The following is a 55,327-nucleotide window of genomic DNA, read 5'->3' as shown; positions in this document are numbered from 1 at the left end:
CTCGATGTAGATCGGGTCCAGCTGGCCGCGCTGGCGAATGCTGTGGCACAGCTGACGGCTGTCGGCGCCGGGAATCGGCTCTTCACCGGCCGGATAGACTTCCATCAACAGCAACACGTTGGCATCGGCCAACACCTGGACGAAATCGTCATACAGGTCGCGGGTGCGGCTGTAGCGGTGTGGTTGGTAGACCATCACCAGGCGACGCTCCGGCCAGCCACCGCGCACGGCCTTGATCACCGCCGCGACTTCGGTCGGGTGGTGGCCGTAATCGTCCACCAGCATCACGTTGCCGCCGTCCACCGGCAGTTCGCCGTAGACCTGGAAACGTCGGCCCACGCCCTGGAACCCGGACAGGCCCTGAACGATAGCTTCATCGCTGACGCCTTCGTCAGTGGCGATGCAAATGGTGGCCAGGGAGTTGAGCACGTTGTGGTTACCCGGCATGTTCACCGACACATCCAGTGGCTCACGGTCCGGGCGCAACACGGTGAAGAACGTCTGCATACCCTGCTGGCGCACGTTGATGGCGCGCACGTCGGCTTCTTCGCCAAAACCGTAGGTCACGGTCGGACGTTTGATCAGCGGCAGGATTTCACGTACCACCGGGTCGTCCAGGCACACCACCGCCAAACCATAGAACGGCAGGTTGTGCAGGAACTCGACGAAGGTTTTCTTCAACTTGTTGAAGTCGCCGTCATAGGTCGCCATGTGATCGGCATCGATGTTGGTGACCACGGCCACCAGCGGTTGCAGGTGCAGGAAACTGGCGTCGCTCTCGTCGGCTTCGGCGATCAGGTAGCGGCTGGTACCCAGCTGGGCATTGGTGCCCGCGGCGTTCAGGCGCCCACCGATCACGAAGGTCGGATCCAGGCCGCCGGCAGCGAACACCGAAGCGATCAGGCTGGTAGTGGTGGTCTTGCCGTGAGTACCGGCGACGGCGATGCCGTGGCGATAGCGCATCAGCTCGGCCAGCATCTCAGCCCGAGGCACCACGGGAATGCGGCGTTCCAGGGCGGTGGCGACTTCCGGGTTGGAGGTGTTCACGGCACTGGAGACCACCAGCACGTCGGCATTGGCGGCGTTCTCGGCGCGGTGCCCGATAAAGATCTGGGCGCCAAAGGACTCCAGGCGCTCGGTGACCGGAGAGGCCTTCAGGTCGGAACCGGAAACCTGGTAACCCAGGTTCAGCAGCACTTCGGCAATCCCGCACATGCCCACGCCGCCGATACCGACGAAGTGGATGCGGCGGATACGGCGCATTTCCGGTTGCGGCATGGCTTTGCGATTCTCAACCATGGGCCACCTCCAGGCAGGTATCGACCACTTGGGCCGTAGCATCGGGTTTGGCCAGGCGGCGGGCGGCACGGGCCATGTCTTCAAGTCGTTGCGGCTGCATCAAAACCTCTGTCAGGCGGGCGGCAAGATCCGCGGCGCCAGTCGTTCTTTGCGGCATCAGGAAGGCAGCGCCTTCACGGGCCAAATAATCAGCATTGCGGGTCTGGTGATCGTCGATGGCGTGGGGCAAAGGCACCAGCATCGAGGGCAGACCGGCGGCAGCCAGTTCGCTGATGGTCAGCGCGCCTGCGCGGCAAACCACCAGGTCGGCCCAGCCATAGGCTTGGGCCATGTCTTTGATGAAAGGCTGCACCTGCGCCTCGACGCCTGCGGCGCGATAGCGCTCGGCGGTCACTTCATCGTGATTTTTGCCGGCCTGATGGAACACTTCCGGTCGCAGTTCGGGGGCGACCTGCGACAAGGCTTCAGGCAGCAATTTGTTCAACGGCTCTGCCCCCAGGCTTCCGCCCAGGATCAGTAAGCGCGCCTTGCGTCCGGCCAGGGCCGGGCGCGGTGTATCGAGGAACAGCTCGGTACGCACCGGATTACCGGTGGTGCGACGGCTGCCCGACAGGGTAAAGGTGTCGGGAAAGGCTTCACAGACCCGGGCGGCCAACGGCACCAGTAACCGATTGGCGGTACCGGCCACGGCGTTTTGTTCGTGAACGATCACCGGCACACCGGCCAATTTCGCCGCAACACCGCCAGGACCTGTCACATAACCGCCAAACCCCACCACGCATACCGGCTGCAAGCGGCGGATGATCGCCCGCGCCTGCCAGACCGACTTGAGCAGCATCAGCGGCGCCTTGAGCAACGACAATTTGCCCTTGCCCCGCAGGCCACTGGCGTCGATCCGGTGCAGCTCAAGGCCCGCACCCGGCACCAATTCGTTCTCGATACCCCGTGGCGTACCCAGCCAGTGCACGGTGTAACCGCGCGCCTGGAACTCCCGGGCACAGGCCAGCGCCGGGAACACATGCCCACCGGTACCGCCCGCCATGATCAGCACGTTAGCGCCCATGAGTCGGCTCCTCGGCGAAGTCGCTCTCTTGGAACTCCATCTCTTCGCTGCCCAGATGGGTTCGACTTTCCCACTCGATGCGCAACAACAAGCCGAGACAGGCACAGCAGATCACCAGGGAGCTGCCGCCATAACTGAGGAATGGCAGCGTCAGGCCTTTGGTCGGCAACAGGCCGACGTTCACACCGATGTTGATCAGGAACTGACCGATCCACAGGAACGACAGGCCATACGCCACGTAGGCGGCAAAAAACTGCTTGGCCTTCTCGGCCCACAAACCGATGTACATCCCGCGCACGCAGACAAACACGAACAGGGCAACGGTGCACAACGAGCCCACGACACCCAGTTCTTCGGCCAGGACCGAGAACACGAAGTCGGTGTGGGCCTCGGGCAGGTAGAACTGCTTCTGCACGCTGTTGCCCAGGCCTACGCCCAGCCATTCGCCACGACCGAAGGCGATCAGTGCCTGGGTCAATTGATAGCCAGAGCCGAACTGGTCGGCCCACGGGTCGGTAAAGGTGATCAGACGCGCCATCCGATAAGGTTGCGCCTGCACCAGCACCGTCACCGCGCCAACCGCCAGCGCCACCATCAGGGTGAAACGGAACAGGCCGACGCCACCGAGGAACAGCATCGCCGCCGCCGCGCCCATCATCACCACCGTGGCACCGAAGTCCGGCTCCATCAGCAGCAGGCCTGCCATCGGCAGCAACACGATGAACGGCTTGAAGAAGCCCATCCAGCTTTCGCGCACTTCTTTCTGCCGGCGCACCAGGTAACCGGCAAGGTAGATCACCACAAAAACCTTGGCGATCTCCGAAGGCTGTACGTTGAAGAAACTGAAACCGATCCAACGCATCGAACCGTTGACCTCGCGGCCAATGCCTGGCACCAGCACCATCACCAACAGGCCAAAGGCGCCGAGCAGCATCAGCCAGCCCAGGCGCTGCCAGGTGGCGATCGGCACCATCATGGTGACGATGCACGCGCCCAAGCCGATCACCAGGTAAATCAGGTGGCGGATCATGTGATAAAGCGTGTTACCCGACTGCACGGCCGCCACTTCCGACGAGGCGGACGTGATCATCACCAGGCCCAGGCCAAGCAATGCCAGGCAACCGGCAAGCATCGGGAAATCCAGGTCGATGCCACGCCCGGTGATCAGCGGCGACGGGTACGGCTTGATGATGTTCATCAGGCTCATGCCAAGTCCTCCGCGGCCCGGGCGAACAGCTGCCCGCGCTCTTCATAGTTCTTGAACATGTCGAAACTGGCGCAGGCCGGCGACAACAGGACCGCATCGCCCGGTTGAGCGAGGGCGCGGCATTGCTGCACCGCCTCATCCAGCGAACCGACGCGAACCAGCGGCACGGCGTCGCCAAGCGCCTGGGCGATCAATTCGCGGTCGCGGCCCATCAGCACCACGGCACGGCAGTTGGCCGCCACCGGATCACGCAGGTCCTTGAAGTCGGCACCCTTGCCGTCGCCACCGGCGATCAGCACCAGTTTGCCTTCGATGTCCGCCCCCAAGCCTTCGATGGCCGCCAGGGCGGCGCCGACGTTGGTGGCTTTGGAATCGTTGTACCAGGCCACGCCATCGAGGTCGCGAACCCACTGGCAGCGGTGTTCGAGACCGGCAAACGTGCGCAGGGCCGAGAGCATGGCGTCGAACGGCAGGCCGACCGCATGCCCCAGGGCCAAAGCGGCCAGGGCATTGGCCTGGTTGTGGGCACCACGGATCTTCAGCTCGCGTACCGGCATCAGGTTCTGGAATTCGAAGGCCAGGTATTTCTCGCCATTCTCTTCGCGCAGCCCGAAGCCTTTGAAATCCGGAACGCCCAGGCCGAAGGACCAGCATGGCAGGCCCTCGCCCAGCAGCGGACGGGTCAACGCGTCCTGACGGTTGAACACCACTTGCCGCGCGCCACGGAAGATCCGGTGCTTGGCCAGGTGATAAGCCGGCAGGCCGCTGTAGCGGTCCATGTGGTCTTCGCTGACGTTGAGCACGGTCGCCACTTCGGCGCCCAATTGATCGGTGGTTTCGAGCTGGAAGCTCGACAGTTCCATCACGTACAGCTCGACGTCGTCACTGAGCAGGTCCAGCGCCGGAGTACCGAGGTTGCCACCCACCGCGACCCGCTTGCCGGCGGCCGCCGCCATCTCGCCTACCAGGGTGGTGACGGTGCTTTTCGCATTGGAGCCGCTGATGGCGATGATCGGTGCCTTGGCGTTACGGGCGAACAGCTCGATGTCACCGGACAGTTTTACACCACGGGCCGCCGCCGCTTGCAGGGCCGGAGTCGCCAAGGCCAGGCCAGGGCTCACGTAGAGCTCATCGGCGCGGCACAGGAATTCGACGTCCAGCTCGCCACAACGCACGTCCACCTGGGGATAGTCACGCCGCAGCGTGGCCAGCTCAGGCGGATTCTCCCGCGTATCAGCCACGGCAAAGGACACGCCCCGGTTCGCCAGGAAGCGAACCAGGGACATGCCGCTCTTGCCGAGGCCGACAACGATGCGGAAGTGGTCAGAAGCGATCAGGGACACTCGTTCTACCTCAGTTTCAGGGTGGCAAGGCCGACCAGTACCAGAATCACCGTGATGATCCAGAAACGGACGATCACACGCGGCTCCGGCCAGCCCTTGAGTTCAAAGTGGTGGTGAATCGGCGCCATGCGGAATACGCGGCGGCCGGTCAATTTAAAGGAGGCAACCTGAATGACCACTGACAGGGTCTCCATCACGAACACACCGCCCATGATGAACAGGACGATTTCCTGGCGAACGATGACCGCGATGGTGCCCAGGGCCGCGCCCAGCGCCAGTGCGCCGACATCGCCCATGAAGACTTGTGCCGGGTAAGTGTTGAACCAGAGGAAACCCAGGCCGGCACCGATCAACGCACCGCAGAACACAATCAGCTCGCCCGCTCCTGGCACATAAGGAATCAGCAGGTATTCGGCGAATTTCACGTTACCCGACAGGTAGCAGAAGATCCCCAGCGCGCCGCCCACCATCACCGTCGGCATGATCGCCAGGCCGTCGAGGCCATCGGTGAGGTTGACCGCGTTGCTCGAACCGACGATCACCAGGTAGGTCAGCACGATGAAGCCGGCGCCCAACGGAATGCTGTAGTCCTTGAGCATCGGCAGGATCAGGGTGGTTTCCACCGGCGAGGCAGCCGTCATATAAAGGAAGATCGCCGCACCGAGGCCGAACACCGATTGCCAGAAATACTTCCAGCGACTTGGCAGCCCACGGGAGTTTTTCTCGATCACCTTGCGGTAGTCGTCGACCCAACCGATGGCACCGAACAGCAAGGTCACCAGCAGCACGACCCAGACGTAACGGTTCGCCAGGTCGGCCCAGAGCAAAGTACTGATGCCGATGGACGACAGGATCAGTGCACCGCCCATGGTCGGAGTGCCGGATTTGGACAGGTGCGACTGCGGGCCGTCGTTACGCACCGACTGACCGATTTGCAGGTTCTGCAAAGTGCGAATCATCCACGGCCCCAGGAACAGCGACAACGACAGCGCGGTCAGCACACCCAGGATCCCGCGCAGGGTCAGGTACTGAAAGACCGCGAAGCCTTTGTGGAACTGTTGCAGGTACTCCGCTAGCAGCAGCAGCATTAATGTTTCTCCATACGGGTGCCGCACAAAGCCGCGACGATGTTTTCCATCGCTGCGCTGCGTGAGCCCTTGATCAATAAGGTGGTGTTCGGGTCCTGCTCAGCGCCGAGAGCCTGGATCAACTCGGCCTGAGTGGTGAAATGCCGTGCGTGTTCGCCAAACGCGGCGACTGCATGGGCCATCATCGGGCCAACGGCATACAGCGCATCGACCTTGCCGCGCGCATAGGCACCGACGTCGTGATGGCCCTGTTGCGCCCACTCGCCCAGCTCGCCGATATCCCCCAGCACCAGCACGGTACGACCGGAGAAACCGGCAAGGATATCCACCGCCGCACACATGGACGACGGATTGGCGTTATAGGTGTCGTCGATCACGCGCATACCGTTGCTGGCCAGTTGCGCTACGGAGCGCCCCTTGACCGGCTGCACGGCGTTCAGGCCAGCGACGATGCCCGGTAGCGACACGCCCAGCGCATGGCCGGCAGCCGCGGCGGCCAGGGCGTTGGCGACGTTATGGATGCCGAGCAGATTCAACTGGACCCGCTCCGCGCCATCCGGGCTGTGCAGGTTGAAGGCCGGGCACCCTCGGGCATCCCGGTCCAGGTCGCTGGCATAAAAATTCGCGGCGAGGTTGCTCAGGGCGAAGGTCAACACCTTGCGCTCGCCCGCCCGGGCTTTCCAGATTTCAAAAGCCTTGTCGTCGAGATTCAGCACGGCGACGCCATCGGCATCGAGCCCTTCGAGAATCTCGCCCTTGGCCTCGACGATTTTTTCCGGGCCGCCGAACTCACCGACGTGGGCGGTCCCGGCATTGTTGAGGATCGCCACGTGGGGCTTGGTCATGCCCACGGTGTAGGCAATCTCGCCGAGCCGCGAAGCACCCAGTTCGATGACGGCGGCGCTGTGTTCTGGCGCCAGCTCCAGCAGCGTCAGCGGCACGCCGAGGTCGTTGTTCAGGTTGCCCCGGGTCGCCAGCACCGGGCCGCGGGTACGCAGGATGCTGGCAAGCATTTCCTTGACGGTGGTCTTGCCGCTGGAACCGGTAATGGCCGCGACCGGGTTGCCATACGCCGCGCGGTTCAGCGCCCCCAGTTGGCCCAGGGCTTGGCGAGTGTCGCTGACCAGCAACTGCGGCAGCGTACTGTTGGTCACTTCCCGCTCGACCAATGCAGCAACGGCACCTTTGGCGGCGACTTCATTCAGGTAATCGTGGCCGTCGAAACGCGGCCCGGCCAGGGCGACGAACAACTGCCCAGGGGCAATGGCCCGGCTGTCGATGCTGACGCCATCAAAGGTGGCATCCGCAGCAAGCAGGCGCGCATTCAGGGCGTTGGTCAGTTCGCTGAGTTTCAGGGCCTTAAGCATGGGCCACCTCCCACGCGGTCAAGGCATGATCGGCTTCCACCAGATCGGAGAACGCATGGCGCTCGCCGTTGATCTCCTGATAATCCTCATGCCCCTTGCCGGCCAGGACGATGACGTCGTCCGCCGAAGCGCTGGCGATCAACTGAGCGATGGCCTGGCCGCGACCGGCCACGAACGTGACGTTATCCACCGCCGAGAAACCGGCACGGATGTCGTCGAAAATCTGCAATGGGTCTTCGCTGCGCGGATTGTCGTCGGTAACCAGCACGCCATCGGCCAGCCGCTCTACCACCTCGGCCATCAGCGGACGCTTGCCGCGATCGCGATCACCGCCACAGCCGAACAGGCACAACAATTTGCCTTTGGCGTGAGGCCGCAGGGCCATCAAGACTTTTTCCAGGGCATCGGGGGTATGGGCATAGTCGACCACCACCAGCGGTTGCGTACCGCCACCCAAGCGCTGCATGCGACCGGCCGGGCCTTCGAGCTTCGGCAGGACCTTGAGAATTTCATCCAGCGCGTAGTCCAGGCCGAGCAAGGCGCCGATGGCGGCCAATACGTTGCTCAGGTTGAAGCGCCCCAGCAAGGTGCTGCGCAAGTGGTGTTCGCCCTGGGGCGTGACCAGCGTGGCGCGCACGCCTTCGTCATCGAACTGCGCCTGGCGTACATAAAGGTAGGCGCTGGCGTCTTCCAGGCTGTAGGTGATCAACCGCGACTCACGCTTGTCGGCGGCCAACTGCCGGCCAAACTCGTCATCAAGGTTGATGACCCGGCACTTCAAGTCATTCCAGGCAAACAGCTTGGCCTTGGCCTCACCATAGGCCTGCATGGTGCCGTGATAATCCAAGTGATCCCGGGACAGGTTGGTCAGCACCGCGACGTCAAAGGCCAGCGCGGTCACACGACCCTGATCCAGGCCATGGGAAGAAACTTCCATCGCAACGGCCTTGGCACCGGCCTTCTTCAGGTCCGCCAGGGTCGCTTGCACGGCAATCGGGTTCGGCGTGGTGTGCAGGCCACTTTCCAGCGCCCCATGAAAGCCGTTGCCCAAGGTCCCGACGATGCCGCAATGCTGGCCGAGCAGGTCCAGCGCCTGGGCCACCAGTTGGGTCACGCTGGTCTTGCCGTTGGTGCCGGTCACGCCAATCAGGTTCAGGTGACGACTCGGGTCGCCATAGAAGCGTCCGGCGATGTCCGACAATTGTGCCGTCAGCCCCTTGACCGGAATCAGTGGGACATCAGTGATCGGCAGCACGGTTGCGCCTTGCACTTCATAAGCCACGGCAGCCGCGCCGCGCTTCAAGGCGTCGGCAATATGGGAACGGCCATCGAACCGGGCGCCCGGCACCGCCAGGAACAGGTCCCCGGCACGTACATTGCGGCTATCCAGGGCCAGCTCGCGAATCAGTAGATCGTGGCCGGCGTGGGCGAAAATCTTGTTCAGGCTCAGGGACATCAGCCACGCCCTCCTTCGGCTTTCAAGGGTACGACCGGCGCGGTATTCGCCTGCTGGGTCGGCGGCAGGTTATCCGGGGTAATGTTCATCAGGCGCAGGGTGCCGGACATCACTTTGCTGAACACCGGCGCCGAGACCAGACCACCGAAGTAGCCCGCCTTGCTCGGCTCGTCGATGACCACGACGATGGCATAGCGCGGGTCGCTCATCGGGCCGAAACCGGCAAACAGCGAACGGTAGGAATTCTCGGCATAGCCTTTGGTACCCACGGAGGTTTTACGCGCCGTACCCGATTTGCCGGCAACGTGATAGGCCGGCACCTGGGCGCGATAGACGCCACGCGGCGCCTCGATCACCTGTTGCAGCATGCCCTGCATGGTCTTGGCGACGTTCTCCGGGATCACCTGGGTGGTCTGCGGCGCCTTGTCGGTTTTGATCAGCGTCAGCGGCGCGATACGGCCGTTGTTGGCCAGCGCGGAAAACGCGTGGACCAACTGGATCGCCGTCACGGAAACACCGTAGCCGTAAGACAGGGTGGCCGTTTCAGCCTTGCGCCAGTCGCGGTAGTTCGGCAGGTTGCCGACACGCTCGCCCGGGAAGCCCAGGCCGGTGTCCTGGCCGAGACCGATCTTCTGGGCCAGGCGATAAATCGTCTCACCGCCAATATCGAAGGCAATCTTGCTCATGCCCACGTTACTGGAATTGATCAGAATGCCGGTCAGGTCGAGTACCGGGCCTTCGGTCTTGGACACGTCGCGAATGGTGTATTTGCCAATCTGCAGAGTGCCCGGATACACCTCGACGGTGTCGCTCGGTTTCCAACGCCCGGTTTCCAGGGCCGCGGCCATGGACACGGCTTTCATGGTCGAACCCGGTTCGAACACGTCGATCATCGCGCGGTTACGCATCATCGCCGGTTGCAGGTTGCGACGGTTGTTCGGGTTGTAGGTCGGCTGGTTGACCATGGCCAGGATCTCGCCGGTCTTCACGTCCATGATCACCAGGCTGCCGGCCTTCGCGCCGTTCTCGACGATGGCATTGCGCAACTCGCGGTTGGCCAGATATTGCAGGCGCAGATCAATGGACAACGCCAAGGGCTTGCCGGCCTTGGCGTTTTTGGTGACTTGGACATCCTTGATCAGCCTGCCGCGCCGATCCTTGATAACCTGCCGCTTGCCGGCGACCCCGGCGAGCCATTCGTCATAGGCCAGTTCGACACCTTCTCGCCCCCGGTCATCAATGTCGGTGAATCCGACCATGTGGGCCGTGACTTCACCGGCCGGGTAAAACCGCCGGAACTCTTCGATGCCATAGACGCCTGGGACTTTCAGGTCGAGCACGCTCTGGCCTTGCTCGGGCGTCAACCCGCGCACCAGATAGATGAATTCTTTGTTGGCCTGGGCCTCGAGACGCTCGGCCAGGGCCTTGGGATCTTGTCCAAGGGCAGCAGCCAGTGCCGGCCACTTCTCCTTGGCTTGCTGCATTTCCTTGGCGTTCGCCCACAAGGTGGTCACCGGGGTACTCACGGCCAATGGTTCGCCATTGCGATCGGTGATCAGACCACGGTGAGCCGGGATCGGAATATGCCGCACGCTACGGGCATCGCCCTGCCCCTTGAGGAAATCACGATCGACGACCTGCAGGTCGATGATGCGCCAGGAAATGGCCGCCACCATGATCCCGAGCAAACCCAGGACCAAGCGGAACCGCCATGGGAACAGTGCCCCTTCGAGCTTCATCATGGCGTCACCATCTGCACTTCGGCAGCGCCGGGAATACGCATTTTCAGCTGTTCGGTGGCCAAGACCTCAATGCGGCTGTGGGCGGTCCAGGTGCTCTGCTCCAGGATCAACCGGCCCCACTCGGCCTGCGCCTTGTCACGCACGCTCAGCTCGCTGTAAAGATTATTGAGCAACTGCCGGTTCCAGTGCGCGCTATAAGACACGGCAATGGCCGACACGAGCACGCCGATAAACAGCAGCAGCATGAAAAAGCTGCCGCCTGGCAGTGGCTTGGCGAAGAGCTTGCTCACCGCAACTTCTCCGCGACACGCATGACGGCGCTACGGGCGCGCGGGTTGGCCTTGAGTTCAGCTTCGGAGGCGAACTGTGCCTTGCCATGGATCTTGATTTTCGGCACGAAGGCTTCGAAACGCACCGGCAGGTTGCGCGGCAGGTTATCGGCTTCGCCCTTGGTGAGTTTGCGCATGAACAGTTTGACGATACGGTCTTCCAGGGAATGGAAGCTGATCACCACCAGTCGCCCGCCGATCTCAAGCGCTTCAAGGGCGGCTTCAAGACCGGCCTCAAGATCGCCCAACTCGTTATTGACATGGATGCGCAACCCCTGGAAAGCGCGGGTCGCCGGGTTCTTGCCCTTCTCCCAGGCCGGGTTGGCGACTTTCAGCACTTCGGCCAGATCGCCGGTGCGCTCGAACGGCTTGATATCGCGACGCTCGACCACGGCGCGCGCCATGCGACCGGAGAAGCGCTCTTCGCCGTATTCTTTAAAGACGCGGGCGATTTCTTCCACCGCAGCGGTGTTGACGAACTCAGCGGCGCTGATGCCCCGGGACGGGTCCATGCGCATGTCCAGCGGGCCGTCATTGAGAAAACTGAAGCCGCGCTCCGGATCGTCCAACTGAGGAGAAGACACACCCAGGTCGAGCAGCACGCCACTGACCTTGCCGGCCAGGCCACGCCCGGCGACTTCCGAACCCAACTCGGCAAAGCTGCGCTGCACAACGACAAAGCGGCCGTCTTCGGCCGCCAGCGCTTGCCCGGTGGCAATCGCTTGAGGATCCTTGTCGAATCCCAGCAGCCGTCCATCCGGACCGAGCTGGCTAAGAATCAGCCGGCTGTGCCCGCCACGCCCGAACGTGCCGTCCAGATAGCAGCCATCAGGACGTACGGCGAGCGCCTCGACGGCCTCGTCCAGCAGTACGGTGATGTGGTTAAAGCCGCTATCAATAGTCACAGGATCAAGTCACGCAGTTCATCAGGCATGGCGCCCGGTTGTTGAATAGCAGCGAGGTCAGCGGCAGAAACCGCATTCCAGGCATCTTCGTCCCACAGTTGGAACTTGTTCAGTTGGCCCACCAGCATCGCGCGCTTGTCCAGCTTGGCGTACTCGCGCAGACGCGGTGGAACCAGAAAACGACCGCTGCCATCGAGTTCGAGGTCGACGGCATTACCGATCAGCAAGCGTTGCAGGCGGCGGTTTTCTTCTCGCAGCGAAGGCAGTGCGCGCAGTTTGGTTTCGATGATTTCCCATTCATCAAGGGGGTAAACACACAAACATGGATCAACGGCGTCGATCGTGACGATTAACTGCCCGGAACTTCGCGAAACGAGCTCGTCACGATACCGGCTTGGCATGGCGAGCCGGCCTTTTGCATCGAGACTGATAGCGTTAGCTCCGCGAAACACGTCTGCGTTTCTCCACTTTTTGGCGTTATACGTTCAAAAAAACCCACTTCATGCCACTTTCCGCCACTTGCGCACACTATAGGAATGCGCCCACCGCACCGTCAAGGCGCGGATTGAAGGAAAAGCCTTATAGATCGGAGATTTAGGAGCGTTTCAGGAGGGGTAACAAGAATCTGACGTAGGAATTTTCACCTCAACCCGAATAGGCACAGGAGGCTGCGCGCATAAGTTAAAGTGATTTATTAAGAGTAAGATTTTTTTGGTCTTAGGAACTGCGTCTGCCAGTGATTCCGGCAGGGAGGGAAAAGGTGGAGAGTCGATCTGTAAGCCGGGTTCTGTCTTGAACAGTCATTCGTCTACGATGGCCATCACTGGACATCTTTAGCAACCTACCCGGTCCCAGCGCGGGCCACGCCTTGGGACCCTATTTGGTCTTGCTCCAAGTGGGGTTTACCTAGCCACGAACTGTTGCCAGACGTGCGGTGCGCTCTTACCGCACCTTTTCACCCTTACCGGCGCCGAAACGCTTAGGCGGTTATTTTCTGTGGCACTTTCCGTAGGCTCACGCCTCCCAGGCATTACCTGGCACTTCGCCCTATGGAGCCCGGACTTTCCTCCCCCCCCTAATTTTCATAGAGGGCAGCGACTGTCCGATCGACTCTCCGCCGCGAAGGTTAACGGTAGAGCGCCTGAAGAACAAGCGCTAAAAGCCTTTGGCCAGCCCCATCCCCCGGTTTCACTGGTCCTTCTGTTTTTCCAGCGCGACCTGATACAGCACGTTCTTGCGCTCGCCAGTGATCTGCGCGGCGAGGGCGGCGGCACGCTTGAGGGGCATTTCCTCAAGCAGCAGGTTCAGGATGCGCAGCGCTTCGCTGCTAACGGCCTCTTCACTTTCCGGCGCGGTCCAACCAGCCACCAGCACCACGCATTCGCCGCGCTGCTGATTGCTATCGTTTTCGACAAACGCCCGCAGCTCGGCCAACGGCAGCCCCTTGAGGGTTTCGAAAGTTTTGGTCAGCTCACGAGCCAGCAGCGCCGGACGCTCGGCACCGAACACCAGCTCCATGTCTTGCAGGCATTCAAGGATGCGGTGCGGCGCTTCATAAAAGATCAGCGTGCGCGGCTCTTCCTTTATGGCCTCAAGACGCGCTCGCCGCCCCACCGCCTTGGCCGGCAGGAATCCCTCGAAGATGAAACGGTCCGACGGCAAGCCGGCCGCCGACAGCGCTGCGATCAATGCACAGGCCCCCGGCACTGGCACCACGCTGATACCGGCCGCCCGGGCCTGGCGCACCAGGTGATAGCCGGGATCGGAAATCAACGGTGTACCCGCGTCGGAAATCAGCGCCACGTTATCGCCCGCCAGCAGACGGGTGATGAAGCGACTGCCTTCGTCCCGCTCGTTGTGTTCGTGACAGGCCGCCAAAGGCGTGGAGATACCAAAATGCTGCAACAGCCGCTGGGAGTGGCGCGTGTCTTCGGCCGCAATGAGGGCGACCTCCTGCAGAATCTTCAGCGCCCGGGCACTGATATCGTCCAGGTTGCCGATGGGTGTCGCCACCACATAAAGCGAGCCGGCAGCGGAATTCAAAGCACCTGGAGCAGTCAAGACACACACCTCATGATCGGTAAAAACCGCCATTGTAACGCGTAGCGGCGGTCTCGGCTGCGCAGGTAGGAGCTGACGAGCGAAGCGAGGCTGCGATCTTCCCCCCGACACTTGAATCTCAAGCGAAAGATCAAAAGATCAAAAGATCGCAGGCTGCGCCAGCGCCTACAGAGCCCAGCGGGAGCAAGCGCCCTCGCCACAAAGGGTCAATACCTCGTCTTTTTTGCTGCGCCGCACTCTTTGAAATACCTAAATTGATCGATTCACGCCACTAACATCGCGCCCCGGCCAGTGCTTGGGTACAATTCGAGGCTAATTTGATCTCGTATCAGGAACACTTACATGATCGCTTGCCTGCGGCTGCTTTCCGCCCTCTGCCTCGCTGCCCTCCTGGCGGCTTGCGCCAGCTCGCCCTCGTCCAGCCTTGGCGAACTTCCCCGGACCCCAGATGCCAGTATCGAGCAGTTGCTCGAACAGGCCGCCCAAAGTAAAACACCGGAAAAAGCCGCCCTTTTGCGCCTGAGCGCAGCAGACCTGGCCTACCGTCAAGGGAATGCCGGCCAGTCCGCGCAGATCCTGCAACAAGTGCCTATGGAGCAACTCAAGCCCGGCCAGCAGATTTTCGCCAGCACGCTGTCGGCGGAACTGGCGATGACCCGCAATCAGCCCAAGGCCGCGCTGACCGCCCTTAGCCACCCGAGCCTGCAACACCTGAGCGAAATGCCGGTAGAGCAACAGGTGCGAACTGGCACCATCCGCGCCCGCGCCCTGGAGGCCGATGGCCAGACCCTGGCGGCTGCCAAGGAGCGCATCTTTATCGCGCCACTGCTGGAGAACGAAGCGGCAGCGAAAAACCACGAAGCGATCTGGACATTGATCGCCTCGCTGCCCACCGACCAACTGCAGCCGACCACCACCGACGACCTCGGCGGCTGGTTGAGCCTGGCCAAGGCAGTGAAAACCGCCGGCACCCTGGAGCAGCAACAGGCCGCTATCGACAGCTGGCGCGAACAGAACCCGAAGCACCCGGCGGCCCTTCAACTGCCGACACCGCTGGTCAAGCTCAAGGCGCTGGCAAGCCAGCCGCTGAGCAAGATCGCCCTGCTGCTGCCACAAAGTGGTCCGCTGACCACTGTCGCCAAAGCCCTGCGCGAAGGCTTCATGGCTGCGCACTACCAGGCTCAACAGGCTGGGCAGAAACCGCCGAGCATTCAGTTCTACGACAGTGCCAGCCTGACCTCCATGGACGAGTTCTATCGCAAGGCCCAGGCTGACGGCGTGCAACTGGTCGTCGGCCCGCTGGAAAAACCACTGGTCAAACAGATCAGCGCCCGCCCTCAGCTGCCGATCACCACCCTGGCGCTGAACTACAGCGAAGGCGAACAAGGCCCACCCCAACTGTTCCAGTTCGGCCTGGCTCCCGAGGATGAAGCTCGCGAAGTCTCCCGCCGTGCCCGTGCCGATGGCCTGCATCGCGCCGCTGTCATGGTACCGAAGGGTGAATGGGGCGATCGCGTACTGAAAGCCTTCAGCCAGGACTGGCAGGCCAACGGCGGTACCATCATCGCCATTGAACGGGTTGACCAACCGGTGCAACTGGCCCAGCAGATCGCCGACATGTTCCAACTGCGCCAGAGCGAAGGTCGCGCCAAGAACCTGCAAAACACCGTCGGTGCCACGGTCGCGGCCCAGCCGTCCCGCCGCCAGGACATCGAGTTCATCTTCCTGGCGTCGACTCCGCAACAGGCGCAGCAGATCAAGCCGACCCTGAACTTCCAGTACGCCGGCGACGTGCCGGTCTATGCGACTTCCCAGGTGTTCAGCGCCAGCGGCGACCAGAACCAGTACAACGACATGAACGGCATTCGCTTCTGCGAAACCCCCTGGTTGCTCGATGCCAACGACCCGCTGCGCCAGCAGGTCACCGCTCAGTGGCCCCAGGCGGGCGGCAGCATAGGCCGGTTGTACGCAATGGGGGCGGACGCCTATCGCCTGGCACCGCGCCTGGGCCAGCTCAAGACCTTGCCGGACAGCCGCATCGAAGGCCTGTCAGGCAGCCTGGCAGTGTCTCCCTCCCAACGCGTGCAACGTCAATTACCCTGGGCTGAATTCGTCAACGGCCAGGTACAACGCCTGCCGGACACCCAGCGCTGATGCCTGACCGGTCACGCCAGCAAAGCGGACGAGATGCCGAGGGCCAGGCCCTCGCGCATCTTCAACAACAAGGTCTGCGCCTGCTGGCGCAGAACTGGTTATGCAAACGCGGCGAGCTTGATCTGGTCATGCTTGACGGCGATACAGTAGTATTCGTCGAAGTCCGCTACAGAAAAAACACCCAATGGGGCGGTGCGCTCGACAGCATCGACGGGCGCAAGCGCCAGAAGCTGATTTTCGCCGCGCAGTATTTTCTGCAAAGGGAGTCTCGCTGGGCCGATCATCCTTGCCGTTTCGACGTCGTTGCCATCGACAGCAACGCCGATCAGTTGAACTGGCTACAGAACGCCTTCGACAGCTGAATATCCATGCCGAGCCGGACACCTTCACTTAACTTTTTTGCTCTTTGCTTTGCGGGCCGCACATGTTTGTGCCGATGAGCCGCGCTACTTAAGGTCACACAGATGGACATGCAATCGCGAATTCGCCAGCTTTTTCAGGCCAGTATCGACACCAAGCAACAGGCGATGGACGTACTTGCACCGCACATCGAGCAAGCCAGCCAAGTGATGGTCAACGCCCTGCTCAACGAAGGCAAAATGCTTTCGTGTGGCAACGGCGGCTCTGCCGGCGACGCCCAGCACTTCTCGTCGGAGCTGCTCAACCGCTTCGAACGCGAGCGTCCGAGCCTGCCGGCCATCGCGCTGACCACCGACAGCTCGACGATCACCTCGATCGCCAACGACTACAGCTACAACGAAATATTCTCCAAACAGATCCGCGCCCTGGGCCAACCCGGCGACGTGCTGCTGGCGATTTCCACCAGCGGTAACTCAGCCAATATTATTCAAGCGATCCAGGCCGCACATGATCGCGAAATGATTGTCGTAGCATTGACCGGTCGTGACGGCGGCGGCATGGCGTCACTGTTGTTGCCTGAAGACGTCGAGATCCGCGTACCGGCCAATGTCACTGCACGTATTCAGGAAGTCCACCTGCTGGCGATCCACTGCCTTTGCGACTTGATCGACAGCCAACTGTTCGGGAGTGAAGAATGACCCCTAATCGCCTAGGCCTTCTGGCCCTGACCCTATGCCTCGGCATCAGCGGCTGCACATCGGTGGTTAACGCCAGCCGGGAAAAGCCGATTGAAGATGACCGCGGCACCCGCACCTTCGGCAGCAAGATCGATGATTCCCTGATCGAAACCAAAGTGGGAGTGAACATCGCCAAGGCCGACCCGGACCTGGACAACAATTCGCACATCGTCGTTACCAGCTTCAACGGTGTTGTATTGCTGGCCGGCCAGACCCCACGCGCCGACCTCAAGGCCAAGGCCGAACAGGAAGCCAGCGCGGTGCAACGGGTCAAGACCGTGCATAACGAACTGCAAGTGCTGTCACCCTCCTCGCTGCTGGCACGCCAGAACGACGCGTGGCTGACGACCAAGATCAAAACTCAGATGCTCACCGACGCCAGTATTCCTGGTTCGCGCATCAAGGTTGTGACTGAGAATGGCATTGTCTATCTGCTGGGCTTGTTGACCAAGAAAGAGGCCGCGCAGGCGACCAATCTGGTGCAGGGTGTGTCCGGGGTGCAGAAAATCGTCAAGTTGTTTGAGTACATTGACTGATACTTCAGTTGTCCAAGAAAAACGGCGCTTCTTCAGAGATGGAAAGCGCCGTTTTTTTTGGCTTCGTTTTTTTTGGGGGGGGGAGTTTGATCGGTGTGTATATCCGTTGCTGCGGTAACGGCGGCGTAGGGTTCCGCCCTTACGGCGGGTCACTTTCGAAGAGCGCGAAAGTAACCAAAGCGCTTTTGCCCCACCACTCGGTGTGTCCGGTCCGTACACGCTTCTCAAAAGTGAGCCGCTGTAAGAGCGGAACCATAAGCCGCCGCTACCGCAGCAACGGACATACACACCGACTAAACAGCAAAAAAATGCCCGCATCTCACGACACAGGCATTTTCCTAACCAGGCTGCCAGGCCTTCACCCAGTCCATGACTGAATAGCCTTTAGCACAGCCCGCTATTTCACCACTTTCAGACTAGGCCGCCCGCTAGGACGTGGCGGCTCGTCATCCGGTGGCGGCAGATCATCATCCGGCTCGAGCTCCTCTTCGCCATCCAGCGGCGCCTCCAGCTCAAACACCATGCCCTGACCGTTCTCCCGGGCATAAATCCCCAGGATCGAAGCGATAGGCACGTACAAGGTGTGTGGCACACCACCGAAGCGCCCTTCGAAGCTGACAGCGTCGTTATCCATGTGCAGGTGACGCACGGCGGCCGGCGATACGTTCAGGACAATCTGCCCGTCGTTGGCAAAGCCCTGCGGCACCTGCACCGACGGATACTCGGCATTGACCAGCATGTGCGGGGTGCAATCGTTGTCCACAATCCACTCATAGAGCGCGCGGACCAGATAAGGTCGACTGGAGTTCATAGCGGCTCCCTAAGCCTTAGCGCATGTCGCGTTCGACGCCAGACAGACTCGCCTGGAAAGCCTCACGCGCAAATTGGCGCTCCATATAATCAAGCAGCGGCTTGGCAGGCCGCGGCAGTTCGATACCCAGAATCGGCAAACGCCAGAGTATTGGCAATAGGCAGCAATCCACCAGACTTTGTTCCTCACTGAGGAAGAACGGTTTGTCGACGAACAGCGGCGATACGCCAGTCAGGCTTTCACGCAACTCTTTACGCGCAACCACCCGCGCCGGTTCCTTGGTTCGTGAATCCAGGATCAGATCCACCAGCCCGCACCAGTCACGCTGGATGCGATGGATCAGCAGACGGCTGTTGGCGCGCGCGACAGGGTACACCGGCAGCAAAGGCGGATGCGGATAACGCTCATCCAGGTATTCCATCACCACGGTCGACTCCCACAATGCCAGGTCACGATCGACCAGTGTGGGCAGACTGCCATAAGGGTTCACTTCGATCAGCTTCGGCGGCTGACGGCCCGCTTCCACGTAAATGATCTCGGCGCTGACACCCTTCTCTGCCAGTACGATGCGTACCCGGTGGGAATAGTGGTCGGCGGGGTCGGAGTAACAGGCCAACCGATTGGTCACGCCCATGGCGATCCTCCTCGCTTGTTGAAATTATCGAAAAACGGAAAAACGAGCGCGCCCAAAGGGCGCCTCCCGTAACACCTGGCTGACCAGGCTCGTTACACTTTCAGAGACGCCCTTGGGCGCGCACGATTAACAGCAACGGATTACAGCTTTATCAATGCACGTCTTTCCAGTATTCGCGCTTAAGCAGGTAAGCGAATACGAAGAAGAACGCCAGGTACAGCAATACATACGTACCGATGCGCTGATGCTCCAGCTTCACCGGGTTGGCCGAGTAGGCCAGGAAGGTCACCAGATTCTTGACCTTCTCATCGAACTGCTCTGGGGTCAGGCTACCAGTGTTCGGCAACACGGTCAGTTGGTCGCAGGCTTCATGGGTCAAAGCGGTGCCAGTCAACGGGTCATATTGCTTCTTGCCGTCCTCGACGATTTGCACCTGCTTGCAGCCTACCACCTGGCGCCCCTGCAGGCCGACCAGAACGTTCGGCATGCCGACGTTCGGGAAGACCTTGTTGTTCACGCCCCATGGACGCGCAGGATCTTCATAGAACGAACGCAGGTAGCCGTAGAGCCAGTCGGTACCGCGCACGCGCGCCACCAGGGTCAGGTCCGGCGGTGCAGCGCCAAACCAGGTCTTGGCGTCTGCCGGTTGCATGCCGATGCTCATGTGGTCGCCCAGCTTGGCACCGGTGAACACCAGCTTCTCGAGCATCAGCTCATGAGGAATGCCCAAGTCATCGGCTACGCGCTCGTAACGCTGGAACTTGGCACTGTGGCAACCCATGCAGTAGTTGGCGAACGTACGCGCACCGTCCTGCATGGCCGCTTTGTCAGAAACGTCGATATCGACTTTTTCCAACTCCGGACCACCGGATGCGGACGCAAAGGACAAAACAGGCATAGCAGCAAGAATCAGTGCAGAAAATAGCTTTTTCATCAGCCAGTCACCCTTTCCGGAACCGGTTTGGTCTTCTCGAGCCTGGTGTAGAACGGCATCAGAATGAAGTAGGCGAAGTACAAGAAGGTGCAGACCTGCGACAGCAGCGTCCGGCCCGGGGTCGGAGCGAGTACGCCCAGCACGCCGAGGATCACGAACGAGATGCAGAACACCACCAGCCAGATCTTGCTCAGCCAGCCTTTGTAGCGCATCGACTTGACGGGGCTGCGGTCCAGCCACGGCAGGACGAACAGCACGGCGATGGCCGCGCCCATGGCGATGACGCCCAGCAGCTTGTCCGGAATCGCCCGCAGAATCGCGTAGAACGGCGTGAAGTACCAGACCGGGGCAATGTGCTCAGGGGTCTTGAAGGCGTTCGCCTGCTCGAAGTTCGGTTTCTCGAGGAAATAACCACCCATTTCCGGGAAGAAGAACACGATGGAGCAGAAGATGAACAGGAAGACCACCACGCCGACGATATCTTTCACGGTGTAGTACGGGTGGAAGGCGATGCCATCCAGCGGTACGCCGTTCTCATCCTTGTGCTTCTTGATGTCCACGCCGTCCGGGTTGTTCGAGCCGACTTCGTGCAGCGCCAGGATGTGCAGCACCACCAGACCGAGGATCACGATCGGCAGGGCCACGACATGCAGGGCGAAGAAGCGGTTCAGGGTAATGCCGGAGATCAGGTAGTCACCACGGATCCATTGGGTCAGGTCATCACCGATGACCGGGATCGCACCGAACAGCGAGATGATCACCTGGGCACCCCAGTAGGACATCTGGCCCCATGGCAGCAGGTAGCCCATGAAGGCCTCAGCCATCAGCGCCAGGTAGATCAGCATGCCAAAGACCCACACCAACTCACGCGGTTTCTGGTACGAACCGTAGAGCAGGCCACGGAACATGTGCAGGTAGACCACGATGAAGAACGCCGAAGCGCCGGTGGAGTGCAGCAGACGCAGGATCGAGCCGTACTCGACGTCGCGCATGATGTATTCGACGGAAGCAAACGCCTCTTCCGCCGAAGGGGTGTAGCTCATGGTCAGCCAGACACCGGTAACGATCTGGTTGACCAGAACGAGCAAGGCCAGGGAGCCAAAGAAGTAGAAGAAGTTGAAGTTTTTTGGAGCGTAGTACTTGCTGAGATGGTCTTCCCACATTTTGGTCGCGGGAAAGCGCGCATCAACCCAATCCATGAATTTGCTCATCACGCTTTCTCCGTATCGACGCCGATGACAATGATGTCGTCGGTCTCATAGGAATGCGGGGGAACTGGCAGGTTCAGAGGTGCAGGCTGTGATTTGTAGACGCGACCCGCCAGGTCGTAGTGGGAGCCGTGGCAAGGGCAGAAATAACCACCGACCCAGTCCTTGCCCAGATCGGCAGGGGCCACTTCAGGACGGAACGTTGGTGAGCAACCCAGGTGCGTGCAGATCCCGATCAGCAGCAGGACTTCTGGCTTGATCGAACGCGTCTCCGGATCGACATAGGTCGGTTGCGTGGAGTTCTTGGAGGTAGGGTCAGACAGCTGGCCCTCGATCTTTTTCAGATTCCCCAGGATTTCCTCGGTACGGCGGACGATGAACACCGGCTGACCACGCCATTCAGCAATCATCTGCTGGCCTGGCTCGATCTTGCTGACATTCACTTTCACCGGTGCACCTGCAGCTTTCGCCTTGGCACTGGGAAACCATGACCCCACGAACGGGACCGCAGCCCCCACCGCTCCTGCAGCACCCACCACGGATGTGGCTGCTACCAGGAAGCGACGCCGGCCTGCATTCACGCCGTCATTGCTCATTCAGTCCTCTCCCATCAGCTTTGTGGCCTGTTAAATCAGGCGTCTACTAAGTAAAAATCTGAACTTATAAAAATTTTGCCGAATGGTAATGAAAAGCCCCAATATTGACAAGGTAATTACCAAGCGGCCAAACCGCCAAGCCTTGTAGTATAGGGCCTCTACGGATGTGGCAAGTTGTCACAGGATAAATATTTCGCCCATAAAAAAACGCCCAGCTCCGTAAGGAACTGGGCGCTTTTTGAACGCAAAAGCGAATTAACGCTTCGAGTACTGCGGACGCTTACGCGCTTTACGCAGACCGACTTTCTTACGTTCAACTTCGCGAGCATCGCGAGTTACGAAGCCGGCTTTGCGCAGAGCACCGCGCAGAGTTTCGTCGTAATCCATCAGGGCGCGAGTGATGCCGTGGCGGATTGCGCCAGCTTGACCACTTACACCACCACCGATAACAGTGACGTAGATGTCGAATTTTTCGACGGTCTCGGTCAGTTCCAGCGGCTGACGAACTACCATGCGGGCAGTTTCGCGGCCGAAGAAGTTATCCAGGGAGCGGTTGTTGATGGAGATGTTACCAGTACCCGGACGCAGGAAAACGCGTGCGGTTGCAGTCTTGCGACGGCCAGTGCCGTAATTTTGAGTCGCCGACATAATGAACTATTCCGTTAAAACTTCAGTTCTTGGGGCTGCTGAGCAGTATGAGGGTGAGCAGCGCCCGCATAAACCTTCAGCTTACGATACATGTCGCGACCCAGTGGGTTTTTAGGCAGCATGCCTTTAACCGCGGTCTCGATCACGCGCTCAGGGGCTTTGGCGATCAGCTTTTCGAAGTTGATCGACTTGATGCCGCCAGGAAAACCGGAGTGGGAGTAGTACATTTTGTCAGTGGTTTTAGCGCCAGTAACACGTACTTGCTCAGCATTGATCACGACGATGTAGTCACCGGTGTCAACGTGAGGGGTGTACTCAGGCTTGTGCTTGCCACGCAGACGGCTCGCGATTTCGGTGGCCAGACGACCCAGGGTCTGACCAGCAGCGTCGACGACAAACCAGTCGCGCTTTACTGTTTCCGGTTTAGCAGTAAAAGTTTTCATTCTTTATAGCCTCAGGGGCCGCCCTGTAAATTAGACGGCGGATCTTACTGAATAGTGCGTACTTTGACAAGTCAAAGGCAGCCGGATACAGACGCTTTCGGGGGCTCGGGTCGGCGCGTCCGTTCAACGGCAAGATTCTTCGGCGGCGGCGCATCACTTCCACTGCAGAAAGAGGTGCGCAATTATGCAGATTGCGAAAAATATTTCAACCTGCTTTTATGATTGTTTTGCCCAAGGAGTCACCGATGGACTATCGCCAGCTAGGCCGTACCGATCTGAACGTGAGCGCCCTGTGCCTCGGAACCATGACCTGGGGTGAGCAGAACAGCGAGGCCGAGGCCTTTGCCCAGATCGAGCGCGCCAAGGGTGCCGGCATCAATTTCATCGACACTGCCGAGATGTACCCGGTACCACCGAAAGCCGAGACCTACGCCACCACCGAGCGCTATATCGGCAATTATTTCAAGAACCGCGGCGACCGCGCCGACTGGATCCTGGCGAGCAAGATCGCCGGCCCTGGCAACACCATCGACTACATCCGCGACAAAAACCTCAAGCACAACCGCCAGCACATCGTCGAAGCCGTGGATGCCAGCCTCAAGCGCCTGCAAACCGACTGGATCGATCTTTACCAGTTGCACTGGCCGGAACGCAGCACCAACTTCTTTGGCCAGCTGGGCTACCAGCACAAGGCCGACGAGGACTTCACCCCGTTGGAGGAAACCCTCGAAGCTCTGGACGAACAGGTCCGGGCCGGCAAGATCCGCCACATCGGCCTGTCCAACGAAACGCCGTGGGGCACCATGAAATTCCTCGCCCTGGCCGAGGCCCGTGGCTGGCCGCGAGCGGTGTCGATCCAGAATCCGTACAACCTGCTCAACCGCAGCTTCGAAGTCGGCCTCGCGGAAATCGCCATCCGCGAACAGTGCGGCCTGCTGGCCTACTCGCCCTTGGCATTCGGCTTCCTGTCGGGCAAATACGAAAACGGTGCACGGCCAGCCAAGGGTCGCCTGACGCTCTATAGCCGCTTCATGCGCTACTTCAATCCGCAATCGGAAGCGGCGTGCAGCCGTTATGTGGCGTTGGCCCGCGAACATGGCCTGGACCCGGCCCAGATGGCCCTGGCGTTCGTCACGCAGCAACCGTTCGTGACCAGCAACATCATTGGCGCCACCACGCTGGAGCAACTGGACAGCAACATTGCCAGCTTCGACCTGAAGCTGTCGGATGAAGTGCTGGCGGGGATCGAGGCGATCCACAAGGATCAGCCGAACCCGGCGCCTTGATTGCCCGGTAAAAAGCCTTCGCGAGCAAGCCCGCTCCCACAGAGGGGCTGTGTCGATCACAAAATAGTGCTCAGACACAAATCCCCTGTGGGAGCGGGCTTGCTCGCGAAGGCAATCTTGAATTCACCCCATAATCAAAGCGACCGCGCAATAATCTCCTTCATGATTTCATTGGTCCCGGCATAGATCCGCTGCACCCGCGCATCCGCCCACGCCCGGGCAATCGGGTATTCCCACATGAAGCCGTAGCCGCCGTGCAACTGCACGCATTCGTCGAGCACCCTGCATTGCAGGTCGGTGCCCCAGTACTTGGCCATTGCCGCCGTCGGCACGTCGAGCTTGCCTTGCAGGTGCAGTTCCAGGCAGCGGTCGACGAAAACCCGGCCGATCTGGATCTCGGTGGCCATTTCCGCCAGCTTGAAGCGAGTGTTCTGGAAGTCCGCGATGGATTTGCCAAACGCCTTGCGCTCGCGGGTGTAGTCCAACGTCCATTGCAACGCCGCTTCGGCCGAGGCCAGGCCTCCGATGGCAACGGTCAAGCGCTCCTGAGGGAGTTCCTGCATCAAGTAGGCGAAGCCCATTCCAGCCTGCCCGAGCAGGTTTTCCCTCGGCACGCGAACGTCCTGGAAGAACAATTCCGAGGTGTCCTGAGCCTTCATTCCGACTTTTTCCAGGCGCTTGCCCTTTTCGAAGCCAGGCGTGCCCGCCTCCACCAGGAACAGACTGGTGCCCTTGGCGCCAGCCTTGGGGTCAGTCTTGGCGACCACGATCACCAGATCGGCCAGGAAGCCATTGGTAATGAAGGTTTTCGAGCCGTTGATCACGTATTCATCACCGTCCAGCACTGCCGTGGTCTTCACGCCCTGCAGGTCGGAACCGGCGCCCGGCTCGGTCATGGCGATGGCCGTGACCATCTCCCCAGACACCAGTTTGGGCAGGTACTTGAGCTTCAGCGCTTCACTGCCGTAATGCAGGATGTAGGGCGCGACGATGTCGGAGTGCAGCGAGAAACCGATCCCTGTCAGCCCCAGGCGGCCGATCTCCTCGATCACTACCGTGCTGTAGAGGAAGTCTGCGTCCAGCCCGCCATAGGCCTCTGGAAGGTGCGAGCACAACATGCCCGCCTCCCCCGCCTTGTTCCAGAGTTGGCGATCGACATGCCCCTGTTTCTCCCACTGACTGTGGTACGGCACCGCTTCTTTTTCGAGGAAGGTTCGTACGCTGTCGCGAAACAATTCGTGCTCGGGAGCGAACAGGGTTCTTGGGATCATGGCGCACCTTTGATTATTGTTGGGTGTGGTTATCCAACAGAGCCTAAGCCTGCGATGTACGACAGGACACTGGACACATCCGACAAAAAATAAGACGATCCAGCCGTCTGATGACCACTTTCCCCTATAAAAATAAAGATGAATTATGTCTATGCACGTCTCCACGCCTTTGCGGCGCGTCAGCATCCTGGCGATCGACCGGGTTTTCGCCTCCACCCTCATGCAAGCCAAGGATTTTTTCCACCTGGCCAGCCTGCGCTACGGCAAACAACTGGGCCAGGGCCTGACCCCGGCGTTTGAAACCCGGCTGGTCAGCCCCGACGGCAAACCGGTGAACAGCTTCAGCGATGTGATCATGCCGGTGGACGGCGGCCTGGAAAATACCGACGTCATCATCCTCCCGGCGTTCTGGGATGATTTCGCCACCCTCTGCCAACGTTATCCCCAAGTCCTGCCCTGGCTGCGCGAACAACATGCTCGCGGCGCTGTACTCTGCGGCGAAGCCACCGGAGTGTTCTGGCTGGCCGAGTCCGGGCTGCTCGACGGCAAGGAAGCCACCACGTACTGGCGCTTCTTCAATGCCTTCAAGGAGCGTTTTCCCCAAGTACACCTGAACCAGGACAAGCACCTGACCGACGCCGACAACCTGTTCTGCGCCGGCGGCACGACCTCGGCCTGCGACCTCTACATTTACCTCATCGAGCGTTTCTGCGGCGCCAACGTGGCCCAGGCCGTGGCACGGGATATCCTGTACGAAGTGCAACGCAATTATTCACCCGGAAGAATCGGCTTTGGCGGTCAAAAACTGCACCAGGACGTGATCATCCTGCAGATCCAGCACTGGCTCGAAGAGCACTTCGCCGACAAGTTCCGCTTCGAGGACGTCGCCCGGGAACACGGCATGAGCATCCGCAATTTCATGCGCCGCTTCCAGACCGCCACCGGCGACAAACCGCTGCATTACCTGCAACGGCTGCGGATAGAAACCGCCAAGGGTCTGCTGTCCGGCAGCCGCAAAAGCATCAAGACCATCAGCTATGAAGTCGGCTACGACGACGCCAGCTTTTTCGCCCGACTGTTCCGGCAACATACCGACCTGTCGCCGAACCAGTATCGGCAGCAGTTTCAGCAGGCGGCATAACTGTGGGAGCTAGCTCGCTCCCACAGGGTCAGGTGGGGAATCACCACATACAAAAACGGCCTGCAATCGCAGGCCGTTTTTTTATCCGAATCACCCTACGGCTTATGCGCCCGAGCCAGGAACTCGTGGGATTGCATTTCCAGCAGACGACTCAAGGTCCGCTGAAATTCGAAAGTCAGGCGACCGCCGGTGTAGAGGTCCTTGAGTTCGACTTCGGCCGAGATGATCAGCTTCACGTTACGGTCGTAGAACTCGTCGACCATGTTGATGAAGCGCCGGGCGATGTCGTCGGTGGTGACGCTCATCTGCTCGACGTTGCTGAGCAGCACCGCGTGGAAAATCTTGCCCAACTCGATGTAGTCGTTCTGGCTGCGAGGGCCGTCGCACAGTTCGCGGAAGTCGAACCAGGCCACGTCATCGCACGTACGTACGGCGCGGATTTCGCGATTTTCGACGACCAATACATCGTTTTCCACGGCCTGGGTGCACTCCGGCGTCAGGGCTCGGAAGCTCTTGCGCAGGCTTTCTTCGGCAGCGGCGTCCAGGGGAAAGTGGAACAGCTCGGCTTGTTCGAGGTGACGCAGACGGTAATCGACACCGCTGTCGACGTTGACGATTTCGGTGTGCTGCTTGATCAGCGCGATGGCCGGCAGGAAGCGCGCCCGCTGCAGACCGTCCTTGTAGAGGCCGTCCGGCACGATGTTCGAGGTGGCGACCAGGGTCACACCATTCTTGAACAGTTCCTCCATCAAGGTGCCAAGGATCATGGCGTCGGTGATGTCGGAGACAAAAAACTCATCGAAGCAGATCACCCGTGTCTCGTCGGAGAAACGCTTGGCGATGATGGTCAGCGGGTTCTTCTCGCCGCCCAGGGTTTTCATTTCTTCATGCACACGCTTCATGAAGCGGTGAAAGTGCGTCCGGGTTTTTTCCTTGAACGGCAACGCCTCGAAAAACGTGTCCACCAGGTAAGTCTTGCCACGGCCCACGCCGCCCCAGAAATACAGGCCCCTGACGGGTGCCTGGTCTTTTTTGCCGAACAGTTTGCCCAACAAGCCCGGCTTGTTGTTCGAGGCGGCGACCAGATCGTCGTACAGGCGTTGCAAATGCCGCACGGCCGTTTCCTGGGCTGCGTCGTGGAAGAACTCCGGGCGTTTCAGATCAGCTTGATATCGTTCTAGGGGCGTCATATTCGTTAGCAAGGCAACAAAAACGGGCCGTCACTGTAGCGACGGCCCGCAGGAATGGCAATCGGCCCTTACTCGGGCCGATGATCGGGAGACGCCTGGGATCAGTCCTGGGCGGGCGTCAGGGCGATGCGCAACGCATCGACGGCTGCATCCCGGGCGGCGCTGTCCGCGAAGGCCGGGCTGTCTGCCACGCACTCGCCGTTGAGCCAGACACTGAAACTCAGGTCGTCGCTGCGTACGTCCAGTGGTTGGCCGGCTTGCAGTTGCTTGGTGACCTGGCCGGCCGTCTTGCCATCGGCAAAGTTGCGAGAGAGCACCAGTTGCTCGCCGTCAGCCGCCAGCAGACGGAAGCGGAAACTGCCGTCGTCTTCGCGAAAGCTCACGAAGCGTGCAGCCTTGGCGGTTTTCTTTTTGGTGCTGGTCGCCACTTGCACCTGGCTGACAAACGAGCGCAGGCCAACGGCTTCGCGCAGTTCGTTGAGGAACGGCGTCGCCACGGCCCGGGCTTTTTTCGCGCCCAGTTGCAGGATGTCTTCAAGGTCCGACGGACGCTCGATCAACTGGTGATAACGCTCGCGCGATTCACCCAGCTCACTGTCGAGCAACTGGAACAGGCGGTTCTTGGCTTCGCCCCAACCCAGGCCATGCAGCAGTTCGCTACGGAACTCAGCCGATTGCGCTGGAGTGGCGAAAGCCTGGAACAGGGTGAACAGGTGCGAGTTGTCCGGATCCTTCGCTTCACCTGGAGCGCGGGAATCGGTGACGATCCGCGAGATCGCGTCTTTCATGTCCTTGGCGCTGCTGAACAACGGGATGGTGTTGTCGTAGCTCTTGGACATCTTGCGGCCATCGAGGCCCGGCAGCGTGGCGACGCTTTCCTCGATCAGCGCCTCGGGCATGGTGAAAAACTCCTTGCCCTGGCCGAACAGGTGGTTGAAGCGCTGACCGATGTCGCGGGCCATTTCCACGTGCTGGATCTGGTCGCGACCGACCGGCACCTTGTGAGCGTTGAACATCAGGATGTCGGCGGCCATCAGCACCGGGTAGCTGTACAGGCCCATGGTGATGCCGGCATCCGGGTCTTCACCGGTTTCGACATTCTTGTCCACCGAGGCCTTGTAGGCGTGGGCACGGTTGAGCAGGCCCTTGGCGGCGACGCAGGTCAGCAGCCAGGTCAGCTCGGGGATCTCGGGAATATCGGACTGGCGATAAAAGGTCACGCGGTCCACGTCCAGGCCACCGGCCAGCCAGGTCGCGGCGATCTCCAGGCGCGAGCGTTGAATGCGCAGCGGGTCATCACACTTGATCAGGGCGTGGTAGTCGGCCAGGAAGTAGAACGAATCGGCGTTGCTGTCGCGACTGGCGAGGATCGCCGGGCGGATGGCGCCGGCGTAGTTGCCCAGGTGCGGGGTGCCGGTGGTGGTGATGCCGGTCAGGATACGGGTACGAGTCATCATGGGTTATCGCTTGTCAGACAGCAGTCAATACGAGAGGCGCGGCAGGAGCAGATCCTTGAGATCAGTCAGCTTGCCATGAAAAAAGTGTCCGCATTCTGCCACTTTCAGCAGCTCATGGGGGCGTTGGAGCGTGTCGGACCATTGGTAAACCAACTGCGGATCGATGACTTCGTCGGTTTCCGGTTGGATCACGGTCAACTCGCCCCTCATCGGCAAGGGTGATTGCGCGTCCAGGCGCATCACCGCCGGGGCCACCATGAACAGGTGCTTGAGCGGTTGACCCTGGGCTTCCAGGCGGCCGCCCAGGCTTGCAGCGACGAATCCGCCAAACGAAAAACCGAACACCGTCAGGGGCAGTTGCGGGTATTTCTCCAGCAACCACGCGGCTGCAGCCTGGGCATCGTCCACTTCACCGGACCCCATGTCATGACTGCCAGCGCTGGCGCCGACGCCACGATAATTGAAACGCAACGTAACCAGGCCAGCATCACGGGCAGTGCGTTGCAGGGTCGAGACCACTTTGTTGAGCATGGTCCCGCCCTGCACCGGGTTCGGGTGGCAGATCAGCGCCAGGCCACGGGGGGCCTCGCTGTCCAGGTACAAGGCTTCCAGTTGGCCCACCGGGCCATCGATCACTACAGGGGTTTCGCGCATAAGCAAGGGAAAGAACTCCGTGACCCCGAATAGGGTCGACTCGTCTAGCTAAAAGTCTGTGCCTGGCATGATTGCGATGTTCTTCGCGGTATACAGCGCAGGTCTGAGCCGTTAACGTAAAGCAAAGCCGTTTATAGAGGAAGGACTCGTGGAACACTCGCTCTTAGTTTGGTTGTTGCCGACTCTTGCCCTGGTTGCCGGTGTCGCCATTGGATTCCTGCTTGCCCGACTGCTGCCCAATGCGGTGCCCAACAGCACGCAACGTCAGCTGGACGACATTCAGGAACGTTTCGACAGTTATCAGAATGAAGTGGTCACCCACTTCAACAGCACCGCGTCTCTGGTGAAAAAACTCACCCAGAGCTACCAGGATGTCCAGGATCATTTGTCCGAGGGTGCCAATCGCCTGGCCCTCGACGAGCAGACTCGCCAACGCCTGCTGGCGGCCCTGCAGGCCGACGCTGCACAGGCTCCACGGGAACGCCTGACCCCGCCAAAGGATCAGGAACCGCCCCGGGACTACGCCCCCAAGGCCCCTAATTCGCCCGGCATGCTCGATGAGCATTACGGTTTGAAGAAGTAATTTTCAGCGACACCAAAAGCCCGCCCGGTCCCATGATCGGGCGGGCTTTTTTATTGGCTCGGGTCAGCACAGATCCTGCGCCCACCGCTGATTCCCTGTGGGAGCGAGCTTGCTCGCGATGACGACAGCACATTCGACATTACTGCTTCAGGCGACTCAGAACGCCAGTTGCAGACTCTGCTGCCCTTCCAGGCTTAGCAGGAACTGCTTGGCCGCAAGGCCACCGGCGAAACCGGTGAGGCTGCCAGAGGTGCCGATGACGCGGTGGCAGGGAGCGATGATCGAGATGGGGTTGCGGCCGTTGGCCGCGCCCACGGCCCGCACCGCAGTCGGTTGGCCGATCTGAAGGGCGATATCGCGGTAGCTGCGGGTTTCGCCGAAGGGAATGGTCAACAGGGCCTGCCAGACGCGGGTCTGGAAGTCAGTACCGACGAAGTCCAGTTCCAGGTCGAAACACCTGCGCTGGCCGGCAAAATATTCCATGAGTTGGCGTTCGGTTTCCTTGAGGATCGGGTGGCGGCTGTCCTCCTCCAGGGGGCCCAGGCGCACCCGGTTGAGCCGCTCGTTTTCCCAGAGGATGGCCGCCAGTTTTGTATCCCGGGCGACAAGCATCAGTTGGCCCACGGGGGAAGGGATGGTTTTGTACATGGGCAACATCAAACATTCCTTAACGCAAGCCGAGCGCTTTTGTGGCGTGGGAGCTTGCTCCCGCTGGGGTGCGAAGCGCCCCTTACACCTGACGACGCGACGTGTCAGGCAAACATGTTCGCTGCCTGGGGGTTGCTACGCAACCCAGCGGGAGCAAGCTCCCTCGCCACAGGTTTCCCAGCGGATCAAACATCCCGCTTACCCCAACAACCCCAACGCCTTCGCCCGCGCCACCGCCTGGGTACGGCGCTCCACGCCGAGTTTGCTGTTGATGTGGCTGGCGTGAGTCTTGACGGTGTGCAGCGAGATGAACAACTGCTCACTGATTTCCTGATTCGAACAGCCTTGGGCAATCAGCTGCAATACCGCTCGCTCGCGGCTGCTGAGGTTTTCCACAGGAGCCAACGGGTCGGCAGGTTGCGCTGCGGTCGACGGCAGGCGCTCGAGCAGATGCTCGCGCAAGGTGCTGGACGGTGCATGCAACAGTTGTTCACGCAGCCATTCACGATGTGCTTCGCCCAGCAACCATTCGAAGGGTTGCAGAACACCGCCGGCAGCGGCTTCGAACGCCTGGGCCAGGGTGCGTCGAGCTTCGGGTTCGCGCCCGACACTCAGCAGCAAGGCGACTTTCTGGTTGAGCGCCATCACACTGAGCATCTGCCGGCCAGTTTGCTGTCCGTGCTCAAGCAAGGCATTGAGCCGCCCTTCAGCCAACATCGGTTGGCCCCGGATGGACTCCAGCACCGCCTGCTGCAATTCGACGTGCAGCGGCAACTGCGGGTGGAATTCCGGCGGCGCGGCGGCCCGTTCACCAGTGTAGGTCTGCCCCAACCGCGTCAACCAGGCTTCGGCCAGGTCAGTGCGCCCCTGGGCCAGCCAGAGTTCGCATTTGACCAGGGTGATCATCGCCAGGTAATAGATCGGCGGGACGTCCCAGATGTGCATCAGGCGCTCGGCTTCGGCCAACTCGGCAAAGGCCCGGGCAAACTCGCCGTTGTAGCCTTCGATACGGGCGATCACGCAATGCCCGATCAATACGCTGATGTCGCGGCAAGCGCGGGCCTCGGTGAGGCCCGCCTGCAACCGCGCCACCCCGGCCTGCGGCTGCATGCGCAAGGTCAGCAGGAAGCCCTCGTAGAGGATCAAGCGCGCCCGCACCGCATAAAGCCGTTGGGGCGACAGTTTGTGCAAACGTTGCAAACCCTGATGCACTTCATCCAGCGCCCGCAGAATTTCCCCCCGCGCCTGCAATACCCGGGCGCGATCGTAATGGGCCAGGGCCTCGAACAACGGGTTGCCGACGCGCTGAGCCAACTCAAGGGAATCACGGTTCAAGGCCCGCGCGCGCCATAGATCACCGTCGGCAATCGCCAGGTTAGACAGCGTGGACAGGCACATCAGGCGCTGGCCATAGCGTTTATGCGGCAGGCTCTCCAGGGCTTCGGTGCAGTAACGCACGGTGGCCTCACGATCGCCGCGGCCACGGGCAACGATCCCACTCAGGGCCAGCCATTGGGCAAGCATGGATTTTTGCGCGGTGGCCGAAGGGGCCGGCAGGAAGCGACTCAGATGGGCGGCCAGTTCTTCGGCGGCGTCCAGTTGGCAAGCCAGCCCCAGCGCCCAGCTGTAGAGCACGATCAACCGTGGCGTGCTGATGAGCAGGCTGTCGGGCAGATCCATTTTCCAGCGCAGCAGCATACCGACGTTCTGCTCGGCCAGCAGTTGCTCCTCCGATAGGTTCTGCACCAGGTTCGCCGCCACGTCCAGATGGCCGGCCCGCAGGGCCTGTTCCACGGCCTCATCGATCAGGCCCTGGGCGTTGAACCAGCGACAGGCCCGCAGATGCAACGTCGCGGCCGGCACCATGGCCGGCGCGCTGGGACGACTGCGCAGCAAGTCGGAAAACAGGTGGTGATAACGGTACCAGTGGCCATGCTCGTCCAGCGGTACCAGGAACACTTGATGAGCCGCCAGGAAACCCAGGATCTCGGCGCTGTCATGGGCTTCGCGCACGGCATCACACAGTTCGCTGCAAAAGCGGTCCTGAGGGGCTGTGTCGTAGAGGAACGCCTGCACCTCGGTGGGCAGGCAGTCGATGACTTCTTCGAGCAGGTAATCGCGAATCAGCCCTTCCCCGACGTGCAGGGCCTGGGGCAGCAGGCCTTCGGTACCGGCTTCGGAGGCCGCCAACAGCCAGAAACGCAGCCCGGCCACCCAACCTTCGCTGCGCTGGATCAGGTTTTCCAGCGCTTCCCCACGCAGCGAACTGCTGTGATGCTGGAGCAGGGTCAGGGCCTCGTTGTGGGTCAGGCGCAGATCCTGTTCATTCAGTTCGAGCAATTGCCGCGACAGACGCAGGCGCGCCAGATGCCAGTCCGGGCGCTGACGGCTGGTGACCAAAACCAGCAGGCCATCGGGCAGGTGATTGAGGAAAAACTGCAGGCAGCGATCCAGCACCGGGCTTTGGGCCAGGTGATAATCATCGAGCACCAGCAGCAAGGGTTTGTGGGGCGACAGGTGCGCGGACAGTTCATCCAGCAGACCGTCGAGCCACTCCTCGAACGCAAAAGGTTGGTGGCGCTGACGCATTTTCAGCAACCCCAGCGCCCGGCCTCCCAATTGCGGAAAAAATGCCTGGAGCCCGTCGAGCAGCCGCTCCAGAAAACGCCCCGGGTCGTTGTCCCGGGCGCTGAGCCCAAGCCAGAGGCTTTGCCAGTGGCTCGGCAGCCCCTGGCAGAACTCCACCGCCAAGGAGCTTTTGCCAAAACCCGCCGGGGCACTCACCAATAGCAACCGGCCTCCAAGCCCCGCACTCAGACGCTCGCACAACCGCGGCCGCACAACATGACCGTCGGGCAAGGGCGGGCGGTAGAAGCGCCCGTCCTGTACCGCAATGGCTGCGCGGGCAGAATCCGGAAGTGAAGACAGATCAGTCATGGCCGGCTCTTGTTGAAAGGCGGGTGGCGGCGTTGCAGATGTCCGCAGACTAGCGGTAAACGCGGAGGTATTGAAGGGAGTGCTACAAATGGCTACAAAAAGACTACAAAACGGTTTACTGGAAAGACCAATGCCAGGCACCGCCCCTGTGGCGAGGGCGCTTGCTCGCGCTGGGCTCTGTAGGCGCTGGCAAAGCCTGCGATCTTTTGATCTTTCGCTTGAGGCCCAAGTGCTTGGGGAAAGATCGCAGCCTCGTTGCACTCGACAGCTCCTACGGGCGCAACCCAGCGGGAGCAGGCGCCCTCGCCACGGGGGGGGGGCTGGTCAAAAAAAAACGCCCCGAACCAGTCGGGGCGTTTTTTCGAGGATGCGGCCTCGGGTAAAGCGGTTTAGCGGATGCCGTCCTGGCGCAGTGCGTTCGGGGTGAAATCCGCGGTGGTGGCGGTGAAGCCGAAGTCGTAGGCCGATTTCTCTTCGTTCTTCATGCCCAGGGCCAGGTAGCGGCCCGACTGCAGGTCGTAGAGGGTTTCCAGGGCGTACCACGGCACTTGCTTGTCGTAGTAGTTCTCGGCATGGGCCTCAGCAACGCGCCACAGTTGGCCACGACCGTCGTAATGGTCGATCACCGCCGCTTGCCAGGTGTCTTCGTCGATGTAGAAGTCACGCTTGGCGTAGATGTGACGCTGGCCTTCCTTCAGGGTGGCGGTCACGTGCCAGACACGACGCAGCTCGTAACGGGTCAGGTCCTGGTTGATGTGGCCAGCCTTGATGATGTCGTCGTATTTGAGCTGCGGCGAATCGATCTTGTGGCTGTTGGCGGCGATGTACAGTTCTTTCTTGCCTTCCAACTTCCAGTCGTAGCGGTCCGGCGCGCCGTTGTACATGTCCAGGTTGTCGGAAGTACGCAGACCGTCGGCGGCGGTACCCGGGCCGTCATAGGACACTTGCGGGGCACGACGCACGCGACGCTGGCCGGCGTTGTAGACCCAGGCCGAACGTGGCTCCTTCACCTGGTCGAGGGTTTCGTGCACCAGCAGCACGCCACCGGCCAAACGCGCCGGCGCGGTCACTTGCTGCTTGAAGTAGAACAGGATGTTGCCAGGGTTGGCCGGATCGAAATCCTTCATCTTGTCGCGGAACACGAACTGGTCACGGAAGTACACCAGGCTGTACGAGCCATTGGGTTGCGGCGTGGCCTGGGTCACCAGGCGCGTCACGCTGCCGCCGCGGTAGCGGGTGATGTGGTTCCAGATCACTTCCACACCGCTCTGGGGAATCGGGAACGGCACGGCCGTCTCGAAGTTCTCCAGGCCGTTGCCGCCGGACACCAGCTTGGTGTTGACCGCGTTTTTCTTGATGGAGGCGAACACCTCGTCTGGCACGGTGGCGCCGCGATGGGTCGGGTAGACCGGCATCTTGAAGGTTTCCGGGTAGCGCTTGAACATCGCGTACTGGCCCGGCGCGAGTTTGGCTTTGTACTGGTCGACGTTCTGCGCAGTGATGGTGAACACTGGTTTTTCACTGGCGTATGGGTCGGAAAGGAAACCCTTGCTGTCCACCGAGCCGGCGTTCTTGGCCATGGGTTTCCAGGCCGAGATCGAGCCATCGGCATTGCCGGCCATCTCAGCGCCCATCGGCGTCAGGCTCTTGCCCAGTTTGTCGGCCTCGGCGGCAGGCACCGCCGCCATGACACTGGCCGCCAGCAGGGATAGCCCCAAAGCACCGACCTGCAACAGATTCTTGGTTATTTTCATAGTGTGTCGTCCTGAAATACGGTGCTTAGAAGGTCACGCCGACGCTGAGCGCCAGGAAGTCGCGATCGTCCACAGTGCTGAAGTCGCCACCAAAGAAGTTGGTGTAGGCCAGGCTCGCGTTGTAAGTGTTCTGGTACTCCGCATCCAGCCCGAGGCTAACGGCCTTGCGGCCTTCTTCGAAGTTGCCGCCAGGGCCTGGCGAGTAGCCTTTGACGTCATGGGACCAGGCCACGTTGGGCTTGAGGTTCACGCCAGCGAAGACGTCCGGGTATTCCCAGATGGCGCGAGCGCGGTAGCCCCATGAGGTGGCGGTGGTGAAGCCGTCGTTGTTGCAGTTGCTGTTCACACCGCTGCTGGTCTGGCCGCCACCTGCGGCGGTCGAGGCGTTGAGCGTGTTACAGAAACCATTGGGCAGTTCACCTGGACCGAACACTGGGTCACGGCCGTAGCGAACGTCGGATTTGCTTTCCAGGCCGCCCACATGCGTCACGCCGATTTCGCCCACCAGGGTTAGACGGCTGGCGCCCATGACTTGGTCGAGGAAGTGAGTGAATGTGGTCTGGAACTGGGTGATTTCCTTGCGGCGGTAGCCATGCAGATCCTGGCCCGGAACACCTGTGAGCAACGAGGCGTTGTCGAAGGGCAGACTCCCCCCAGCCCCAACGATCGGACGAACGCCAGCAAAGAGAATATCGGTGGTGCTCAACTGTACCGGCGCATTCGGCCGATAACTCAGCTCGCCGCTCCAGGCCGTGCCGGTGGGCAAGGTGGTGGAGAAACTCAAGCCATAGAGCCGAATGTCTTCAGGGTATTCAACGAAGTAATTGGAGTTACCCGCCACGATCAGAGGACGCAATGCCGCCAATGGCCCCAACGGCATCGTATAAAACCCTGATGCCGCTCCCGTGGCGCTGAAAATCGGCGCCCGGCTATGGTAATTCATGAAGTAGGCACCGAATTCGGTGTCCAGCGGCTCGAACATATATTTCAGGGATGCGCCCCATTGGCCGCTATCCCGGGCATCGCGGTCCGCGCCACGACGCACCAGTACGCCTTCATCGTTGACGTCGACCCCCCTTGCAGCCAATGCACCTAATGCAGGGGCCGAGAGCGTGGAGCGTTTATTCAGTACACGCAGATTGTCATCGCACCCATCGGCAATAACATCCGGTTGGGAGAAGAACGTCCCGCAGTTATCGACAACAGTCTGGTCCCACTCCAACTGGTAGAAAGCTTCAGCCGACAAATTGTCGGTCAGGCTCTGGGACACATAGAACATGTTGACCGGGATCAAGCCCTCCTTGACCTCGGCACCAGGGCGACGGAATGCGGACACATCGACCGGGTTGATGGAGTTGATGCCGCCCTGGATGAAAGTACTTTCCCCCCAACTGACAACCTGTTTGCCCAGGCGGACCGAACCCGGCTGATCGGCAATGGCGTAGTTGTGATAGACGAACGCATCGAGGATCTGCCCGCCGGAAGACTGGGCGCCTTCCTTGCGATTGTTGTCGCTGATGTCCTTGTACAGGCGGTGTTCGTCCTTGAGCTCAAAGTCATACCAGTACTTGCCGCGCACAAACACGCCGGTATCGCCGTACTTCAGTTCCAGGTCGTGGATGCCCTTGAAGATCTTCGAGAAGGTTTCCCCGCGCTTGAAGTTCAAGTGGCCGTCATCGGAGGTCTGCGACAGCCCACGGCCGCCGTTGTTGACGCCGATCAGGTCTTTATTGGCGTTGGCCGTGGACCAGCTCGCCCCCACCGACAGGGACGAGTCGAACTGGCCTTCGATTTCACCAATGTTGAAACTGACGCCGAATGCTGGGCCGGCGAGCGAAGAGGCAAGACTGACCGCCAACGGCAGTTTTGCCCGGCGCCAGAACGTATTTGCTGAGGTCATCGACGCTACTCCATGTGCTTTATTGTTATGGCAGACAGTATTTTCAAAGACCCTTTTCAACGGCTGGAAGCGGCATGCCCCACCCTCCGTTCAAAGTCGCAGCGCCCGTTTAGTACGTGCGTTCCGTTTTTGAAAATTCTTACGCGGACTATAGCCAGCAGGTAGTACGGCTTGATCCCTCTAAAGTGTGATTTATCGCCTCGACCACTCTGGAACAGTCCATTGCCAGGCCGACAAGTGTCGGCACGGCAAGGATGGCTGAAATTTTCGGTTTGACAAGGCAAGCGCTTGCTTGGTGCGGCTGCCGCGCCCTTTCGGGCGCGGAAAAGGTGTTTAAAGCGTCGAGAGAAAGGTGCTGTTGTTGCTCTGCCATTCGGTGATGTCGACGCGGATGCGCTTCTTGTCGAGCTTGCCGACGCTGGTCTTGGGAATTTCCGTAACAAGGGCGATCTGACTCGGGATCGCCCACTTGCTCAGGTGCCCCAGCTCGACGAACGGCTTGAGGTGTTCCTTGAGCTCGCGAGCCCCGATCTGATGCCCTTCGCGAATCACCAGCAAGGCAAACGGCCGCTCGCCCCACTGCGGATCGGGAATGCCGACCACTGCTACTTCGCGTACCGCCGCGTGACGGCTGATGAGGTCTTCGAGGTCCAGGGAGGAGATCCATTCGCCACCGGTCTTGATCACGTCCTTGATGCGGTCGCGGATGTCGATGAAACCCATGTTGTCCAGCGTGGCGACGTCGCCGGTGTGCAGCCAGCCGCCGGCCCAGAGCTCGGCACCCTTCTGCGGCTCGTTGAAATAGCCCTCGGTGAGCCACGGCGCACGCAGCACCAGTTCGCCCTGGGTCTCGCCATCGGCCGGCAGGAACCGTCCCTCGGCGTCGACAATCGCCGCCTCCACCAACGGCCCCGGCACGCCGGCCTTGATCCGGTAGGTGGTGCGCTCGTCTTCGCTGCCGGCCATCAGTTCAGCGTTGAGGTGGGCGCAGGACACCAGCGGGCCGGTTTCCGACATGCCGTAGGCGGCGGTGAGCTGGATGCCCCGGGCCTTGGCTGCTTCGTACAGGCTGCGGTTCAGGGCGCTGCCACCGATGACGATTTTCCAGCCGCCGAAATCGGTGTCCTGGGCGCCCTTGGCGTTGAGGACCATTTGCAGGATGGTTGGCACGCAATGGGAAAAGGTGACCTTTTCCTTGCGCCACAGTTGCACCAGGAATTCCGGATCGTAGCGACCGGGGTAGACCTGCTTGAGCCCGAGCATGGTCGCCACGTAAGGCAAACCCCAGGCGTGGACGTGGAACATCGGCGTGATCGGCATGTACACGTCGTTGGTGCCCAGCAGCCGCACGCTATCGATGGAGCCCATGATGGTCGCCACACCCATGGTGTGCAGCACCAGTTGCCGATGGGTAAAGTACACGCCCTTGGGGTTGCCCGTGGTACCGGTGGTGTAGAACGTGGTGGCGACGGAGTTTTCGTCGAAATCCTGGAAGTCGTAGGTTGGGCTGGCGGCGGCCAGCAACTGCTCGTATTCACCCACCAGGTTCGGCAGGTCGGCGGTTTTTTCCGGCAGGTCGGTCAGCAGCAGGGTTTTCTGCACCGTGGTCAGGTGCCCGGCGATCGCCTGGTACAAACCGACAAACTCGCTGTTGACCAGCACGAAGCGGTCCTCGGCGTGGTTCATGGTGTAGACGATCTGCTCCGGTGACAGACGCACATTGATGGTATGGATCACCGCGCCGATCATCGGGATCGCGAACATGCATTCCAGGTAACGATGGCTGTCCCAGTCCATCACCGCCACGGTATCACCGGCCTTGACCCCGGCCTCGGTCAGCACATTGGCCAGCCGGGCGACCCGTTCGATCAGCGTCGGATAGCTGTAGCGCAACTGGTCACGGTAGATGATCTCGCGGGTTTTCTCGTAACGCGCCCCGGACATCAGCAGCCGCTTGATCAGCAGCGGGTATTGATAGGCACCTTCGGCTGGAGGAATAACGCGAGTCTGCAACATAAGAGTCCCTTTTCTGACTGCACGGTCTTGGCTGGAAGTAAGCACTCTAGAGTGCTTATACACGGATCAAATCAGCCAAAGGAATGATTTGATCCGCGTGCAAATACTAGCCTTGAGCCATCCACGGGCAGGGACCAGGGCCCGTCAATGCGTCTCGGTAAACGCCAGTTTCACGCCGATAGCGACCAGTACCGCGCCCATGGTCCGGTCGAACCAGTGGCCCATGCGGGCAAAGCCGGCGCGCACCCGCTGCTGGCTGAACAGCATGGCCACCAGGCAGAACCAGGCGGCCGTCGCGACCGCCAGGTACACGCCATAACCGGCCTGGATCGCCAGAGGCGTGTGCGGATTGATCACCACGGTGAACAACGACAGGAAAAACAGCGTCGCCTTGGGGTTCAGGCCATTGGTGACGAAGCCCGAGGTGAACGCGCCGCGAGCAGTACGTTCGCCCGCCTCCTGATGCAAGTTGTCTGCCGTTGGCTTGGCCGGTTGCGCGCGCAACGCCTTGAAGCCGATGTACAGCAGGTACGCGGCGGCGGCCCATTTCAAGGCGTTGAACAGCACGATCGACTGCGACACGATCAGGCCGATGCCCAGCAACGAATAGCCCACGTGCAGGAAAATCGCCGTACCGACGCCCAGCGCCGTCCAGGTCCCGGCGCGCCGGCCATGGGTCACGCTTTCACGCACCACCACGGCGAAATCCGGCCCGGGGCTGGCAACGGCCAGCAGGTGAATCAGGGCGACGGTGAGGAATTCGGTGAGGTACATGGGGGCTCCAGGGAGGTACGCGTTGTTAAGTGAAAACGGTGGCGAGGGAGCTCGCTCCCGCTCGACTGCGCAGCAGTCGCTTGCCGTTTGTTGGGGCCTGCTTCGCAGGCCAGCGGGAGCAAGCTCCCTCGCCACGGGGTTCGCCGCCATGGCAGCCAATGCATCTGATAGGCTCGCCACATTACGCCTTCGATTCTTCAGATAAAAGGTACAGCTGATGACGAATACCGCCCGCGCAGTTTTCCTCGACCACCCTTCCCTGGACCTTGGCGACCTGGACCTGGCCCCGCTGCGCAACTGCTTCGGCGAACTGCAATTGTTTGATCGGACCACACCGGATCAGGTGGCCGAACGGCTCAAGGGCGCCACGGTGGCGATTACCAACAAGGCAGTGATCGATGCAGCGGCCATGGCCGCCAACCCCGAGCTGAAACTGATCCTGATCAGCGCCACCGGCACCAACAATGTCGACCTGGCCGCCGCCCGCCAACACGGCATCACGGTGTGCAATTGCCAGGGCTACGGCACGCCATCGGTGGCCCAGCACACGATCATGTTGCTGCTGAACCTGGCAACGCGCCTGGCCGACTATCAGAAAGCCGTGGGCGAAGGTCGTTGGCAACAGGCCTCTCAGTTCTGCCTGCTGGACTATCCGATTGTCGAGCTGGAAGGCAAAACCCTTGGCTTGCTGGGGCATGGCGAGCTGGGCAGCGCCGTCGCGCGATTGGCCGAAGCCTTTGGCATGCGCGTGCTGCTGGGGCAGGTTCCCGGGCGCCCTGCCCGCCCTGACCGCGTGCCACTGGATCAACTGTTGCCGCAAGTCGATGCCCTGACCCTGCATTGCCCGCTCAACGAACACACCCGCCACTTCATCGGTGCCCGGGAACTGGCGCTGCTCAAACCCGGCGCCTTTGTGGTCAACACCGCCCGTGGCGGCCTGATCGACGAACAGGCCCTGGCCGAGGCGCTGCGCAATGGCCACCTGGGCGGCGCAGCCACCGACGTGCTGAGTGTGGAGCCGCCGAGCCAGGGCAATCCGTTGCTGGCCGCCGACATTCCCCGGCTGATCGTCACGCCCCACAACGCCTGGGGCAGCCGCGAGGCGCGGCAACGGATCGTCGGGCAAATGAGCGAAAACGCCCAGGGCTTTTTCAGCGCTGCAGCGCGGCGGGTCGTCAGTTGATAAACTGCCGCACTTTTTTTCAAGGAGCAGACCATGGATCCGCGCAGTGAAGTACTGCTTCGTCAGGCCGAGTTATTCCAAGGCTCGGTGTTACTGGCCGGCCTGCCCGCCGACGATCTGCTCGGCCGCCTGCCCGAAGCCCACGGTTGGTGCTGGCACGCGGGCGATCAGGCGGCGCTGGACGCCCGCTTCCCCGAGCGCAGCCACTTTGGCGTGAACGTACCAGAGCGCGGGTTTGACACTGCCGTGGTGTTCCTGCCCAAGGCCAAGGACCTGACCGATTACATCCTCAATGCCGTGGCCGCGCGCCTGGCCGGGCGCGAGGTGTACCTGGTGGGAGAAAAGCGCAGCGGCATCGAAGGTGCGTCCAAGCAACTCAATCCATTGGGCAAGCCGCGCAAGCTCGACAGCGCACGGCATTGCCAGCTATGGCAGGTCACCGTTGCCCAAGCCCCCGAGGCCAAGCCGCTGGAAAGCCTGGCCCAGACCTACGAGTTGCCCCTGGCCGAAGGCCCGCTGAAGGTCATCAGCTTGCCGGGGGTGTTCAGCCACGGTCGCCTGGATCGCGGCAGTGCGCTGCTGCTCGAACACCTGGATAAACTGCCCAGCGGTCATTTGCTGGACTTCGGCTGCGGTGCCGGTGTGCTCGGGGCGGCGGTCAAGCGTCGCTATCCACACAACACCGTCACGCTGCTGGACGTGGATGCGTTCGCCGCCGCCAGCAGTCGCCTGACCCTGGCTGCCAACGGCCTGGAAGCCGAGGTACTGACCGGTGACGGGATCGACGCGGCACCGATGGGTTTGAGCGCGATCCTGAGTAACCCGCCGTTCCATGTCGGCGTGCACACCGATTACCACGCCACGGAAAACCTGCTGCGAAAAGCAGCCAAACATCTGAAAAATGGTGGCGAACTGCGGCTGGTCGCGAACAGCTTCCTCAAGTACCAACCCTTGATCGAAGAGCATTTGGGTGTGTGCGCCATCAAGGCCGAAGGCCAGGGGTTTCGCATCTACCGGGCCAAGCGCGGCTGAAGCAATTTTAAGAAACAGCACTTGCCCAATCGGATTTGCCTAGGCAGAATCCGCTCCGTCCTAGGGGAGTAGTCTCCCGCGAGCGCCATGCTCGCCCGGCATACGTCAACATACTTGGTCAGCAGACCATGGCGTATGCGGCCCAAGCGTCCACGCAGATGGTCGCTGGGTTTGACAAGACCTATGACACGCACACCTTACCCGGGGCGGGAAGGCTGTACGTGTCATAGCCGTGTCGACCCGCCCCTCTAGGAATCACCTGATGCTGGACTCTTTCCTCGTACCTACCGCTATCGTTGCGCTGGCCGAAATCGGCGACAAGACGCAATTGCTCGCCCTCATCCTGGCGGCACGCTTTCGCAAACCCTGGCCGATCATCGCCGGCATCATTGCCGCAACGCTCGCCAACCATGCCGCCGCCGGGGCGGTGGGGGCCTGGGTCGGCAGTTTTTTCTCGGATGCGGTCCTGCACTGGATCCTGGCAGCGAGCTTCGCGGCCACGGCACTGTGGACCCTGGTCCCGGACAAGCTGGACGATGAAGAAGCCAACACGGCGCGCAAGTTCGGCCCGTTTGTCACCACGCTGATTGCGTTTTTCCTGGCCGAAATCGGCGACAAGACGCAGATCGCCACGGTGATGCTTGCCGCGCAATACCCGGAGTTGTGGCTGGTGATCATCGGCACCACCGTGGGCATGCTGATTGCCAACGTGCCGGTGGTACTGGCCGGCAATTTCGCCGCCGAAAAACTGCCCCTGACCCTTATCCGCCGCCTGGCCGCCTCGGCATTTTTCGTCCTGGCGATCGTGGCGGTGTACAAGGCGATGCAGAGTAGTGGGTGGGTTTGATCCAGGCTCAGGAGGGCAATTGTGGCGAGGGAGCAAGCTCCCTCGCCACAAAAAACAGCTTTTACTGCATAACGCTGGTTACTTCTTGGCCTGCTGATAAAGCGGCATCACCTTCGGAATCGCCGCCTGCAACGAGGCGATCCGGCTGCTCGACGAAGGGTGGGTGCTCATGAACTCTGGTGGCGCCCCCTCCGAGGCCTTGGCCATCTTGTTCCACAAGGTGATCGCCGCGTTCGGGTCGTAGCCGGCGCGGGCAGCCAGTTCAAGGCCGATCAGGTCGGCTTCGTTCTCGTTGCCGCGGCTGTTAGGCAGGGTCATGCCGTAGTTGGCGACAGTGTCGGCCAACGCCAGGCTGTCCTGGCCCAGGCCGAACAAGGCACCAGCGCCCTGCTTGGCCATCTCGATGCCGTAGGCCTTGGACATCGCTTCACGCCCGTGCTCGCGCAGGGCGTGGGCGATTTCATGGCCCATGATCGCGGCGATTTCAGCGTCGGTCAGTTTCAGTTGGTCGATCAAGCCGGTGTAGAACATGATCTTACCGCCGGGGCCGCAGTTGGCGTTGAGCTCGTCGCTCTTGATCAGGTTCACTTCCCAATTCCATTGCGCCGAATCCGGGCGGAATATCGGGGCCTGGGCAATCAGTCGGTCAGCAATGACCTGGATACGCTTGGCATCGCTACTGGTCTTGTCCAGCACGCCCTTGTCGCTCGCCTCGCCCATGGTCTTCTGATAGGACTGCGCATACATCTGGTTGACCTCAGCAGTCGACAACATGCTGAACATGTATTGCTTGCGCTCCACGCCCACGGCTCCGCCACTGGTGGTGTTGACCGATTGGCAACCGGCGAGCAGCAACCCTGCGCTCAGTGCACTCACCATCAAAATCTTGTTCATTTTAGAAGCTCCCTGGAAACGTGGGCGTATCCTAGGCGGTGATTTGTATCCGCGCCAGATACACAGCAGCAACGAATTACATTTTTTTCATACAAACCCATCCAGTCCATTTACGACACTCACCCAGTCAAAACAGTCACCCGACGAATAGCGCCTCATGCCAGGCCACACAAACGCCGATACATGCACCAGACGTCATCCTGCGTCCGGAGCCTTTATGAAATTCAAATCGATCCAGTTTTCCGTGGCCGCCCTGGCGGGTGCCATCGTGCTCAGCGTGGTCGGCGCCCTGGTGCTGTACGCGTTGTTTGCCGGCGCCCGCACCCAGGACATGGTGCAACAACGGACCAAAGCACAGTTCGAGCAGCTCATCGAACAACGCCTCAGCGCCCTGGCCCGCACCCAGGCGAGCCTGATCCAACGGGAACTGGAAGCACCGCTGCAGCTCGCCCGCGGCCTGGCCACCAGCAACGCCTTGATGGGCATGAACGGCCCGGATGGCAACCCGCAACTGAAGGTGCCTCGCGAGCAAATGATCAGCCTGCTGCGCGAAACCGTGGTGCGCAACCCGAAGGTCCTTGGCGCCTACATCGCCTGGGAACCGAACGCCATCGACCACGACGACGCCAATTACGTGAACAGCCCCGTGGTTGGCATGGAAACCAACGGGCGCTTCCTGCCGTGGTGGTTTCGCAATCAGGATGGCAGCCTGGGCCTGGAAAAACTCGCCGACGTAACCGACCAGAAACTGCTGTCCACCGGCATCCGCGCCAGTGAGTACTACCTGTGCTCCCAGGACAGCAGGAAAGCCTGCGTGATCGACCCGGCGCCCTACCGCGTCGGCGCCACCATGACCATGCTCGCCTCGTTCATCGAGCCGATCATGATCGATGGCAAGTTCCAGGGCATCGCCGGGGCCGACCTGTCGGTGAACTTCATCCAGGACATGCTCGTTGCCGCCGACAGCAAGCTGTACAACGGCGCCGGGGAAATGGCCCTGCTCTCGAGCAACAACCGGCTGGTGGCCTTCACCAAGGACCCGAGCAAACTCGGGGAAAAGGCCAGCGACCTGCTCGACACCAGTGAGCTGGATAACCTGGCCAAGCTCGGTGTTGGCGAAGTGCGTTACGACATCGATGAAGAGCATGGGCATATCGAGGTGTACATGCCGTTCGGCATCGGCGAGACCGATGCCCGCTGGACGCTGATGCTGCAACTGCCGCTGAATGCGGTGATGGCCGATCTGTTGGCGTTGCAGAAAGACCTCAACCAACAACGCGAGACCGACATCTTCGGCATGGCCATGGTCGGCTTGGTGATTGCCGGTATTGGCCTGTTGGTGATCTGGCTGGTGGGCCACGGTATCGCCCGGCCGCTCAAGCAAATGGTGGCGATGCTCGAGGATATCGCCCAAGGCGAAGGCGATCTGACGCGGCGCCTGGTGAGCGACCGCGCCGACGAACTGGGCGCGATTGCCAGGGGCTTCAATACTTTCCTGAGCAAGTTGCAGGGGATGATTACCCAAGTGGTGACCTCGGTGCAGAGTGTCAGCGACTCATCGGAGCACACCGCCGACATCGCGATCCGCACCAACCAGGGGGTGCACAAGCAGATGTCGGAAATCGATCTGGTCGCCACCGCCGTGCACGAAATGACCGCCACCGCCCAGGACGTGGCCCGCAACGCGACCCAGGCCGCCCAAGCCGCCAGTCACGCCGACCAGGCCGCCAGCCAGGGCATGCAGATCGTGCGGGACACCTCCACCTCCATCGGCGCCCTGGCCGTGGAAATCGGCAAGGCCGTGAGCGTGGTACAAACCCTGGCCAAGGACAGCGAGAACATCAACGCAATCCTCACCGCCATTCGCGGGATCGCCGAACAGACCAACCTACTGGCCCTCAACGCGGCCATCGAAGCGGCCCGGGCGGGTGAACAGGGGCGTGGTTTTGCGGTGGTGGCCGATGAAGTGCGCAATCTGGCGCAGAAGACCCAGCAAGCCACGGGAGAAATCCAGTCGATGATCCAACAGTTGCAGCAAGGCACCCGGGATGTGGTGCGGGTGATGGAAGACAGCCAGCACCGCACCGATGAAAGCGTGCAGCACGCGGCGAAAGCGGCCCAGGCCCTGGAAACCATCACTCAGGCGGTGTCGGTGATCAACGACATGAACACCCAGATCGCCAGCGCCGCCGAGGAACAAAGCGCCGTGGCCGACGACATCAACCGTAACGTGATCAACATCGGGCAGGTGGCGAACGAAGTGGCCAGCGGCGCCGACGAATCCAGCGCGGCCAGTGCCGGCTTGACCAAACTGGCAGAGCAGCAGCGCCGGTTGATCAATCAGTTCAGGGTTTGATCCACGGGCCTCATCGCGAGCAGGCTCAATCCCACAGGGGATTGGCGGTGAACACACTTTTGTGAGCTCCCGCAGCCAATGTGGGAGCGGGCTTGCTCGCGATGAGGCCAGCACAGACGCCTCAACACTCAAGCCGGGGTCAGGCACTCCGGGCCATTGAGCTTCGGGTCATTGACCATGTTGGCCAGCACTCGCTCGCGCAGTTGTGCCGGTTCGCTGGCCAGCAGCCCTTGCAAGGCATGCAGTGGTGTCTCGGGATCGAGCCACAGGCGCTGACCCTCTTCGTCCAGGATCAACGGCCGGCGCTGCCCCGCCGCCGGCTGAGTGATAACCGCCGTGCTCAGCCATACTTGCTCCTGCACTGGATACGCCTCCCAGATCGCGGCAAAAAACAACGACGAGCCCTCTCCCGGTGTCAGCCAGTACGGACGCTTGCGCGTGCCGCCACGCCATTCATAGAAGCCGTTGGCCGGCAGCAGGCAGCGACGCTGGCGCAAGGCCTCACGGAACATCGGCTGCTCGGCCACGGTTTCGGCCCGGGCATGGGCCGGGGTGCGGGACAGGTCAGTCAGCCACGGCGGCGTCAGCCCCCAGCGCGCCCGGGCCAACTCACGCTGGCCCTCGGCACCGGCGCGCAGCATCAGCACCGAATCGTTGGGCGAAATATTCCATTGGGCCTTCTGATCGACTGGAAAGCCGGGCAAGGCCGCGAAGGCGGGGTTCCAGCGAAACAGGGCATAACGTCCACACATGGGGCAACACAACTCTTGATCAAACGGCCGCCAGCCTAACAGACCAGCGTGCCGGGGTAGCTCTCCGGTTCATCGCCGGGCAGCGGCAATGCCACATTGTACGCGGCGATCAACTCCCGGGCGTATTGCGCCTGATCGTCCTCCACCGCCAGCCCCAACAGCCCGTGCATCGGCAACTCCCCGGCGGCGCCCATCAAATCACGCCCCACCAGATGCGCCGTGATGCCTTCGCTGGCGAGCATGCCCTGGAGCAACTCGCCTTCCATCAGACTTTCCAGCTCATAGATTCGTCGCATGGACGCCCCCATCACTCGTTTTCGCTAAAAACCTCGAGATGCCACTCCTCACCATGGACCTGCAGTACGAAGGTTATCGGCCGGCAACAAACCTGACAGTCCTCGATATAGGTCTGGTCGCCACCGGACAGGTCCACCGAAGTCTCCACTTCCTCACCACAATACGGACATTCATACAGAGCGGTTTCCAGCATCGCGGTCTCCCAGGTGACTTGTGCGTATAATCGCCGGTCTATTTGCAGGGCTATTTTTGCCTGGCTTATCTTCCAGGCCGTGCCCCGTCGTTTTTTGATCGAACCTTTACTTACCCTAGCCGTTTCCAACAAGAGAGCATGATGGGCGAATTCGATGCCATCCGACCTTACGACGACAGCGAAGTCCCAGCGGTGCTGGCACGGCTGCTCGGCGACAAGGCGTTTCTAGATATCCTCACCCACTTCCGCTTCCCGCGCCTGGCCGGCGCCTTCGGCTGGATGCTCAAACCCCTTATAGCGCAAAGATTGCGTCGCGAGTTCGCCGGTGTGACGTCAGTCGCCACTTTGCAGGACAAGGTGGAGTTCTACGTCGATCACACCATCGAGCGCGCCACCGATGGCGTGACGTATACCGGGGTGGAGCAATTCAAGTCCGGCAGTGCGTACCTGTTCATCGCCAACCACCGCGACATCGTGATGGACCCGGCCTTCGTCAACTATGCCGTGTACCACGCCGGCTTGCCGACGCCGCGCATCGCCATTGGCGACAACCTGCTGCAAAAGCCCTTTGTCAGCGACCTGATGCGCCTGAACAAGAGCTTCATCGTGCACCGCTCCATCACCGGGCGGCGGGAAAAAATGGCGGCGTACCAGTTGTTGTCGGCGTACATCAACCATTCGATCCGCAACGATTGCGCCTCGATCTGGATCGCCCAGGCCGAAGGTCGGGCCAAGGATGGCGACGACCGGACTGAATCGGCAATCCTCAAGATGTTCCACATGAGCCGCAAGGACGAGCCGTTTGGCGAGGTGATCCAGTCGCTGAACCTCACGCCGGTGTCCATCAGCTACGAATACGACCCGTGCGACCAGGCCAAGGCCCGCGAGTTGTACATCCGCGCCACCACCGGCACCTACACCAAGGCGCCGGGCGAGGACGATGTGAGCATCGCCACGGGCATCACCGGCTACAAGGGCCGCGTGCATGTGAATTTCGCCGCGCCGATCACCGAGCTGTTCGAGGACACCAAGCAATTGGCCCAGGAGATGGACCGGCAGATTCTCGGCGGCTATCGCCTGTTCCCGGTGCACTACCTGGCCTACGCCCAATGGGCCGATGCCGACCCACAGTTGCAGGTGCCCAAGGCAGCCGAGGTGTTTGATGCCGAGGAATTGGCCAAGGCCCAGGAAGAATGGCAACGCCGGCTGGACGCTTGCCCACAGGAACACCGGCCGTTCCTGGTGCTGCAATATGCAACGCCGGTGCGCAATCAGTATCGGGTCAAGGCGGGGTTGGCGCTGTAAAACCACGCTTGCGAGAACCTGATGCGGCTTTTTGTGGCGAGGGAGCTTGCTCCCTCGCCACAAAAGCGCCTTTACCCCAGCGACCTATCAGAACTGCGTACTGATCCACGAAACCAGCAACGCCAGCGCCAGACAGCCAAAACCGAACCGGTAGAAAAACCGGTTCATGCGCTGGGTGGCCAGGTCCAGCAGCGCTTCGAATCGTTCATTGCCATCACGATTGCGTGCTTCAAGGCAGGCCCGCGCCCGCAGTTCACGGCGGCGCGTGGCGTGCAACACCCAGCCGCCCGGGCAGGCAAACAGCAACGCGAGCAGGTTGATCAGTTTGGCGGGGTGGGCGGCGAACAACGAAAGCACATGCAACGACATCACAAACCTCAAGCGAAAATCGGACAGGACACGCCCGGGACCTACGAACAGGGCGCGGATTCTACCGAAAGCCCACCGCTCTGCACCGTTTTTTCCGACCAGTAACGATCCCACCGCAGCGCTGGGTTCTTTTGTGGCGAGGGGACTGTGCAACACCCTAATTCTTCATGTCACGGTTTCGTCATCTGAGCAGGCCACTCTGTCGCCCTTCAAACCTGCACGGACCCCATCATGCTTCACGCCGAAAACCAGGATCGTCTCTACCTCATCAGCCCGAGCGAAGAACAACAGAACCTCGTCGGCAGCCTGTCCTTCAACGTACAAGATCGACACTGGCTGGTGTATTGCGCCCTCGGCGGCCATCAACACGCCGACCTGCCCGAGACCGACCTGCTGACCGGGATCAGTGTGCTGGAGTTTTATTCCCAGGCAGCGTGAAGATCTCGCCCATAAAAAACCCTGTGGGAGCGAGCTTGCTCGCCCCCACAGGGTTTATGGGACGTAATACTTACTCAGCCAGCACCTGACCAATGGTCGGGTCCTTGAACAGCCGGGTCAGGGCATCGCTCAATACGTCGCTGACCAGCTTGGTGTTGGTTTCCTGGTTGGGCGCCATGCCGAAACGCTGGTCCAGGGAGGCGCCGTAACGGCCGCTGTAGCGGCGGTTGGCGTTCTGCACGTCGGAGCGGAAGGTCGCGCCGATGGTCGCTTCGGTCACGTACATGCCTTCCTTGGGCGACTGGTACTTGAGCTCAGCCAGGGTGACGGTCAATTGCGGCGCATTCATGGCATTGGCGGTGGGGGTGAAACCCAGCAAACGCACCGCTGCTTCAGCCTGGGCCTGCAGCTTGGGCAGGATCTGCGCGCCCTGCACGGTGATCACGCTGGTTTCCGGGTACAGCCCGCCACGGGTGCCGAGCGTCGGCGACGGACGACCATCCACGACCCGCACCACCACCGGCTGGCCGCGACCCACAGGCGCCAGTTGGGCATTGAGCGTGGGCTGCGGGTTAAGTTGTTGCGGGCTGTGGGCGCAGCCGACGAGGGTCAGACTGGTCACAGCGATCAAACCGAACAACAGGCGTTGCAACATGCTCTTCTCTCCAGAATCGGGCACAAACAGGCCGGCAGTATAGCGGTGCGCCATCGCGGTGAACTAGCGCCTTACGATGAATACTGAAATGTCTGACACGGGCCGGCATTACCGGTTCCTGTCACCCCATTGTCACGATCCTTACACCGGCATGTCATGGCCAGCTGTCAGGCTTGCCCCAAGCTCACCGACCCGGTATCCGATCATGCGCTACCTTATTTCCCTGTTCACCCCGCGCCCACATCACCGCAGCTTCGCCCTGCTCGATCGCAACGGCCGTTGCCAGGCCTTCAAGCAGTGCAGCCTGCAGCCCATGGGCGAAGGTTGGGTGGAAATCGAAGAGATCCGCCTCAACTGGCTGCACCAGCCATTGCCCGCCAGCGCCCGCGTGCAAGCGGTTGCGGCTCGCGCACGCAACCGGCAGTTGTTGACCATCTGACCGGACGCCTAATAAAAGTCATTAAACACGACCATTTCCCTGCGTTTCTTCGATACAATCTCCCCCCGATTATAAGGACGTCTCCTGATCGGGCCTCGCAACACCGCCGATGCGCTGGTATTGGCACCCCGCAACGCCCACAGAGAGCCGCCCACACAGATCGAGTGAAGCTGGCGCGCCTGCTGTTCCCGGGCAAAACACCACTTTTCGCGAATCTGCAGAGCTGTCATTACGCTCGGTCACTGAGCTGTCTGCCCGTTTTGCCTGTCATGTACTACATGGGGGCAACCAAACCGGGCGCGGTGCCAGGCTGGGACAGCCCTTTTTTGAGGTTCACGTCTTCAAAAGAGCGTGAAAAAACGGGTTTTCACAACTTCACGAGAGTGTGGCGAGCAAATGAATAGTTTTGCGTCTGAACAAGCACCATTAGCGTCTGAAACAGCCCAACGACACAGGACCGGATATCGCTCAAGAACTGGCGCCTGAAGCCTGTCCGCTACGGATTTGGTTGCACGAACGGATGTCTCGGCCATAAGTCGAATTGCCTGCCCGGCGCTTAAATGAGTTCATGTGACTCTTGAGGCCAGGCTGCATGCATCCGCAGTAGGTGCGAAAAATTGCGAAGATTCGGACATGGCGATCCTGGCCATGGATACCTGGGGCGCAACTGACCTGCCCCGCCAATCCTGGCCGCTATGCCGACAATTTGGTGCTGCAGATTTTGGAGACGCGTTAAATGGCGCATAACGAAGCAGTCGATGTAGTTCTGGTAGGGGCCGGCATCATGAGTGCCACCCTGGCCGTACTGCTCAAGGAGCTCGACCCCGCGATCTCGCTGGAAGTCGTCGAGCTGATGGATTCCGGGGCCGCGGAGAGTTCCAACCCATGGAACAACGCCGGTACCGGCCACGCCGGGCTGTGTGAGCTCAATTACACGCCCCAGGCAGCCGATGGCAGTGTCGACATCAAGAAAGCCGTGCACATCAACACCCAGTTCGAGGTGTCGAAGCAGTTCTGGACGTACCTGACTAAAAAAGGCACGTTCGGCTCATCCAAATCGTTCATCGCCCCGGTGCCGCACCTGAGTTTCGTGCAGGGTGAGAAAGGCGTGTCGTTCCTGAAGAGGCGCTTCGAACTGATGCGCCAGCACCACGCCTTCGCCGACATGGAATACACCGAAGACAAGGCCAAGATGGCCGAATGGATGCCGCTGATGATGCCAGGCCGGCCGGCTGACGAAGTCATTGCCGCCACCCGCATCATGAAGGGGACCGACGTCAACTTCGGGGCCCTGACCAATCAGTTGCTCAAGCACCTGACCAGCGCCCCGGACACTCAGGTCAAGTACTGCAAGCGCGTCACCGGCCTCAAGCGCAACGGCAGTGGCTGGACCGTGAGCATCAAGGACGTCAACTCCGGCAGCAGCCGCGAAGTCGATGCCAAGTTCGTGTTTCTCGGCGCCGGTGGTGCTGCGTTGCCGCTGCTCCAGGCCTCGGGCATCGAAGAGAGCAAAGGTTTCGGCGGCTTCCCGGTCAGCGGCCAATGGCTGCGTTGCGACAACCCGGAAGTGGTCAAGCACCACCAGGCCAAGGTCTACAGCCAGGCCGCAGTGGGCTCGCCACCGATGTCGGTGCCGCACCTGGACACGCGCGTGGTCGATGGCAAGAAATCCCTGCTGTTCGGACCCTACGCCGGTTTCACCACCAAGTTCCTCAAGCACGGTTCGATCATGGACCTGCCGCTGTCGGTACGCGCCGGCAACATCGGCCCGATGCTGGCCGTGGCCCGGGACAACATGGACCTGACCAAGTACCTGATCAGCGAAGTGATGCAGTCCATGGAGCAACGTTTGGAGTCCCTGCGCCGCTTCTACCCCGAAGCGAAAGCCGAGGACTGGCGCCTGGAAGTGGCCGGCCAACGGGTGCAGATCATCAAGAAAGACCCGAAGAAAGGCGGCGTCCTGCAGTTCGGCACCGAGCTGGTGGCGGCCAAGGACGGCACCCTCGCCGCCCTGCTCGGCGCCTCGCCAGGCGCTTCGGTGACCGTTTCGATCATGCTGGAACTGATTGAGCGCTGCTTCCCGGACAAGGCCAAGGGTGAGTGGGCGGCCAAGCTCGCACACATCTTCCCGGCCCGGGAAAAAGTGCTGGAAACCGACGCGGCGCTGTATCACAAGATCAGCACGCAGAACAACATCGCGCTGGAACTGGTTGAAGACAACAAGGCTCAAAGCTACGCCTGATACTGCGCACTTATAAAAAAGCCTCCCGTGCAAACGGGAGGCTTTTTAATTTCTGCTTTATTACTTCATGCTGAACTTGATGCGTGTTCCGCCATGACGAACATAATCGTCGTCATCTTCAACTTCCAACAACTCTGCGACACAGGAACCTGCCGGCTTCGCTTCAGCCCAGCGACGATAGGGCATTGTCTGCCCATCACTCACCGGCGCTTTAGCGATATGCCCGAAACTGAAATGACAGGCGCGGTTTCCTTGAGTATAAGTAAACGACTCCCGCTCGGCACGCGATTGGGGCAGATAATAGGTTAACTCCTGACTCTCGCCGGGACCCACAAAAAAGCCGTGGCCTGCATTTTCCGGGGCCTGGGACCAGGTGAAATCGCGGCCCGGAACAATGACCGCTGACGTTGCGTTGAATATTTCCACATTGACGATTTCATCGAACGCATTGGAAATCGAACTTGCCAAACAGCCAACCAAAGCCAATAACGCTCCGGCGATATAGGTATTTTTATCTTCCATGATGAACACAGCTCCATTTAAACGATTGAATTGAAACCACTTGGCTTCAACGCAAAAGTAATGGAAACCCGGACAAAACAAAACAGCCCGAATGGTGACATAACCTTTCGGACTTTCTTGAACAAGTAATGGGGATACTTAATAAGAACATTCAAGCGCCCCGAAGGGCGTTGACATGGCCTCTAACGCGCTCAGCCACGCGCCTTATTGATCAACGCAATATATTCCTCGGCATTGCGCTGGTCCTGGATCAGCGCAACAAAATCGTTGCCATGCTCATCCTTGCCATTGAGGTCGTAGCCGGCCTCGATGAAAAACGTCAGGAACCGCTCGAAATCGTCGACCCGCAGGCCGCGGTAGCCCTTGATCAGCTTGTGCAGCGACGGCGAAGTGGCATCGATCGGCTCGAAATTGAGGAACAGCTTGATCTGTTCATCGCCAATTTCGTCACCAATCACTTGTTTCTTGTCTTTACGCATTGCCGGCTCCAGCTCGCACAGTTCACGGGGCGAGCAGTTTACCCCCGCCAGGCCCTGGGGCTCAACGCGGGCGTTCGGCACCGGTGTGCAGGTCGGCCCAGATATGGCCATTGGCGTAGCTGAGGAACTGCACGTATACGGTGTCGTGGCGCAGCAGATCGATGACCACCCGGTACTGAGCCTGTGGATAAGACAGGGTCAGTGTCTTGCTCGCCTCGTCGAAAACCGGCTTCTTCAGGCTTTTGCTTTCGCCGTCGAAATTAAGGATCACCTGGTTGAGGGTGGCGCCCTTGTTCAGGGGCTTGCCCTTGAGGCGCACCAGCAATGGCGAGGTTACCGGGATTGGTTGCTGGTTGGACTGACGCTGATTGCCCAGCACCACCGAATATTCGGTGACCTGCAGCAATTGCTGCTGTTCGGGCTGCTCCTGACGCAGCACCAAGTCGTCGGGCGGCAGGAACTGGCTGTGCATCGGCGCGGCAACAGCCGCCAGGGGCAGGCTGGACATCAGCAGCAGAGCGGCGCAGCGGCGGGTCAGTACACTCATGACAGGCTCCAGGGTCTTGGCCCGGCACTCTAGCATGAGCCCAGGTGGTAAAAATAACGATCCAGATCAATACATCCGCGCAACGAGCACGGCATACTCAAGGAGCCATCAGCCCCGGCCTTCCGGTGTCTGCCCTTGTGGCGAGGGAGCTTGCTCCCGCTGGGTTGCGGTAGGAACTGCCGAAGGCTGCGATCTTCTGATCTTTCGTTTGAGATTCAAGTGGCGGGGGAAAGATCGCAGCCTGG

Annotated in this window: 53 protein-coding genes, 1 other RNA gene, 1 pseudogene and 1 riboswitch (1 of these 56 running past the window's edge); of the genes and pseudogenes, 16 read left to right on the top strand and 39 right to left on the bottom strand. The window is 60.8% G+C overall.

Features of this window, described 5'->3' with window-relative positions; translation table 11 throughout:
- The 13 genes from murC to rsmI form a co-directional block, all read right to left on the bottom strand.
- Positions 1–1,299, bottom strand: the 5' portion of a protein-coding gene (gene murC, locus ACWNZ1_RS26475) for a UDP-N-acetylmuramate--L-alanine ligase (protein ID WP_135847086.1). It extends 162 nt beyond the left edge of the window; 1,299 of the gene's 1,461 nt are visible here — the first part of the coding sequence; it begins with the start codon at positions 1,297–1,299; its stop codon lies off the left edge, out of view.
- Positions 1,292–2,362: an undecaprenyldiphospho-muramoylpentapeptide beta-N-acetylglucosaminyltransferase gene (gene murG / locus ACWNZ1_RS26470; RefSeq protein WP_135847087.1), complete on the bottom strand. Its 1,071-nt coding sequence runs from the start codon at positions 2,360–2,362 to the stop codon at positions 1,292–1,294. Before murG ends, murC begins: the two co-directional genes overlap by 8 nt.
- Positions 2,352–3,569 (bottom strand): putative lipid II flippase FtsW, encoded by a 1,218-nt coding sequence (gene ftsW, locus ACWNZ1_RS26465; protein ID WP_122567006.1) that lies wholly within the window; start codon positions 3,567–3,569, stop codon positions 2,352–2,354. The genes murG and ftsW overlap by 11 nt, the downstream gene beginning before the upstream one ends.
- The gene (gene murD, locus ACWNZ1_RS26460) at positions 3,566–4,912 is read right to left on the bottom strand and encodes a UDP-N-acetylmuramoyl-L-alanine--D-glutamate ligase (RefSeq protein WP_135847088.1); all 1,347 of its coding nucleotides are present in this window, start codon (positions 4,910–4,912) and stop codon (positions 3,566–3,568) included. Before murD ends, ftsW begins: the two co-directional genes overlap by 4 nt.
- Before the next feature lie 5 nt (positions 4,913–4,917).
- Positions 4,918–6,000 carry a phospho-N-acetylmuramoyl-pentapeptide-transferase gene (gene mraY / locus ACWNZ1_RS26455; protein ID WP_014340067.1) on the bottom strand — a complete coding sequence of 361 codons (1,083 nt, stop codon included), beginning with the start codon at positions 5,998–6,000 and terminating at the stop codon, positions 4,918–4,920.
- The gene (locus ACWNZ1_RS26450; protein ID WP_135847089.1) at positions 6,000–7,367 is read right to left on the bottom strand and encodes a UDP-N-acetylmuramoyl-tripeptide--D-alanyl-D-alanine ligase; all 1,368 of its coding nucleotides are present in this window, start codon (positions 7,365–7,367) and stop codon (positions 6,000–6,002) included. Before ACWNZ1_RS26450 ends, mraY begins: the two co-directional genes overlap by 1 nt.
- Positions 7,360–8,823 (bottom strand): UDP-N-acetylmuramoyl-L-alanyl-D-glutamate--2,6-diaminopimelate ligase, encoded by a 1,464-nt coding sequence (locus tag ACWNZ1_RS26445; protein ID WP_135847090.1) that lies wholly within the window; start codon positions 8,821–8,823, stop codon positions 7,360–7,362. The genes ACWNZ1_RS26450 and ACWNZ1_RS26445 overlap by 8 nt, the downstream gene beginning before the upstream one ends.
- A complete protein-coding gene (locus tag ACWNZ1_RS26440) occupies positions 8,823–10,562 on the bottom strand; it encodes a peptidoglycan D,D-transpeptidase FtsI family protein (RefSeq protein ID WP_178084335.1) in 1,740 nt (579 codons plus the stop codon). The genes ACWNZ1_RS26445 and ACWNZ1_RS26440 overlap by 1 nt, the downstream gene beginning before the upstream one ends.
- Positions 10,562–10,855 (bottom strand): cell division protein FtsL, encoded by a 294-nt coding sequence (ftsL, locus tag ACWNZ1_RS26435; protein ID WP_122567011.1) that lies wholly within the window; start codon positions 10,853–10,855, stop codon positions 10,562–10,564. The genes ACWNZ1_RS26440 and ftsL overlap by 1 nt, the downstream gene beginning before the upstream one ends.
- On the bottom strand, positions 10,852–11,799 hold the full coding sequence (rsmH, locus tag ACWNZ1_RS26430; protein WP_406550149.1) for a 16S rRNA (cytosine(1402)-N(4))-methyltransferase RsmH: 948 nt from the start codon (positions 11,797–11,799) through the stop codon (positions 10,852–10,854). The genes ftsL and rsmH overlap by 4 nt, the downstream gene beginning before the upstream one ends.
- On the bottom strand, positions 11,796–12,251 hold the full coding sequence (mraZ, locus tag ACWNZ1_RS26425) for a division/cell wall cluster transcriptional repressor MraZ (protein ID WP_003205355.1): 456 nt from the start codon (positions 12,249–12,251) through the stop codon (positions 11,796–11,798). The genes rsmH and mraZ overlap by 4 nt, the downstream gene beginning before the upstream one ends.
- Before the next feature lie 308 nt (positions 12,252–12,559).
- Positions 12,560–12,913, bottom strand: an RNA gene (rnpB, locus tag ACWNZ1_RS26420) — RNase P RNA component class A.
- 74 nt (positions 12,914–12,987) lie between these two features.
- Positions 12,988–13,893, bottom strand: a complete 906-nt coding sequence (rsmI, locus tag ACWNZ1_RS26415) for a 16S rRNA (cytidine(1402)-2'-O)-methyltransferase (RefSeq protein ID WP_135847092.1) — start codon at positions 13,891–13,893, stop codon at positions 12,988–12,990.
- A gap of 309 nt (positions 13,894–14,202) precedes the next feature.
- Between rsmI and ACWNZ1_RS26410 the strand changes: the two genes are divergently transcribed.
- From ACWNZ1_RS26410 to ACWNZ1_RS26395, 4 genes are all read left to right on the top strand, one after another.
- The gene (locus ACWNZ1_RS26410) at positions 14,203–16,014 is read left to right on the top strand and encodes a penicillin-binding protein activator (RefSeq protein WP_456027972.1); all 1,812 of its coding nucleotides are present in this window, start codon (positions 14,203–14,205) and stop codon (positions 16,012–16,014) included.
- On the top strand, positions 16,014–16,376 hold the full coding sequence (locus tag ACWNZ1_RS26405; RefSeq protein WP_135847094.1) for a YraN family protein: 363 nt from the start codon (positions 16,014–16,016) through the stop codon (positions 16,374–16,376). The genes ACWNZ1_RS26410 and ACWNZ1_RS26405 overlap by 1 nt, the downstream gene beginning before the upstream one ends.
- Positions 16,377–16,478: 102 nt before the next feature.
- Complete coding sequence (locus ACWNZ1_RS26400; protein WP_007904374.1) at positions 16,479–17,072, top strand: phosphoheptose isomerase; 594 nt, start codon at positions 16,479–16,481, stop codon at positions 17,070–17,072.
- Entirely contained in the window at positions 17,069–17,647 is a 579-nt protein-coding gene (locus tag ACWNZ1_RS26395) for a BON domain-containing protein (RefSeq protein WP_135847095.1), read from the top strand. Before ACWNZ1_RS26400 ends, ACWNZ1_RS26395 begins: the two co-directional genes overlap by 4 nt.
- 397 nt (positions 17,648–18,044) lie before the next feature.
- Here ACWNZ1_RS26395 and ACWNZ1_RS26390 read toward each other — a convergent pair whose 3' ends face one another.
- From ACWNZ1_RS26390 to rplM, 7 genes are all read right to left on the bottom strand, one after another.
- Entirely contained in the window at positions 18,045–18,458 is a 414-nt protein-coding gene (locus ACWNZ1_RS26390; protein ID WP_135847096.1) for a ClpXP protease specificity-enhancing factor, read from the bottom strand.
- 16 nt (positions 18,459–18,474) lie between these two features.
- The gene (locus tag ACWNZ1_RS26385) at positions 18,475–19,092 is read right to left on the bottom strand and encodes a glutathione S-transferase N-terminal domain-containing protein (protein ID WP_003178195.1); all 618 of its coding nucleotides are present in this window, start codon (positions 19,090–19,092) and stop codon (positions 18,475–18,477) included.
- A gap of 151 nt (positions 19,093–19,243) precedes the next feature.
- Complete coding sequence (locus tag ACWNZ1_RS26380) at positions 19,244–20,026, bottom strand: cytochrome c1 (RefSeq protein ID WP_135847097.1); 783 nt, start codon at positions 20,024–20,026, stop codon at positions 19,244–19,246.
- Positions 20,026–21,237, bottom strand: a complete 1,212-nt coding sequence (locus ACWNZ1_RS26375) for a cytochrome b (protein WP_046063607.1) — start codon at positions 21,235–21,237, stop codon at positions 20,026–20,028. The genes ACWNZ1_RS26380 and ACWNZ1_RS26375 overlap by 1 nt, the downstream gene beginning before the upstream one ends.
- Entirely contained in the window at positions 21,237–21,830 is a 594-nt protein-coding gene (petA, locus tag ACWNZ1_RS26370; protein ID WP_007905300.1) for a ubiquinol-cytochrome c reductase iron-sulfur subunit, read from the bottom strand. Before petA ends, ACWNZ1_RS26375 begins: the two co-directional genes overlap by 1 nt.
- Positions 21,831–22,085: 255 nt before the next feature.
- Complete coding sequence (rpsI, locus tag ACWNZ1_RS26365; protein WP_003205364.1) at positions 22,086–22,478, bottom strand: 30S ribosomal protein S9; 393 nt, start codon at positions 22,476–22,478, stop codon at positions 22,086–22,088.
- A gap of 14 nt (positions 22,479–22,492) precedes the next feature.
- On the bottom strand, positions 22,493–22,921 hold the full coding sequence (gene rplM, locus ACWNZ1_RS26360; protein WP_003205365.1) for a 50S ribosomal protein L13: 429 nt from the start codon (positions 22,919–22,921) through the stop codon (positions 22,493–22,495).
- A gap of 245 nt (positions 22,922–23,166) precedes the next feature.
- Between rplM and ACWNZ1_RS26355 the strand changes: the two genes are divergently transcribed.
- The gene (locus ACWNZ1_RS26355; protein WP_135847098.1) at positions 23,167–24,207 is read left to right on the top strand and encodes an NADP(H)-dependent aldo-keto reductase; all 1,041 of its coding nucleotides are present in this window, start codon (positions 23,167–23,169) and stop codon (positions 24,205–24,207) included.
- Positions 24,208–24,341: 134 nt separating this feature from the next.
- Here the strand turns inward: ACWNZ1_RS26355 and ACWNZ1_RS26350 are convergent, their stop codons facing one another.
- Positions 24,342–25,478, bottom strand: a complete 1,137-nt coding sequence (locus ACWNZ1_RS26350) for an acyl-CoA dehydrogenase family protein (protein WP_280944369.1) — start codon at positions 25,476–25,478, stop codon at positions 24,342–24,344.
- Positions 25,479–25,722: 244 nt separating this feature from the next.
- On the opposite strand from ACWNZ1_RS26350, the gene ACWNZ1_RS26345 reads away from it, so the two are divergent.
- Complete coding sequence (locus tag ACWNZ1_RS26345; RefSeq protein ID WP_178084336.1) at positions 25,723–26,619, top strand: GlxA family transcriptional regulator; 897 nt, start codon at positions 25,723–25,725, stop codon at positions 26,617–26,619.
- Positions 26,620–26,714: 95 nt separating this feature from the next.
- On the opposite strand, the gene zapE is transcribed toward ACWNZ1_RS26345, so the two are convergent.
- From zapE to ACWNZ1_RS26330, 3 genes are all read right to left on the bottom strand, one after another.
- A complete protein-coding gene (gene zapE, locus ACWNZ1_RS26340) occupies positions 26,715–27,809 on the bottom strand; it encodes a cell division protein ZapE (protein ID WP_135847101.1) in 1,095 nt (364 codons plus the stop codon).
- A 101-nt stretch (positions 27,810–27,910) separates the two neighbouring features.
- Positions 27,911–29,266 (bottom strand): tryptophan--tRNA ligase, encoded by a 1,356-nt coding sequence (locus ACWNZ1_RS26335; RefSeq protein WP_406822743.1) that lies wholly within the window; start codon positions 29,264–29,266, stop codon positions 27,911–27,913.
- A gap of 24 nt (positions 29,267–29,290) precedes the next feature.
- Positions 29,291–29,920 (bottom strand): alpha/beta hydrolase, encoded by a 630-nt coding sequence (locus ACWNZ1_RS26330; protein ID WP_265073114.1) that lies wholly within the window; start codon positions 29,918–29,920, stop codon positions 29,291–29,293.
- 148 nt (positions 29,921–30,068) lie between these two features.
- Between ACWNZ1_RS26330 and ACWNZ1_RS26325 the strand changes: the two genes are divergently transcribed.
- On the top strand, positions 30,069–30,503 hold the full coding sequence (locus ACWNZ1_RS26325) for a YhcB family protein (RefSeq protein ID WP_256453720.1): 435 nt from the start codon (positions 30,069–30,071) through the stop codon (positions 30,501–30,503).
- 156 nt (positions 30,504–30,659) lie between these two features.
- On the opposite strand, the gene ACWNZ1_RS26320 is transcribed toward ACWNZ1_RS26325, so the two are convergent.
- The 6 genes from ACWNZ1_RS26320 to ACWNZ1_RS26295 form a co-directional block, all read right to left on the bottom strand.
- Complete coding sequence (locus ACWNZ1_RS26320) at positions 30,660–31,160, bottom strand: methylated-DNA--[protein]-cysteine S-methyltransferase (protein ID WP_135847104.1); 501 nt, start codon at positions 31,158–31,160, stop codon at positions 30,660–30,662.
- A gap of 189 nt (positions 31,161–31,349) precedes the next feature.
- Positions 31,350–34,088 (bottom strand): LuxR C-terminal-related transcriptional regulator, encoded by a 2,739-nt coding sequence (locus ACWNZ1_RS26315; protein ID WP_256453721.1) that lies wholly within the window; start codon positions 34,086–34,088, stop codon positions 31,350–31,352.
- A 389-nt stretch (positions 34,089–34,477) separates the two neighbouring features.
- Positions 34,478–35,842, bottom strand: coding sequence for a DUF1329 domain-containing protein (locus ACWNZ1_RS26310; RefSeq protein WP_135847106.1), 1,365 nt, complete (start codon positions 35,840–35,842; stop codon positions 34,478–34,480).
- A gap of 25 nt (positions 35,843–35,867) precedes the next feature.
- Entirely contained in the window at positions 35,868–37,742 is a 1,875-nt protein-coding gene (locus ACWNZ1_RS26305; RefSeq protein ID WP_256453722.1) for a DUF1302 domain-containing protein, read from the bottom strand.
- 333 nt (positions 37,743–38,075) lie between these two features.
- Complete coding sequence (locus tag ACWNZ1_RS26300; RefSeq protein WP_135847108.1) at positions 38,076–39,758, bottom strand: fatty acid--CoA ligase; 1,683 nt, start codon at positions 39,756–39,758, stop codon at positions 38,076–38,078.
- 144 nt (positions 39,759–39,902) lie between these two features.
- Positions 39,903–40,532, bottom strand: a complete 630-nt coding sequence (locus tag ACWNZ1_RS26295) for a LysE family translocator (RefSeq protein WP_135847109.1) — start codon at positions 40,530–40,532, stop codon at positions 39,903–39,905.
- Positions 40,533–40,749: 217 nt separating this feature from the next.
- Here ACWNZ1_RS26295 and ACWNZ1_RS26290 point away from each other — a divergent pair, with 217 nt between their 5' ends.
- The 3 genes from ACWNZ1_RS26290 (at position 40,750) to ACWNZ1_RS26280 (ending at position 43,594) form a co-directional block, all read left to right on the top strand.
- Positions 40,750–41,715 (top strand): 2-hydroxyacid dehydrogenase, encoded by a 966-nt coding sequence (locus ACWNZ1_RS26290; protein WP_135847111.1) that lies wholly within the window; start codon positions 40,750–40,752, stop codon positions 41,713–41,715.
- A 33-nt stretch (positions 41,716–41,748) separates the two neighbouring features.
- Positions 41,749–42,747 carry a class I SAM-dependent methyltransferase gene (locus tag ACWNZ1_RS26285; RefSeq protein WP_135847112.1) on the top strand — a complete coding sequence of 333 codons (999 nt, stop codon included), beginning with the start codon at positions 41,749–41,751 and terminating at the stop codon, positions 42,745–42,747.
- Between the two features lie 50 nt (positions 42,748–42,797).
- A riboswitch (yybP-ykoY riboswitch) is annotated at positions 42,798–42,920 on the top strand.
- A gap of 89 nt (positions 42,921–43,009) precedes the next feature.
- The gene (locus tag ACWNZ1_RS26280; protein ID WP_135847113.1) at positions 43,010–43,594 is read left to right on the top strand and encodes a TMEM165/GDT1 family protein; all 585 of its coding nucleotides are present in this window, start codon (positions 43,010–43,012) and stop codon (positions 43,592–43,594) included.
- Between the two features lie 78 nt (positions 43,595–43,672).
- Here the strand turns inward: ACWNZ1_RS26280 and ACWNZ1_RS26275 are convergent, their stop codons facing one another.
- The gene (locus tag ACWNZ1_RS26275; protein WP_135847114.1) at positions 43,673–44,488 is read right to left on the bottom strand and encodes a M48 family metallopeptidase; all 816 of its coding nucleotides are present in this window, start codon (positions 44,486–44,488) and stop codon (positions 43,673–43,675) included.
- 157 nt (positions 44,489–44,645) lie between these two features.
- On the opposite strand from ACWNZ1_RS26275, the pseudogene ACWNZ1_RS26270 reads away from it, so the two are divergent.
- Positions 44,646–45,986 (top strand): annotated as a pseudogene (locus ACWNZ1_RS26270) (HAMP domain-containing protein); the annotation flags it as partial.
- Between the two features lie 15 nt (positions 45,987–46,001).
- Entirely contained in the window at positions 46,002–46,844 is an 843-nt protein-coding gene (locus tag ACWNZ1_RS26265) for a methyl-accepting chemotaxis protein (protein WP_456027974.1), read from the top strand.
- A gap of 128 nt (positions 46,845–46,972) precedes the next feature.
- Here ACWNZ1_RS26265 and ACWNZ1_RS26260 read toward each other — a convergent pair whose 3' ends face one another.
- Genes ACWNZ1_RS26260 through ACWNZ1_RS26250 form a run of 3 tightly spaced genes read right to left on the bottom strand, consistent with a single transcriptional unit; the run spans position 46,973 to position 48,086 of the window.
- Entirely contained in the window at positions 46,973–47,596 is a 624-nt protein-coding gene (locus tag ACWNZ1_RS26260) for an SOS response-associated peptidase (protein ID WP_265072375.1), read from the bottom strand.
- A gap of 35 nt (positions 47,597–47,631) precedes the next feature.
- Positions 47,632–47,892 carry a DUF2007 domain-containing protein gene (locus ACWNZ1_RS26255; RefSeq protein WP_265072376.1) on the bottom strand — a complete coding sequence of 87 codons (261 nt, stop codon included), beginning with the start codon at positions 47,890–47,892 and terminating at the stop codon, positions 47,632–47,634.
- Positions 47,893–47,903: 11 nt separating this feature from the next.
- Positions 47,904–48,086 (bottom strand): CPXCG motif-containing cysteine-rich protein, encoded by a 183-nt coding sequence (locus ACWNZ1_RS26250; protein WP_109754890.1) that lies wholly within the window; start codon positions 48,084–48,086, stop codon positions 47,904–47,906.
- Positions 48,087–48,224: 138 nt separating this feature from the next.
- Between ACWNZ1_RS26250 and ACWNZ1_RS26245 the strand changes: the two genes are divergently transcribed.
- A complete protein-coding gene (locus ACWNZ1_RS26245) occupies positions 48,225–49,391 on the top strand; it encodes a 1-acyl-sn-glycerol-3-phosphate acyltransferase (protein WP_135847118.1) in 1,167 nt (388 codons plus the stop codon).
- A gap of 87 nt (positions 49,392–49,478) precedes the next feature.
- Here the strand turns inward: ACWNZ1_RS26245 and ACWNZ1_RS26240 are convergent, their stop codons facing one another.
- Entirely contained in the window at positions 49,479–49,760 is a 282-nt protein-coding gene (locus tag ACWNZ1_RS26240) for a hypothetical protein (protein WP_135847119.1), read from the bottom strand.
- Between the two features lie 231 nt (positions 49,761–49,991).
- Between ACWNZ1_RS26240 and ACWNZ1_RS26235 the strand changes: the two genes are divergently transcribed.
- Complete coding sequence (locus ACWNZ1_RS26235; protein ID WP_135847120.1) at positions 49,992–50,198, top strand: hypothetical protein; 207 nt, start codon at positions 49,992–49,994, stop codon at positions 50,196–50,198.
- A gap of 70 nt (positions 50,199–50,268) precedes the next feature.
- Here the strand turns inward: ACWNZ1_RS26235 and ACWNZ1_RS26230 are convergent, their stop codons facing one another.
- A complete protein-coding gene (locus ACWNZ1_RS26230; RefSeq protein WP_135847121.1) occupies positions 50,269–50,853 on the bottom strand; it encodes a YajG family lipoprotein in 585 nt (194 codons plus the stop codon).
- Positions 50,854–51,058: 205 nt separating this feature from the next.
- Between ACWNZ1_RS26230 and ACWNZ1_RS26225 the strand changes: the two genes are divergently transcribed.
- Positions 51,059–51,292 (top strand): hypothetical protein, encoded by a 234-nt coding sequence (locus tag ACWNZ1_RS26225; RefSeq protein WP_256453723.1) that lies wholly within the window; start codon positions 51,059–51,061, stop codon positions 51,290–51,292.
- 736 nt (positions 51,293–52,028) lie between these two features.
- Positions 52,029–53,534, top strand: coding sequence for a malate dehydrogenase (quinone) (mqo, locus tag ACWNZ1_RS26220; protein WP_256453724.1), 1,506 nt, complete (start codon positions 52,029–52,031; stop codon positions 53,532–53,534).
- Positions 53,535–53,594: 60 nt separating this feature from the next.
- On the opposite strand, the gene ACWNZ1_RS26215 is transcribed toward mqo, so the two are convergent.
- The 3 genes from ACWNZ1_RS26215 to ACWNZ1_RS26205 form a co-directional block, all read right to left on the bottom strand.
- Positions 53,595–54,056 carry a hypothetical protein gene (locus ACWNZ1_RS26215; RefSeq protein WP_135847124.1) on the bottom strand — a complete coding sequence of 154 codons (462 nt, stop codon included), beginning with the start codon at positions 54,054–54,056 and terminating at the stop codon, positions 53,595–53,597.
- 191 nt (positions 54,057–54,247) lie between these two features.
- Positions 54,248–54,535, bottom strand: a complete 288-nt coding sequence (locus tag ACWNZ1_RS26210) for a PA4642 family protein (protein WP_256453725.1) — start codon at positions 54,533–54,535, stop codon at positions 54,248–54,250.
- Between the two features lie 61 nt (positions 54,536–54,596).
- Positions 54,597–55,082 carry a hypothetical protein gene (locus ACWNZ1_RS26205; RefSeq protein ID WP_135847126.1) on the bottom strand — a complete coding sequence of 162 codons (486 nt, stop codon included), beginning with the start codon at positions 55,080–55,082 and terminating at the stop codon, positions 54,597–54,599.
- Between the last annotated feature and the right edge of the window lie 245 nt (positions 55,083–55,327).

It is taken from the genome of Pseudomonas sp. CFBP 5748, from assembly GCF_053850495.1.
The sequence above is the reverse complement of the archived record's forward strand: the minus strand, read 5'-3'. Positions and strand labels throughout refer to the sequence as shown.

What these genes read in the sequence shown, in the direction of transcription:
- ACWNZ1_RS26405 (WP_135847094.1), top strand. Translation starts at nt 16,014, where the DNA reads ATGCCTGACCGGTCACGCCAGCAAAGCGGACGAGATGCCGAGGGCCAG.
- ACWNZ1_RS26450 (WP_135847089.1), bottom strand. Translation starts at nt 7,367, where the DNA reads ATGCTTAAGGCCCTGAAACTCAGCGAACTGACCAACGCCCTGAATGCG.
- ACWNZ1_RS26265 (WP_456027974.1), top strand. Translation starts at nt 46,002, where the DNA reads ATGATTACCCAAGTGGTGACCTCGGTGCAGAGTGTCAGCGACTCATCG.
- ACWNZ1_RS26215 (WP_135847124.1), bottom strand. Translation starts at nt 54,056, where the DNA reads ATGGAAGATAAAAATACCTATATCGCCGGAGCGTTATTGGCTTTGGTT.
- ACWNZ1_RS26260 (WP_265072375.1), bottom strand. Translation starts at nt 47,596, where the DNA reads ATGTGTGGACGTTATGCCCTGTTTCGCTGGAACCCCGCCTTCGCGGCC.
- ACWNZ1_RS26445 (WP_135847090.1), bottom strand. Translation starts at nt 8,823, where the DNA reads ATGTCCCTGAGCCTGAACAAGATTTTCGCCCACGCCGGCCACGATCTA.
- ACWNZ1_RS26255 (WP_265072376.1), bottom strand. Translation starts at nt 47,892, where the DNA reads ATGCGACGAATCTATGAGCTGGAAAGTCTGATGGAAGGCGAGTTGCTC.
- mraY (WP_014340067.1), bottom strand. Translation starts at nt 6,000, where the DNA reads ATGCTGCTGCTGCTAGCGGAGTACCTGCAACAGTTCCACAAAGGCTTC.
- ACWNZ1_RS26280 (WP_135847113.1), top strand. Translation starts at nt 43,010, where the DNA reads ATGCTGGACTCTTTCCTCGTACCTACCGCTATCGTTGCGCTGGCCGAA.
- ACWNZ1_RS26230 (WP_135847121.1), bottom strand. Translation starts at nt 50,853, where the DNA reads ATGTTGCAACGCCTGTTGTTCGGTTTGATCGCTGTGACCAGTCTGACC.
- murG (WP_135847087.1), bottom strand. Translation starts at nt 2,362, where the DNA reads ATGGGCGCTAACGTGCTGATCATGGCGGGCGGTACCGGTGGGCATGTG.
- ACWNZ1_RS26240 (WP_135847119.1), bottom strand. Translation starts at nt 49,760, where the DNA reads ATGTCGTTGCATGTGCTTTCGTTGTTCGCCGCCCACCCCGCCAAACTG.
- ACWNZ1_RS26210 (WP_256453725.1), bottom strand. Translation starts at nt 54,535, where the DNA reads ATGCGTAAAGACAAGAAACAAGTGATTGGTGACGAAATTGGCGATGAA.
- ACWNZ1_RS26205 (WP_135847126.1), bottom strand. Translation starts at nt 55,082, where the DNA reads ATGAGTGTACTGACCCGCCGCTGCGCCGCTCTGCTGCTGATGTCCAGC.
- ACWNZ1_RS26305 (WP_256453722.1), bottom strand. Translation starts at nt 37,742, where the DNA reads ATGACCTCAGCAAATACGTTCTGGCGCCGGGCAAAACTGCCGTTGGCG.
- ACWNZ1_RS26300 (WP_135847108.1), bottom strand. Translation starts at nt 39,758, where the DNA reads ATGTTGCAGACTCGCGTTATTCCTCCAGCCGAAGGTGCCTATCAATAC.
- ACWNZ1_RS26225 (WP_256453723.1), top strand. Translation starts at nt 51,059, where the DNA reads ATGCGCTACCTTATTTCCCTGTTCACCCCGCGCCCACATCACCGCAGC.
- ACWNZ1_RS26395 (WP_135847095.1), top strand. Translation starts at nt 17,069, where the DNA reads ATGACCCCTAATCGCCTAGGCCTTCTGGCCCTGACCCTATGCCTCGGC.
- petA (WP_007905300.1), bottom strand. Translation starts at nt 21,830, where the DNA reads ATGAGCAATGACGGCGTGAATGCAGGCCGGCGTCGCTTCCTGGTAGCA.
- mqo (WP_256453724.1), top strand. Translation starts at nt 52,029, where the DNA reads ATGGCGCATAACGAAGCAGTCGATGTAGTTCTGGTAGGGGCCGGCATC.
- ACWNZ1_RS26250 (WP_109754890.1), bottom strand. Translation starts at nt 48,086, where the DNA reads ATGCTGGAAACCGCTCTGTATGAATGTCCGTATTGTGGTGAGGAAGTG.
- ftsW (WP_122567006.1), bottom strand. Translation starts at nt 3,569, where the DNA reads ATGAGCCTGATGAACATCATCAAGCCGTACCCGTCGCCGCTGATCACC.
- ACWNZ1_RS26380 (WP_135847097.1), bottom strand. Translation starts at nt 20,026, where the DNA reads ATGAAAAAGCTATTTTCTGCACTGATTCTTGCTGCTATGCCTGTTTTG.
- ACWNZ1_RS26410 (WP_456027972.1), top strand. Translation starts at nt 14,203, where the DNA reads ATGATCGCTTGCCTGCGGCTGCTTTCCGCCCTCTGCCTCGCTGCCCTC.
- zapE (WP_135847101.1), bottom strand. Translation starts at nt 27,809, where the DNA reads ATGACGCCCCTAGAACGATATCAAGCTGATCTGAAACGCCCGGAGTTC.
- ACWNZ1_RS26330 (WP_265073114.1), bottom strand. Translation starts at nt 29,920, where the DNA reads ATGCGCGAAACCCCTGTAGTGATCGATGGCCCGGTGGGCCAACTGGAA.
- rsmI (WP_135847092.1), bottom strand. Translation starts at nt 13,893, where the DNA reads ATGGCGGTTTTTACCGATCATGAGGTGTGTGTCTTGACTGCTCCAGGT.
- ACWNZ1_RS26235 (WP_135847120.1), top strand. Translation starts at nt 49,992, where the DNA reads ATGCTTCACGCCGAAAACCAGGATCGTCTCTACCTCATCAGCCCGAGC.
- ACWNZ1_RS26335 (WP_406822743.1), bottom strand. Translation starts at nt 29,266, where the DNA reads ATGATGACTCGTACCCGTATCCTGACCGGCATCACCACCACCGGCACC.
- rpsI (WP_003205364.1), bottom strand. Translation starts at nt 22,478, where the DNA reads ATGTCGGCGACTCAAAATTACGGCACTGGCCGTCGCAAGACTGCAACC.
- ACWNZ1_RS26350 (WP_280944369.1), bottom strand. Translation starts at nt 25,478, where the DNA reads ATGATCCCAAGAACCCTGTTCGCTCCCGAGCACGAATTGTTTCGCGAC.
- ACWNZ1_RS26355 (WP_135847098.1), top strand. Translation starts at nt 23,167, where the DNA reads ATGGACTATCGCCAGCTAGGCCGTACCGATCTGAACGTGAGCGCCCTG.
- ACWNZ1_RS26295 (WP_135847109.1), bottom strand. Translation starts at nt 40,532, where the DNA reads ATGTACCTCACCGAATTCCTCACCGTCGCCCTGATTCACCTGCTGGCC.
- ACWNZ1_RS26285 (WP_135847112.1), top strand. Translation starts at nt 41,749, where the DNA reads ATGGATCCGCGCAGTGAAGTACTGCTTCGTCAGGCCGAGTTATTCCAA.
- ACWNZ1_RS26310 (WP_135847106.1), bottom strand. Translation starts at nt 35,842, where the DNA reads ATGAAAATAACCAAGAATCTGTTGCAGGTCGGTGCTTTGGGGCTATCC.
- ACWNZ1_RS26245 (WP_135847118.1), top strand. Translation starts at nt 48,225, where the DNA reads ATGATGGGCGAATTCGATGCCATCCGACCTTACGACGACAGCGAAGTC.
- ACWNZ1_RS26385 (WP_003178195.1), bottom strand. Translation starts at nt 19,092, where the DNA reads ATGGGCGTGACCAATCGGTTGGCCTGTTACTCCGACCCCGCCGACCAC.
- rplM (WP_003205365.1), bottom strand. Translation starts at nt 22,921, where the DNA reads ATGAAAACTTTTACTGCTAAACCGGAAACAGTAAAGCGCGACTGGTTT.
- ACWNZ1_RS26315 (WP_256453721.1), bottom strand. Translation starts at nt 34,088, where the DNA reads ATGACTGATCTGTCTTCACTTCCGGATTCTGCCCGCGCAGCCATTGCG.
- ACWNZ1_RS26400 (WP_007904374.1), top strand. Translation starts at nt 16,479, where the DNA reads ATGGACATGCAATCGCGAATTCGCCAGCTTTTTCAGGCCAGTATCGAC.
- ACWNZ1_RS26440 (WP_178084335.1), bottom strand. Translation starts at nt 10,562, where the DNA reads ATGAAGCTCGAAGGGGCACTGTTCCCATGGCGGTTCCGCTTGGTCCTG.
- ACWNZ1_RS26290 (WP_135847111.1), top strand. Translation starts at nt 40,750, where the DNA reads ATGACGAATACCGCCCGCGCAGTTTTCCTCGACCACCCTTCCCTGGAC.
- ACWNZ1_RS26390 (WP_135847096.1), bottom strand. Translation starts at nt 18,458, where the DNA reads ATGAACTCCAGTCGACCTTATCTGGTCCGCGCGCTCTATGAGTGGATT.
- ACWNZ1_RS26275 (WP_135847114.1), bottom strand. Translation starts at nt 44,488, where the DNA reads ATGAACAAGATTTTGATGGTGAGTGCACTGAGCGCAGGGTTGCTGCTC.
- ACWNZ1_RS26375 (WP_046063607.1), bottom strand. Translation starts at nt 21,237, where the DNA reads ATGAGCAAATTCATGGATTGGGTTGATGCGCGCTTTCCCGCGACCAAA.
- ACWNZ1_RS26320 (WP_135847104.1), bottom strand. Translation starts at nt 31,160, where the DNA reads ATGTTGCCCATGTACAAAACCATCCCTTCCCCCGTGGGCCAACTGATG.